Here is a 46,271-nt window from a genome sequence, read left to right as displayed (position 1 = left end):
CGCGGGGTGGAGCAGCCCGGTAGCTCGTCAGGCTCATAACCTGAAGGCCGCAGGTTCAAATCCTGCCCCCGCAACCAGCTTTACTTGCAACCCCGCAGCCTTGCCCGCTGCGGGGTTTTGCTTTTTTTATGGCTGGCTTTGGTTGTCATGCGTCATGCGGTACGAGTTGGAAAACAGCACCTCCAGGCTCGCGGCAGCGGCAAGAACCCGGGCATCCTCGCCCCGCGCCCCGATGATCTGGAAGCCGACCGGAAGCCCGGCCTCCGTCAAGGCGCAGGGAACGATACAGGCAGGCTGCTGGCTGAGATTGATCGGAAAGCTGAAGCCCGCCCATTCCGTCCAGCGGCCGTATTCATCGCCGACCGGCACTTCCAGGCCGGCCTCGAAGGCCGGCAGCGCCGTGCCCGGCGAGACCAGGAAATCGTAGTTTGAAAGCAGCCGGTCCATCGCCGCCCCGAAATCCGCCCGGCGCACCTGCGCCTTGACGAGATCGGTCGACGAATAGGCCGCGCCCTGCCGGGCAATGTCGAGAAAGCCGGGATCGATCTCTCCGCGCGCGTCCGCGGGGATGGCCGACAGCCGCGCGGCGGCGCCGGTGAACCAATGGTGATGAAAGAGATCGAGAAGATGATCACCGGGCAGGGACACATGCTTGACGATGGCGCCGGCTGCTTCCAGCTTCTTGACGGCGGCATCGATCAACGCGCCCATCTGCGGATCCAGCCGGCCGCTTGCCGGCTGCGACCAGTAGCCGATCTTCGTGCCGGCCAGCGAAACGGGATCCGACGACAGTTGCGGAAACACGCCGGCGCCCTGCGCCCAGTCGCGAAGGTCGCGCCCGGACATGACCCGCAGCATGGCGAGCGCATCGGCGGCGCTGCGGGTCATGGGGCCTATATGGGCGACCGTCCCGAAGGCACTTGCCGGATAGGCGGGAACGCGGCCGAAGGTCGGCTTGTGGCCGACGATGCCGCAGAAGGAGGCCGGAATGCGGATCGAGCCGCCGCCATCGGTGCCGAGATGAAAGACGCCGGCGCCGGTTACAGCTGCGACGGCCGCGCCGCCGGAGGAGCCGCCGGCGGTCTTCTCCAGGTTCCAGGGATTGCGGGTAATGCCGCAAAGCGCGCTGTCGGTCACGGCTTTCCAGCCGAATTCCGGCGTCGTCGTCTGGCCGATGAACACCGCGCCCGCTTGGCGCAGCCGGGCGACGGACGGCGCATCGGTATCGCAAGGCGCAGCTGGAGTCGTGGTGCTGCCGTAGCGCACGCTCCAGCCCTTGACCCAGACGATGTCCTTCAATGTCGTCGGAATGCCGTCGACAGGGGAAAGCGGCGCCCCGTCGCGCCAGCGGCGTTCGGAGGCGGCGGCCGACGTGAGCGCGCCTTCCCGATCGAGGAAGGTAAAGGCGTTGCAGCCCGGATTGATTTCCTCGGCCCGCGCGATCGTCGCCTCTGCTACCTCGACAGGCGAGACTGTGCCCTTGGCATAGACATCGGAAAGCTCTGCGACGGATAGACGGCACAGCTCGCCCGCCCCCATGAGAGGATTGATCGGCGACATCAGCAATGCTCCCCTTTTCTGGCCCGCGTTGTTTTTGCGCGAACCCTGTCATTGAGGCCAGTGTGCCGCTATCGCTGTCTTCGATAAAATGTATTCTTTCGCAGAACTTCTTTCATTTCATGTAAGGATGGCCTCGCAATGAATCTAACGGTTCGGCAACTGCGCTATGTCAGCGAGGTGGCGCGTCTCGGCAGCGTGCAGGCGGCGTCGAGCGCGTTGCACATCTCGCAGTCCTCGATCCTGGCGGCAATCACCCTTGCTGAGGGCGAGATGGGCGCGCGCATCTTCGAGCGCCGCCCGGCGAGGGGCGTGCAGATCACGCCCGCGGGCGAACGCTTCGTGCAGGCTGCCCGCATCATGCTGTCGGCGGCCAACGAGTTCGACCGCGCGATCGGGGACCTGTCCGAACGCGTGCCGAAGATCCTGCGCATCGGCTGCTTCGAGCCCTTTGGCGCATTGTTCATGCCCGCCGTACTGCGCCGCTATGTCGATAGCGTCGGGAACGTGGAAATCGTGCTCATCGAGGGCGATCAGGTCGAGGTGCAGCGCTGGCTTGCGGAAGGCCTCATCGACCTCGGCGTGATCTATGACATCGGCCATATCGAGGTCGGCAGTATGACGAAGATCTGCAAGGTGCCGGCGCATGCGGTGCTGCATGTCGACGATCCGCTGGCGCAGCATCAGGCCGTGTCACTGTCCGACATCGCCACACGCCCGCTGGTCCTGCTCGACATGCCGCAGACATCGACCTATCTTTTGACGCTGTTCGACATTCTGGCCGAACGCCCGCAGGTCCGCTTCCATACCCGTTCCTATGAGACCGTGCGCTCCGCCGTCGCTTCCGGCTTCGGCATGTCGGTGCTCAACATGAGGCCGGTGGGCGGAGCCAATGGTGATTCCGCCCTGATCGTCCGCCGCCCCATCCGCGACGAACTGCCACCGCCGTCGATTTCGATCATCGATCTCTATGGCCATTCGAAGCCGCTTTTCCTGCGGCTGTTCATCGATGTCTGCCGCCGCTTCTTCCGCGAGGTCGGACCCGACGGTTTTTCGGTCGCGCGGAAGGAGACCCACGCGTCGCTTCTGTGGAGCTAAAGTGTGCGGATATCCTGCGCTTTGTCGGATATCCGCCCTAACGCGGCGGTTATCAGACCAGATGGTGATATAGATGGTTCACTTTCGGTAAGCGCTACGGATCGAAAGAGGCGGAGGAGGGCGCGGCAATCGCGCCCTCCCGTCCAACTCAAGCGTTCTCGTATCGGAGGACGTTCGCCAGTTCGCGTTTGATGTTTTCAAGCTGGGCTGGCGTGGTGTTCGGCATCGGCATACGCGGCAGGCCGGCTTGCGTGCCCTGCAACGCGATGGAGGTCTTGATGTTTGCCGGCAGGTTGTCCGCATAGATCGCGTTCCAGAAGCGCAGCAGCGCCTCGTGGATATCCTTGGCGAGCTTGTGATCGCCACGCTGGACGGCGTCCCATAGCGCGATGCACACGCCCGGAACGGCGGCCGGGTTCGCGGCGATCGTGCCGTGGCAGCCGATGGCGAAGGATGGATAAAGAAGTGCATCGACCGCCGAATAGACCTTGCAGCCCTGGGGAACGTTCAGCATCAGGTCGGCCATCAGCTTCAAGTCGCCGGCGCTCTGCTTGACGCCCTGGACGCCGGGAAGCTCGGTCATCAGCCGCACCAGCAGCGCCGGACTCAGATAGTTCCACGGCACGACATTGTAGATGATGACGGGAACATCCGTGGCTTCCGTCAGCGCCTTGAAATGCGCATAGGTGGCCTCTTCGTCGGGCTTGAAGACATAGTGAACCGGCGTCACCTGCAATCCCTGCACGGACAGGTGCGAAATCGCCTTGGCGCGACGGATCGCGTCACGCGTGGAATTGGCGATGATCCCGGCCAGAACCGGGATGGCACCGTTGACCTCCTCGACGGTGATTTCCATCAGCCTGGCGAATTCCTCGACGGTCAGCGTGTGGCCTTCGCCGGAGCTGCCGCCGACGCAGACGCCGTGCACCTTCTTTTTCAGGTTGAACTTGACGATATCGCGGAATGCCGCCTCGTCGATATCGCCACTGGCGGTGAACGGGGTGACGATCGGCGGAATGATGCCATTGACCTTGTCGAGATTCATGTTCGGATTCCCTTGGATGTTGAGTTAGGGGGTGTTTTCAGGACGCGCGGGATCGTTCGCCCGGAAGCGTCCTGAAAATTTCGTGGTGAGAGTGTCGATGCGGGCGCGGCGTCAGAGCCTGTCGGCGATCGCCCGCATCCAGATCGAGACGGCGACGGCGCCGCCGTCCGGGCTGCCGACGGCCCGTTCGCCGAGATAGCTGGCGCGCCCGAGGCGTGGGGTCATGGCGGCGGTCGCCGCAGCTCCGGCCGTGGCGGCGTCGGCGGCGGATTTCCAGCTTCCGCCGGCCCGGAGCGCTTCGAGCGCGGGATGCAGGGCATCCACCATCGTTCGGTCGCCGGGTTTTGCGCCGCCGATTTCCTGGATGGCCTGCACGGCAATCGCGAAGGCGTCCCGGAATTCGCAAAAGCCGGGGCGCTCGAAAACCGCCAGATGCCGGCCCGCCCGTGTCAGGGCGATCGCGTAGAACGGGCCGGAGCTGCCGGCAATATTCCGGCGCAGCGTGTTGCCGATGGTGACGAGCGCGTTGGCGGGCGTTGCCCAGGCCGTCTCGGGAAGCGCGCGGATGGCCTCCGCGCCGCGCATCATGCTGGCGCCGAGGTCGCCGTCGCCCGCCCGGCTGTCGAGATCGGTCAGCTGCGCCTCGGCTGCTTCCAATGCATCGGCGACGGCAAGGCCGATGGCGCGCAATCCTTGCGGATCGAAGCTGGCCGCATGGCCGATTACGGTATCGTCGGCCTTTTCCCCTCCTGCCGGCACCAGCAAGGGGTTTTCGGGCACGAGCCCGCCTCTCGGCCAGGCGGACGCAGACGTTGGCGCATCCAGCAGCGCCGTCGCGCCATCGTCCAGCATCATCACCGACAGCGAGCAGCCGGGCATTTCGATGGCGGTGAGGAAATTTCCGCTCCAAGCGCGCTTGACGGTGAGGCCGTGTGTTTTCAGAACAGCGAGCGCCCGGCGCGCGACGATTGCAAGCTCCATCGGCGGCGTCGCGCCAAGCCCGTTGACCAGCAGCGCGACCTCGGTCCCGGCGGGCAGGCTCATGTCGGACAGGATGGTGGCGACCAGGGTCTCGGCGATGGCGTCGGCGGAGAGAAGCTCCACCCGTTTGACGCCCTTCTCGCCGTGAATGCCGAGGCCAAGCTCGATCTCGTCGTCGCCGAGGGAAAAGCTCGGCCTCCCCGCAGCCGGTACGGTGCAGGAACCGAGGGCAACGCCCATGGTGCCGATACGCGCGGCCGTGTCGCGGGCGATGGCCGCGACCTCGGCCAGCGTTCTGCCGGCGGCGGCTGCCGCGCCTGCGACCTTGTGGACCAAAACCGTGCCGGCGATGCCGCGCCGGCGCTCGCGCGGGACCACCTCCGACAGTGCCACATCGTCCGCGACGACAACGAGCTCGGTCGGAATGCCCTCGAGCGCGGCAAGCTCGCCGGCCAGCCCGAAATTCAACCGGTCGCCGGTATAGTTCTTGACGATCAGCAGCGCGCCGGCCGGTCCCGCCGTGGCGCGGATCGCCGCCAGCACGGCATCGACGCTTGGCGACGTAAACACCTCGCCGGTGACGGCGGCGGTGAGCATGCCCTCGCCGACATAGCCGGCATGGGCGGGCTCATGCCCGGCGCCGCCGCCGGAAATCAGCGCCACCGGACGGGATTCGCGGCCGGGGATATCGGCGCGCAGCACGACGTTTTCGGTATCGAGCAGTGCCAGGCCGGAGGTCATGGCGACGATGCCCTCCAGCATTTCGCGCACCACGTCGGTCGGCCGGTTGATGATCTTCTTCATGGATGAGATCTCCGTTACTGGTCGCGCAGGAAGGTTTCGAGCCGGCGCGCGCCCTCTTCGATCAGCGCGGGATCGACCGCGAAGCAGACACGCAGGAAAGCCTCGCCACCCTGCCCGAAGGCGGAGCCGGGCGCAACGCCGACACCGGCCTGCTTGAGGATGCGCCGGGCCATCTCATAGCCGCTGTTCATGCCATGCACGGAAAAGAAGAAGTAGAAGGTCCCTTCCGGCCAGAAGACGCGCACGTTCGGCAGCCGGTCGAGCGTCGAGCAGATGATCTCGCGGCCCTTGGCCGAGCGCTCAACCAGCGACTTGATGAAATCATCGCCCTGATCGAGCGCGGCGACGGCCGCGTGCTGGCTGAAGGTCGAGACGCTGGTGGTGTTGTACTGGCTGAGATTGTCGAAGATCGTCGACATGCCCGCAGGATAGACCAGCCAGCCGACGCGCCAGCCGGTCATGCACCAGTTCTTGGAAAAGGTGTTGGTGACGATCAGCCGGTCGGTCGGCTCGGTGATTTCGAGAAAGGAGGGCGCCAGCTTGCCGTCATAGGTAAAGTGCGAATAGACCTCGTCCGACACGATCCAGATGCCGCGCTCGCGGGCGAAATCGCGCACCGCGATCATCTGTTCGCGCGGCATGATCCAGCCGGTCGGATTGGACGGCGAATTGATGGCGATGACCCGGGTCTTCGGCGTGACGGCCGCGAAAAGGTCGTCGAGGTCCAGCGTGAATCCGCCGGCCTCGCGGGTGCGATAGGGGACCGGAACGACCTTGCCGCCGAGAATGCCGACGATTTCCACGAGGTTCGGCCAGGCCGGAACCGGAACCACCACCTCGTCGCCGGGATTGAGAACGGCCTGAAAAGCCTGCATGATCGCCTGCACGCCGCCGGCCGTCGCGCTGAAGCGATCGGCACTGACATCGACGTTCCAATGGCGCTTGTGGTAGCGGCTGAGCGCCTCGCGCAGCGCGGGAACGCCGAGCGCATAGGTATAGCGCGTCTGTCCGGCATCGAGGGCGGCAACCGCCGCGTCGCGGATGAAGCCTGGTGTCGGCAGATCGCCTTCGCCGATCCACAGCTTGATGACATCGGGATCTTCGCGCGCCAGATCGGCGATATCGCAGATCTGGTTGAGCTCGATCGTGTTGATGCGCGCGGGTGTGCCGAGAACCGGCCAGTCGGCCGCCCGATAGTTCATGCCTTCTCTCCCAAAAACCACCTTCGGACAGCGCGTCCATCGATTTTTGATGGATCCCGATTTATTCCGAATTGCGGAACATAAAGTCTTGTATTGCGAAGCTAATTGATTTTCTCCGCATCCGTCAACATCAAGGTTGATAGATGTCGAAAATTATGTAGATATATGTTTGCAATCTAATCATATTCCGAATAGCGGAATTAACTATAATTGGGAGCTGATGAAATGAAAAAATGGGCAGCGCTCGCGTTCGGCCTCGTGATGGCCTTTGCTTCGGCGGCCTCCGCCGCAGAAGACTCCCGGGGAACGTTGGGAGAAATCGTCAAAGCCAAGAAGATCGTCATCATGAATGACCTTTCGGCGGCGCCATGGCAGTTCAGGGACGCGAACGGCAATGCCGCCGGCTTCTCGGTCGACCTGAACCGCCTGATCGCCGCCAAGCTGGATGTGGATCTGGAAATGCGCAATGTCGAATGGGCCGGCCTCATTCCCGGCCTGCTGGCGCGCAAGTCCGATATTCTGGCAACGAGCATGTCGACCACCTTCAAGCGCGCGCAGCAGATTCTGTTCACGCAGGGAAGCTGGTATTCGACGGGCGTCGTCGCCATCGTCAAGCCGGAAAACAAGGACAAGTCCTGGGAGGAGCTGAACCAGGAAGGCAAGCGCATCGCCGTCAAGGCCGGCACCAATGCCGTGGATGCCGCCAAGCAGTTCTTCCCCAAGGCCGAGCTTCAGACCTACCCCAATGACGTCGACACTTATCAGGCCTTGAAGACCGACCGCGTTGACGCGACGCTGAACGACCTTGCCGTTCTCGGCGTTGTCAAGGCCGAATATGGTTTCGAGGCGATGACGGCGCCGCGCCAGCTCATCACCACCGATACCTGGGGCTTCGCGGTTCGGCCGGGCGATACCTATACGTGGCAGTTCCTCGATTTCTTCATGGCCAAGATCAAGGAAAGCGGCGAACTCGATGCCCTCAAGGCCTATTGGGTCGACGGCGAAACCTGGAAGGCCGATTTTCTGCAGAAGAACAGCGGCGTCTCCGAAGAGCGCAAGAAGCTCGTCGAGCTTCTCGGCATCGGCGCCTACGTGCCGGAAAGCAACGGCAACCGCATGAGCTTGCAATAAGCCGTCCCTGCGCGGGCGACGGAGCGTTCGGCTCCGTTGCCGCCTGTATGATGCTTCCGGGTCGGGAGAAACCGATGGCCTATTTCGAGGCGCGCAACGTCAATCTGCATTTCAGTTCGTTCCATGCCCTGCGCGACGTTTCGTTGTCGCTGGAAAAGTCCGACGTTCTGGTGATCTGCGGGCCGTCCGGGTCCGGCAAGAGCACCTTCATCCGCGCCATAAACCGGCTGGCCGGGCCCTTGTCGGGCGGCGCCATGTCCTTCGACGGCGCCGATCTGGCGAAGATGCCGGCGCGCGACCTGCATCGCCGGATCGGCATGGTGTTCCAGCGCTTCAACCTGTTCCAGCACCTGACGGTGCTCGACAATATCGCCCTGCCGCAGCGGCGCGTGCTGGGGCGCTCCAAGGCCGAAGCGCGGGCAAGGGCGATGGCGCTGCTGGAGCGTGTCGGGCTGGCGGAAAAGGCCTCCGTCTATCCGGTGCAGCTCTCCGGCGGCCAGCAACAGCGCGTCGCCATCTGCCGGGCGCTGGCGATGGATCCGGCCATGCTGCTGTTCGACGAGCCGACATCGGCGCTCGATCCGGAAATGGTGGGCGAAGTGCTGCAGGTGATGCGCGAACTGGCCGCCTCCGGCATGACCATGATCGTCGTCACCCACGAGATGGGCTTTGCCCGCGAACTGGCAAGCGAAATCGCCTTTCTCGAATCCGGTCAGGTGGTCGAGAAGGCGCCGCCCGGCGAATTCTTCGCCCATCCGCGCGAAGAACGAACGCGCCTCTTCCTTTCGCAGATCCTGCATCATCAGGCCGGGTGACGACATGCTTTCCGACGCCTACGATCTCTTCTGGCAATATCAGGACACCTATCTCGCGGGGGTGCGCAATGCGCTGACGGCGGCGGGCCTCGGGCTCGTGCTCGCGCTTATGGTCGGCCTTCTGGTCGGGATGGTGCGCTTCACCTCGCGCGGCCGCCTCGGAAGGGCGATGGCGGTTTACGTCTCGCTGGTGCGCAATACCCCGCTTCTCGTGCAGGTCTATTTCATCTATTTCGGCCTGCCGGCGCTGGGGTTGACGCTATCGGCCTTCTGGACCGGCGTCCTGGCGCTGACCTTCAATTCCGGTGCCTATATTTCGGAAATGGTGCGGGGCGGATTGAACGCCATTCCCAAGGGCCAGACGGAAGCGGCGCTCGCGCTTGGCCTCAACCAGCGCCTGCTGCTGGCGAAAGTGCTGCTGCCGCAGGCCGCGCCGACGGTGCTTCCGGCCGTCACCGGCCAGTTCGTGCAACTGATCAAGGATACCTCCCTGCTCTACACCATCGCCGTGCTGGAAATCACCAAGGCCGCCGATGACGTCGGCAACGAAACCTACCAGTTCCTGCCGGCCTATCTGGTCAGTTGCGTGCTCTATATCGGCATCTGCGTCGTTCTCAACCTTCTGGTTGATCTCTACGAAAGCCGCGCCGGCTTTTCCAAACACAAGCGAGCGTGAGCATGAGCGAGATTCTTTCCACCGCCAGCGATGCCTTTCGCCTCATCGTCACCGGACTTCCAATCGTCCTGCTTCTGACCTTCGTCTCTTTCTTCCCCGCGCTCGGCATCGGCATCCTCGGCGGGCTGCTGGCGTCCTCGCGCGTGCGTGCGCTGCGGTTCCTGGTCGGCATTTATGTCTATATCTTCCGTAGCACGCCGTTTCTGATGTTCATCTTCCTCGTCTATTACGGGCTGCCGGAATTCGGCATCGACATCGGGCCGGTTGCGACCGCGATCATCGCTCTGTCGCTGTCGCATGGCGCCTATATGACCGAGATCATCCGCGGCGGCCTCGGCAGCCTCGACAAGGGTCAGAACGAGGCGGCGATCGCGCTCGGTTTCAGCCTGTTCCAGCGCCTGCGCGACATTACGCTGCCGCAGACGCTGATGGCGATCATCCCCTCATTGCTGGGGCAGGCGATCCTGATCGTCAAGGATACGTCACTCGTTTCCGTTGTCGGCATCAGCGAGATCACCCGGCTGGGGCGAGAAGTTGTCATTCGCACCAATGAACCATTTGTTGTATTCAGCCTGCTTGCGCTAACCTATTTCGCCGTCTGCTTCGTGCTTGAAACAGCGGCGCGAAAGCTGGAAGTCAAGGCGCGGCTGGTAATATCGGGACATTGAAAGTGAATACGGGTATGGACAGTCACGCCGAGAACGAGGATGGGTCAGTTGCCGAGCCGGCAACGGAAGGCGCTCATGAAAGCCGCGATGCGGGCGCGAAATCGCTGCGCAAGATGGCGTTGGTCCTCGACAGTTTCTCCCGCCACAAGCCGAGCATGACAGTGGCGGAGCTTTCCCAGGCGACGGGCCTGCCGAAAACCACGATCCACCGGATCGTGGTTTCGTTGCGCGATGTCGGCATGCTGGATCAGGATGGACGGCGTCAGGGGTACCGCCTCGGCCTGAAGATGTTTCATTACGGCAGCAGCGTGCTGGCAAGCCTCGACACCCCGACGCGCGCGCATCCGCATGTCGCCAAGTTGCAGCAACTGACGGGTGAGATCATCCATCTGCACATGTTCGACGGCAGCCAGATGGTCTGCGTCGAGCGCGAGGAAATGACGTCCGCCAGCCGCACGACGCTGCAGGCGGCGCCCACCTATTGCACCAGTGTCGGCAAGGCCTTTCTCGCGTTTCAGAACGAAGAGCTCATCCGCCGTATCGTCGGCGGAGGCTTGCAGCGCTACACGCCGAACACGATAACCGACCTCGACACGCTCCTTGCCGAACTGGCCGTTATCCGCCAGCGTGGCTACGCGATCGACGATGAGGAAATCGAGACCGGACTGCGCTGTATCGGCGCGCCGATCCGCGATTCCACCCAGCGGGTCTTCGCCGCTGTCAGCGTATCAGGACCTGCCGAGCGCATGCCGGACGGCCGCCTTCTTGGCCTCGCGCCGGTCGTCATTCAGACAGCCAACGAGATATCCGTCGCATTGGCGGAATAGACATCTCGCCACTGCTTCGGTGCTTGTCAGCCAATGGGGTCCGGTGTTCATGAGCCGCCAACCAGTATGGGACGGTGGCCTCCGGCGCGTCGACTTCATGCATCATACCGCCGGGAACGATGATGGCGTCACCGGCGGTGAATACCGGGCCGCCTCCATCGATCGTTGCCCGCACCCGCCCTTAAGACGGATCGTATCGTTGAACCGGCTCAACGATCTCATTCGGCGGCAAGCGAGGTGGCTTTTCTCTCGCCGGCGCAAAGCGCATTCCGAGCTTGCCGATCATGTCCTCATCCTGCCATGCAGCGGGATTGCCGGTCGTCAGCAGGGCATCGCCGACGAATATGGAGTTCGCGCCGGCGAGAAAGCAAAGCGCCTGAAGTTCTTCGTTCATGCCGGTCCGCCCGGCCGACAGCCGCACCACGCTTTCCGGCATCAGGATCCTGGCAAGGGCGACCGTTCGGACGAGCGCCAAGGGATCGACCGGTTTTGCCCGCTTCTGGACGGGCGTATTGCCGATCTCGTTCCAGAGGTTGATCGGGACACTGTCTGGATGAGCAGGCAGGGTCGCAAGCGTTACAAGCATCGCGATACGATCCCTGACTTCCTCTCCCATTCCAAGGATACCGCCGCAGCACACCCTGATGCCGCCCTTGCGCACGCGATCAAGCGTTTCGAGGCGGTCATCCATCGTCCGGGTGGTCGCGATCTCGCGGTAATATTCGGGAGACGTATCGATATTGTGGTTGTAGAAATCGAGGCCCGCAGCCTTCAGGCGTTCGACATGTCCCGGCGAGAGCATGCCGAGCGTCATGCAGGTTTCCAGCCCCATGTCGCGCACGCCCTCGACCATCGCGCAGAGCTTGTCCATGTCGCGATCCTTCGGGCTTCGCCAGGCCGCGCCCATGCAAAATCGCTGCGCGCCGGATGCTTTCGCCCGCCTCGCAGCGCCGAGGACATCCTCCAGTTCCATCAGCTTCGTCGCCTTGACGCCGGTGTCGTGATGGGCACTTTGCGAACAATAGCCGCAATCCTCCGGGCATCCCCCCGTCTTGATCGACAGAAGGCTCGCGGTCTCGATCACGGTCGGGTCGGAATGGCGGCGGTGAACGTCCTGAGCGCGATGGATGAGATAGGGGAAGGGCAGGTCATGAATGGCCTGCGCTTCTTCGACAGTCCAGTCGCTGCGGATCATCGCGCGGCGCCGCTCCGCAGGTTGCGCCAGCCGCAGATCATCGCCACGCCGAGCCCGATTTTCAGCAGGTCGCCGGGAAGGAAAGGAGCAAGGCCAACCGAGACGAGGGAGCGTGCCGGCACGAACATGACCAGCCACGCAAGCCCCAGCGCATAGACGACGGCAAGACCGGCCATCATCGCGCCAGCGATCCGCAAGGCGCCGCCCTTGCCGGCCAGCCGGCCGGTCAGCCAGCTTGCGACCAGAAAGCCGAGAAGGTAGCCGCCCGTCGGTCCCACGGCATAGGCCAAACCGATACCTCGCTCGGGCGAGCCCGAAAAGACGGGAAGGCCCGCAAGTCCGGCGCAAAGGTAAGTCGCCATGGCCGCCAAGCCGAGGCGTGGCCCCATTGCCGCGGAAATGCCGAGAACCGCGAGCGTGTGCAGCGTCATCGGCACGGGCCAGAAAGGAATCTGGACCTTGGCGCTGGCGGCAATCAGGGCCGCTGCGCCGATGGCGAGCCCGCAAGCCCTCAGGCGGCGCAGCGAATGGGAATTGAACGAAACTGCGTGTTGCATCGAAATCATCTCCGGTCGTTACGAATAATCGATAAAAATCGGGATTCGACGCTGGCCGCAATACGGATTATAGATAATTATTCGAGAAGCTTTTCGACCACCTGAATTTCCACGCTCGGCCTTGGGCTTTTGCGCCGCCCCATCCAGCCGACATGACGGGCGAGCAGATCGCAGGCAACATTCACCTGTCCCCGGCGCAGCGCCGCAAGAATGGCGCGATGGTCGTAGTCCGTGCGTGCTTCCCAGTCGGATCGCCATGCGGCAAACAGGAACCGTGCGCTGGCAAGGTGAAGATCGTCTATCGAGGCCAGCAGGCGCGGCATGCCGCAGGGTTCGAGAATCATGCGATGAAACGCCCGGTTTGCCTCTTCCCACTCATGAACATTCTGCGCCCTTTCCGCCCGGACAGTGGCCTGCTCGGCTTTCGCAAGAAGCGCGGTGGTGAGATTGGGGGCGGCCTGTTTGAGGGCAAGCGATTCCAGCGAAGCCCGCATCTCCGCAACCTCGCGCAGTTCCGCGACGTCGAAGGATGTGACGCGAACGCCCTTGTGAGGCTCGCTGAATGCCAGCCCTTTAGCCTCGAGCCGCCGGAAGGCTTCACGCACCGGCACATGGCTTACGCCGAATTCCTCGGCAATATGATCCTGCCGCAGCCGCGATCCGGGCTGTAGCCGACCGGATATGATCCGGTCACTCAGGGTCATTTCGATCTTTTTCGCGAGTGTCTCGTCAGGTTTGTGCATGGATTATAGATAATCCATCCCGAAAATATCCGGCAAGGAAAATGATCCATTTCCCGACTGCGACGGTCTTCGATGGCGTCGAAAACCTCAGGAAACCTCCACATACGCCTTGACCGGCAGGTGGTCCGATGCGACCCGCGACAATGCGCTGTCATGCGCGCCGTACCAGCCGATCAGGCCCTCCCGGTCCGAAACGATCCGGTCGAGGGCAAACAAAGGCAGCCGTGACGGAAAACTCGCGACCGGCGCAGGGACATCGCAGAACAGGGGCGTCAGCCCCGCCAGCGACGAACTTCGCCCCAGCCGCCATTCGTTCAAATCGCCCATCAAGACAGTGGGGATGTCGCGCCGGGACGCGACGAAACCGGAGAGCGCATTGGCCTGCAACCGGCGGGAATGGCGCAACAGGCCGAGATGGGCGCCGATGACGCGCAGGCGGGCGCCGCTCTTCAACTCCAGTTCGGCGACGAGGGCGCCGCGTGGTTCCAGGCCGGGCAGAGTGACGGGGTGCAGATCGCGAACGATGCTGTGGCGGGCAAGAACCACGTTGCCGTGCCAGCCATGCGCCCGTGTGGCGCCGATCGTGCCGACCCAGCTCAGGCCCACCTCTCGCTCCAGATGGCCGAGATCGAGCAGGCCGACCCGCTCGCCGAAGCGTTTGTCGGCCTCTTGAAGGGCAATGATGTCGGGATCGATTTCCTTGATGACCTGGGCGATGCGGCCGGGATCGAAACGGCCGTCCGTACCGACGCATTTGTGAACGTTATAGGAGGCGATCAGCAGCCGGCGTCCGTCATGCAGCTTGGCATTGGCCGTCAGGGGGCGGTTCTTGCGGTTGCGGATCGCCGCGGCGATCTGCGTCCTCAGCCGAAATGTGTCCGGGTCCATCGCATCTCACTTTTCCGTCTTCGCCATGTCGCGCCCGGCCATCAAAGATAAGGCGAGCCGAGCCACAATATCCTGTCGATCAGCCGCAGCGGGAAGGGGCGCGACCTGAGACCCTCCAGCGTCACGGCGCGCGCACCGGCGAGCGCACGGCCGATTCGCATTTCGATCTCCGTTGAAAAGGTGGTGTCGAGAACCTCGATGTCAACTTCGAAATTCAGCCGCAGCGAGCGCGGATCGAGATTGGAAGAGCCGACATAGGCCCAGCAGCCGTCGACGGAAAGCAGTTTCGAATGATCGAAGTTGCCCTCGGCCCGCCAGATGCGGCAATAATGCTTGAGAAGCTGGTCGAACTGCCCCGTCATGGCATGGTCCACCAGGGTCAGGTTGTTCTTGGCCGGCACGACGATATCGACCTCGACGCCGCGCCGCGCGGCGGTGATCAGGGCGCTGATCAACTCGCGGTCCGGCAGGAAATAGGGCGACATGATGCGGATCGAGCGGCGCGCCACCGAAAAGGCGCCCATCAGCATCTTGTGATTGGTTTCGAGATTGCGGTCCGGGCCGGAGGCGACGACGCGCATCAGCACGCCCTCGCCCGGCGGGCAGGCCGGCTCGGCGATGGTCCAGCAGGCATCGTTCAGCGCCTCGCCGCTGGCAAAACGCCAATCCTCGGCGGCAACGGCGAAGAGATCGGCAACGACCGGGCCGCGGAGGCGGAAATGCGTGTCGCGGCCGGTCAGTTCTCCGGCGAATTCACGCGCGAAACCCTCGCGGATGTTCATGCCGCCGGTGAACGCGACGGCGCCGTCGACGACGATGATCTTGCGGTGGGTGCGCAGGTTGGCATAGGGCAGGCGCAGGCCCATGATGACATTGCCGTTGAAGACATCGACGGTCACGCCGCGCTTGCGCAGATGCCCCAGAATGCTCGGCACCGAATAGCGGGCGCCGACGGCGTCGACGAGCACCCGGACCGTCACGCCGCGTCGCACGGCGGCAACAAGGGCCGAGGCGATGCGCAGCCCGATGCGGTCGCGGTCGAAGATATAGGTTTCGAGCAGGATGGAGCGCTCAGCGCCTTCGATCGCCTGCCGGATGGCGGCATAGGCTTCATCGCCGGTGCCGAGCAGATCGATGGCGTTGCCGGCGACGAGGCGGCTTTTCGTCACCCGGTCGCCCAGGGTTTTCAGCGCGCTAAACCGGTTGCCGTAGGTCTGGGCGATCATCGCCGGTTCGACGTGGAAACCTTCGAAGGCGGGACGGCCGGTTTCTGTCTGGATCAGGTGATGCTGCAGGATCGAGGCACGGCGGATTCGGTTGATGCCGGCGATCAGGTAGATCGCCGCGCCCACCAGCGGCGACAGGACGATGACGCCGACCCAGCCGATGGCGGAGCGGACATCCTCCTTCGTCATGGCGGCGTGAACGGCGCCAAGCGTGCCGGTCACCAGCGAAATCGCGGCCAGGATATGCGGCCAATAATGGGCGAGCGCGTCGAGCATGGCGAAGATATAGAGCATTTCCCGGAAAAGTGGATACCGATTTCCCGTCCGGAAATGCAATAAAACAAGGAGTTAGCACTCGATTGACATGTTCGACCGGGAAGCAATCAGGCCTTGCGGCGATCCGCAAGAAACATTGGTCCGCCCCTGTGAGCCGGAAAACCGTAGCCGTTGATCATCACCAGGTCGATATCGCCGGTGCTGCGGGCGATGCCCTCGGCGATCAGGGCACAGCCTTCGTCGGCCATAGCTTCGAGGATCCGGCTCACGATCTCGGTGTCGGCGATTTCCCGCGTGAGGATTCCCTTGGCGGCGCGGCTATCGCGGATCATGGTTTCGACTTCCGGGTCGACCTGCTTGCGGCCCTCGTTGTAGCGATACCAGCCAAGGCCGGATTTCTGGCCGAAGCGGCCGGCTTCGCAGAGCCGGTCGGCGATATCGACATAGCGTGCGGCCGGATCGCGGGTGGCGGCCTGCCGCTTGCGGCGCGCCCAGGCGATTTCGAGGCCGGCGAGATCGAAGACCGCGAACGGCCCCATGGCCATGCCGAAACCTTCCATCGCGCGATCGACATCCTGCGGCAGCGCGCCATCCTCGATCAGGAATTCGGCCTCGCGGCGATAGCGGGAAAAGATACGGTTGCCGATGAAGCCTTCGCAGACGCCGCAGACGATCGGCAGCTTGCCGAGGCGCTTGGCGACGGCAAGCCCGGTGGCGAGTACGTCAGGCGCTGTCGCAGCGCAATCGACCACCTCGACCAGCCGCATGATGTTCGCCGGGGAGAAGAAATGCAGGCCGAGGACGCGGGACGGATGCGCGGTCGCGGCGGCGATGGTATCGGGATCGAGATAGCTGGTGTTGGTGGCGAGGATGGCGTCCGGGCGGACGATGCCGTCCAGTGTCCTGAACAGCGCGGTCTTGACGTCGAGATCGTCGAACACGGCTTCGATGACCAGATCGGCCCCGGCCAGCGCCGTGGGCGTACCCGCGACCGTTAGCCGGCTCACGGCCTGCGCATGGGCGGATGGCGTCATGCGGCCGGAGGCGAGATTGCGGTCGAGAAGGCCGGTGATGCGTTTCCGGCCCTTTTCGGCGGCTTCGTCCGTCTGCTCGATGCCGATCACGGTGTAGCCGGCGGTCAGGGCGGCGACGGCGATACCGGAGCCCATCAGGCCGGTTCCGACGATGCCAATGGTGTTGACGGCGCGAGGTTGGATGCCTTCCAGGGCTGGGATTTTTGCGGCGTCGCGTTCGGCGAAAAAGACGTGGCGCAAGGCGGCCGCCTGTTCGGAATCGCGAAGCCGCAAAAAGGTTTCGCGCTCATCGGCGAGGCCTTCGGCAAGCGTTCGTTCGGCTGTCTGGCGAACGAGGCGGGCGGCCTCGGCCGGCGCGGTCTGGCCACGGCTGCGGGCGAGGAGTTTGCTGGCGATGCCATCGAGATCGTCAACGGCCGGCGGCACGGGTAACTGGCCGGTGCGGCGCAGCGGGGTGCCGGCCAAGCGTTTTGCGGCGGTGATGGCATCCGCGACCAGAGTTTCCGAGACGGCGTCGATCGTGCCATTGGCTTGTGCGGCGGCGGCATCGACCGGCTTGCCGGTAACGATCATGTCCAGCGCGGCGGCGAGACCGATCAGGCGCGGCAGGCGCTGGGTGCCGCCGGCGCCGGGCACGAGGCCAAGCTTGACTTCCGGCAGGCCGAGTTTCGCGCCGGCGGCGGCGACGCGATAATGGCAGGCGAGCGCCACTTCCAGCCCGCCGCCCAAGGCCGCGCCATTGATGGCGGCGACAACGGGTTTTTCGAAGGCTTCGATGGCGTCGATGACGGTCGGCAGCAGCGGCTCGGCCGGCGGCTTGCCGAATTCCTTGATATCGGCCCCGCCGATAAAGGTTTTTCCCGCACCGGTGACGACCACGCCGGCAATCGCCGGATCGTCCTGGGCAGAGGCGAGCGCGGCCATCAGGCCGGCGCGGACATCCTGCGACAGGGCGTTGACCGGCGGATTGTCGATGGTGACCACCAGAACGCCGTCATCGGCCAGACCGCCGACATGGGTTGAAAAACGCTGCATGATGGCCTCCGGGATGCGTCAGACAGGAAAGCAATTCCGGAAATAGCGTGAGCGCGGTTTTGCCGGAATTGCAACAGACAAAAAATCAGTCGGGGATGACGGCGATGGCCTGGATCTCGATCTTGGCGCGTTCCTCGACCAGCGCCACCACCTGCATGGCGGCCATGGCCGGGAAATTCTTGCCCATGACTTCGCGATAGGCCGCGCCCAGTCCCTTGAGGTTGGCGAGGTACTCGGCGCGGTCGGTAAAGTACCAGGTCATGGTGGTGACGTGTTCCGGCCCCGCGCCGGCCTCGGCCAGAACGGCGACGATGTTTTTCAGCGTTTGGCGCACCTGCTCGACGAAATCGTCGGACTCGAACTGGCACTCAGCATTCCAGCCGATCTGCCCGCCGACGTAAACGGTGCGCCCTTGCGCCAGAATGCCGTTGGAATAACCAAGCGGCTTGGCCCAGCCTTCGGGTTGCAGGATTGTGTGCATCGATTCTCTCCGGTCAAATGGACTGGTCAAAGGAGAGCCGGCGGTCAGGACCGCGGCTCGGCTTTCAGCAATTCGCGGGCGACGATCAGTTTTTGCACCTCGGTCGCCCCTTCATAGATGCGCAACGCGCGGATTTCGCGGTACAGCTTTTCGACGATCTCGCCGCTGCGCACGCCGCGGCCACCGAACATCTGCACGGCGCGGTCGATCACGCCTTGCGCGGTTTCAGTGGCGGTCATCTTGGCCATGGCCGCTTCCTTGGTGGTCGGCAGGCCCTGCACGTCGCGACGCCAGGCGGCGCGATAGGTCAGCAGGGCGGCGGCATCGATGCCGGTCGCCATGTCGCCGAGGCCGGCCTGTGTCAGTTGCAGATCGGCCAGCTTGGCCCCAAACATCGGACGAGCCTTTGCGTGCGCAACGGCTTCATCCAGGGCGCGGCGTGCAAAGCCGAGGGCGGCGGCGGCGACCGAGGCTCGAAAAATGTCGAGCGTTCGCATGGCGATCTTGAAACCTTCGCCGGGCGCGCCGAGGCGGCGCGAGGCCGGAATGCGGCAGGCGTCGAAGCGGATGGTCGCCAGCGGATGCGGGGCGATCACATCGATGCGCTCGGATATGGAAAAGCCGGGATCGTCGGCAAAGACGACGAAGGCGGAAATGCCGCGCGTGCCGGGCGCCTCGCCGGTGCGGGCGAAGACGGTGTAGACATCGGCGATGCCGCCATTGGAAATCCAGGTCTTTTCGCCGTCGAGAATGTAAGCGTCGCCCTCGGCGCGGGCGGCGCAGGCCATGGCCGCGACATCCGAGCCGGCTTCCTTTTCCGACAGCGCGAAGGCGGAGAGCCATTGCCCGCTCGTCACCTTGGGCAGCACGGCGTCCTTCAGTTCCGGCGTGCCGGACAGGCCGATGGCGCCGGTGCCCAGTCCCTGCATGGCGAAGGCGAAATCGGCGAGGCCGTCATGCCAGGCGAGCGTTTCGCGAGCAAGGCAGACGCGGCGGGAATCGATGGCGCTGCGGCCTGCGTCACCCGTTGCGGCGGCCAGCAGACCGGCTTCCCCGAGCAGCGCAACCAGCTTGCGGCAGGCGGCATCCGTATCGGCATGATCGACCGAGGCGAGCACGCCGGAACCGGCGAAGGCATCGAGCCGCTCCACGAAATCGCGATGCTCCGGCCCGAAGAAGGGCCAGTCGAGATGCTCGCGCGTCGGGCCGGCCAGGGAAAAGGGAAGAGAGGAGGGCGCGGCCATGGTCTCAATTGCCCTCGAAGGCGGGTTTGCGCTTGGCGGCGAAGGCCTCGAAAGCGCGGCGGAAATCCTGCGTCGCCATGCAGATCGCCTGCGCCTGGGCCTCGGATTCGACCATTTCGTCGATGCCCATCGCCCATTCCTGGTTGAACATCGTTTTGGTGATGCCATGGGCGAACCACGGGCCGTCGGCCAGCGAATGCGCCAGTTTTTCCGCTTCCGCGTCCAGCGCGTCGGCGGCATGCAGGGCGTTGTAAAAACCCCAGGCATGGCCCTCGGCGGCGCTCATCGAGCGGCCGGTGTACAAAAGCTCGGCGGCGCGGCCCTGGCCGATGATGCGCGGCAGGATGCCGCAAGCGCCCATGTCGGCGCCGGCGAGGCCGACGCGGGTAAAGAGGAAGGCGGTCTTGGATTCGGGTGTCGCAAGCCGCAGATCCGAGGCCATCGACAGGATGGCTCCGGCGCCTGCGCAGATGCCGTCGACGGCGGCGATGATCGGCTGCGGGCATTTGCGCATCGCCTTGACGACATCGCCGGTCATGCGGGTGAAGGCCAGCAGGTCAGGCATCGTCATCCGTGTCAGCGGCTCGATGATTTCGAAGACATCACCGCCGGAGGAGAAATTGCCGCCGGCGCCCTTCAGCACGATGGCGCGGACATCCGAGGCATAGACGAGATCGCGGAACAGGTTGCGCAGCTCGGCATAGCTGTCGAAGGTCAGCGGGTTCTTGCGCTCCGGCCGGTTGAGCGTCAGCGTCGCGACGCGGCCGTCCTCGCTGACCGACCAGAGGAAATGCTTCGCCTGGTAATCGCGAAATTCGCGCTTCATCTGTGTCATCGCATCGCTCATCGTCGTCGTCCTTTTCGTGTGCGTTCGTGCCTTTCGGCTGCCCCTCATTCGGCCTGCCGGCCACCTTCTCCCCGTAAACGGGGCGAAGGGGATACGCCGCGCCGTTTCCCCAACCAATTCCCGTTTGCGGGGAGAGGGCTAGGGTGAGGGGCTTAAATCAAATCAATCATTCGCTTCCGGCGGCAGGAAATCGACGTCGTGTTCGGCCGAGAGCCGGACGATCTCGCCGATATCGCTCTTGTCGTGAAGCTGCTTGAACAGGTCTTCGAGCTTGCCGGCCGGCGAGACCCAGAACAGGGCGCGGCAGGGCGTTTCGGACTTGTTGAAATAGCCATGCGGAATACCGCGCGGCATGCGCACGAGATCGCCGGCTTTCGCCTTGAACCATTTGCCGTCGAGCTTCAGGTCCAGCTCGCCCTCCTGCACCAGGATGAATTCGTCCTGGGTCGGGTGGATATGCACCGGCACGAACTGGCCGGGCGCGCTGTTGGTCTCGAAGGCGAAGCTGTCTTCGCTGACGGCCTTCGGAAAATAGACCTGGCCGAGAATATTCCATTGCGTGCCGTTATAGCCGGCGCCGTTTGCGGTAATGCCTTTTTCCAATGCCATGCTCGCCTCCCGGTTTGAATGTTCCTGATGATTCACTGACGGTTCAGCCCGCCATGACTTCCCCGCCGGCCACGGCAATCGCCTGGCCGGTGATCGATGCAGCACCGGGCGAGGCGAGCCAGAGGACGGTCGAGGCGACCTCCCGCGGCTGGATCAACCGCCCCTGCGGATTGGATTTTGTGAATTCGGCGAGCGCCGCCTCGCGCGTGCGGCCGGTCTTTTCGGCAATCGCGGCAATCGAGCGCTCGATGATCGGCGTATCGGTAAAGCCCGGGCAGACGGCGTTGACGGTCACGCCCTTCTTCGCCAGTTCCAGCGCCAGGGCCCGCGTCAGCCCGACGACGCCATGCTTGGCGGCGCAATAGGCCGAGACATAGGCATAACCGATCAGCCCCGCCGTCGAGGCGATGTTGATAATGCGCGCGCCCTCGCCATGCGTCTTGAGATCGGGCAGGACCGCCTGCGTCACGTGAAACACGCCGGTCAAATCGGTGCCGATCACATGGCTCCACATGTCGAGGCTGGTCTTTTCGAAGGGCGCGCTCGGCGCCTCGCCGGCATTGTTGATCAGGATCGAGACCGGGCCGAAACCGGCGCGGGCGGCATCCAGACCACGGGCGATGGTGGCGGGATCGGTGACGTCGAAACCGTCGGCAACGAAGGCATTTTCGCCCAGTTCCGCCGCCAGCGCCTCCAGCGGCGCGCGCCGCCGGCCGGCGAGCGTCACCCGCGCACCCTCCGCCGCAAGCGCCCGGGCGATGGCGGTGCCGATGCCGGAGCCGGCGCCGGTCACCAGCGCGTGTCGTTCGTCGAGTGTGCCGCTGCCGCTCATCGCTTTGCCTTACTTCGCCGGTGTCGCCGTCGCCGCGCGGGCGAGGTTGGCTTCGTATTGATACTTGGCCGATTGATACTGCTTCGGCCAGGCGATGTTGGTCAGCCCGATCTTCGCCGCCTCATGCAGGATCCAGGAGGGATCGGCCAGATGCGGGCGGGCGATGGCGCAGAGATCGGCGCGGCCGGCGGAGATGATCGAATTGGCGTGGTCTGCCTCGGAGATGGCCCCGACCGCGATGGTGGGAATACCGACCTCGTTGCGGATCTTGTCGGAGAACGGCGTCTGGAACAGGCGGCCATAGACCGGCTTTTCCTCTTTCGACACCTGCCCCGAGGAGCAGTCGATCAGATCGGCCCCGGCCTCCTTGAACATTTTCGCGAAGATTGCCGCATCCTCCGGCATATTGCCGGCGCCCTCCACCCAGTCATGGCAGGAGAGGCGCACGGAGATCGGCTTGTCCTGCGGCCAGACGGCGCGGACGGCCTTGAACACCTGCAGCGGGAAGCGGGCGCGGTTTTCATGGCTGCCGCCATAGTCGTCGGTGCGCTGGTTGGTCAGCGGCGACAGGAAGCTGGAGAGCAGATAGCCATGGGCGCAATGCAGTTCTAGCCAGTCGGCGCCGGTGGTGGCGGCAAGCTCGGCGGCGCGGACGTGATCGGCCAGCACCCGGTCCATGTCGGCCCGGTCCATCGCCTTCGGCACCTGGCTGTTCTTGAGATAAGGAATGGCCGAAGCCGAGATCAACGGCCAGTCGCCCTCTTCCAGCGGCTGGTCGATACCCTCCCAGGCAAGCTTCGTCGCGCCCTTGCGGCCCGCATGGCCGATCTGGATACCGACCTTGGCAGCACTGTTGCCATGCACGAAATCGACGACGCGCCGCCAGGCGGCCGCCTGCTCGTCGTTCCACAGCCCGAGGCAGCCGGGGGTGATGCGCGCATCCGGCGAAACGCAGGTCATTTCGGCAAAGACGAGGCCGGCGCCGCCCATGGCGCGGGCGCCCAGATGCACCATATGGAAATCGCCGATCAGCCCGTCCGTCGCCGAATACATCGCCATCGGCGAGACGACGATGCGGTTTGCGAGCGTGACGCCGCGCGCCGTGAACGGGGTGAACATCGGCGGCAGCGGTCGTCCGTCGCCATTTTTAAGGCCGGAATGCTCGGCGAACCAGCGCTCGAAACCTTCGAGCCAGGCCTTGTCGCGCAGGCGCAGGTTTTCATGGCTGATGCGCTGCGAGCGCGTCAGCATCGAATACATGAACTGTTCCGGCTCCAGCGTATCGGCATAGCGTTCGCCAACGACCTCGAACCATTCCATGGCGTTGCGCGCCGCGTTCTGGATGCGGGCGACGTCGACGCGGCGGATGTCCTCATAGGTTTCGAGCACGGCCGGGATCTTGTCCCTGGTATGCCCATGAGCCTGGAACTGCCGCGTCAGCTCGATGGCGTCGTCGATGGCGAGCTTGGTGCCGGAGCCGATGGCGAAATGGGCGGTATGGGCGGCGTCGCCCATCAGCACCACATGCGACTGGCCGTTGAAATGGCTCCACTTGCCGCAGATCAGCCGGTTGAAGTTCAGCCAGGCCGAGCCGCGCAGGTGGCGGGCATTGGTCATCAGTTCGGCGCCTTCCAGCACCTCGGAGAACAGATCCTGGCAGAAATCGATGGAGGCCTGCTGGTCCATCTCGCCGAGGCCGTGCTTTTCATAGGCCTCTTCGGTGGTCTCGACGATGAAGGTCGAGGTCTGGTCGTCGAACTTGTAGATATGCGCCTGGAACCAGCCGTGCGGCGTCTTGCGGAAATCGAAGGTGAAGGCATCGAACAGCTTGTGGGTGCCGAGCCAGATATAGCGGTTCGGACGAACCACGAGGTCGGGCTGGAACACGTCCGGATAACGGTTGCGGATCTTCGAGTTGAAGCCGTCGGAGGCGATGATCAGGTCCGCATCGGGATAATCGAGATCGGAATCGACGTCGATCTCGAACACCAGCTCGACGCCGAGCGCCTCGCAGCGGCGCTGCAGGATGTTAAGCAGCTTCTTGCGGCCGATGCCGACGAAGCCATGGCCGGTGGTGCGCTGGCGCGTGCCCTTGAACAGGACTTCGATATCGTCCCAGTGGTTGAAGGCGTCCTCGATTTCGGCCGCACTTTCCGGATCCCAGGCGCGCATCGCCACCATGGTCGCATCGGAAAACACCACGCCCCAGCCGAAGGTATCGTAGGGGCGGTTGCGCTCGACGACGGTGATATGGTGGGCGGGGTGCAGCTTCTTCATCAGAAGGGCGAAATAGAGCCCGGCCGGGCCGCCGCCGATGCAGACGATACGCATTGCCATCTCCTTCCGGATTGACGCGAAGGTGCGTCGCAATATTTTAAGTTTAAACTATATACGCGCTTCGCTTGTCGTCAAGTCCGAAAGACGGCGTACCGTCGCGATGGCAAAAGAAGCAAAGGCCGCCCAAGGCCCAATATGGAATTTCATGCGCAAGCATATATATGCCGCCGCATGAAGCAAGCGGCATCGCCTCCACGGCCAAAGCCGTATGGAATGCCGATTGACAGGTCACGCCGCCTCAAAATATGATTTTGCAAATAAATGGGCTCGGGCGGTCATGCCTGCCCGCACGATAAGGGAGTTGCCGCCATGGCGGAACGGTCGTTCGCGCGTGAGGTCGAGGATCTGAAGCTCGGGGAGGGCGAGATTTTTCGCGGCGAGGGCATTCTGGCGATCACCAAGGCCCTGCTGCAATCCGGCGTCTCCTATGTCGGCGGTTACCAGGGCTCGCCGATCTCGCATCTGATGGATGTGCTGGCTGATGCCAAGGACGTGATGGAGGAACTCGGCGTCCATTTCGAGACCTCGGCCTCGGAAGCCGCCGCCGCCGCCATGCTCTCGGCCTCGGTCATGTATCCGGTGCGCGGCGCCGTCACCTGGAAATCCACCGCCGGCACCAATGTCGCCGCCGATGCCCTGTCGAACCTCTCCTCCGGCGGCGTCACCGGCGGCGCGATGATCATCATCGGCGAGGATTACGGCGAGGGCTCCTCCATCATGCAGGAGCGCAGCCATGCCTATGCCATGAAATCACAATTGTGGCTTTTGACCCCGCGCCCCAACCTGCCTTCGATCGTGCGGGCGGTGGAAGAGGGCTTCGAGCTGTCGGAAGCCTCGAATACGCCTGTCATGCTGCAGGTCGGCATCCGCAGCTGCCATGTGCACGGCCAGTTCGTCGCCAAGGACAACCGCCGCCCGGATTTCACCTTGCGCCAGGCGCTGGAAAATCCGGTGCGCGACGTCAACCGCATCGTGCTGCCGCCCGCCTCCTTCCTGCATGAGAAGGAAAAGCTGGAGCGCCGCTGGCCGGCAGCGGTGGAATTCATCAAGGCGCGAAAAATCAACGAGCATTTCGGGCCGGAGAGCGGCGAGGTCGGCATCATCCTGCAGGGCGGGTTGTATAACGGCGTCATGCGGGCGCTGCAGCAGCTCGGCCTTGCCGATGTCTATGGCGAATCGGCCGTGCCGCTCTATGTGATGAACATCTCCTATCCGCTGATCGACGACGAGATCGTCGATTTCTGCGCCGGCAAATCGGCGGTGCTGATGGTGGAGGAGGGCGCCCCCGAATATATCGAGCAGGCGCTGAACACGCTTTTGCGCCGCCGCGATCTCCAGACCCGCGTTTCCGGCAAGGACGTGCTGCCGATGGGCGGCGAATACACCGCCCCGGTTCTGGTCAAAGGCATCAAATCCTTCCTCGAAACCCATCAGCGCGTGCTGCTCGGCAACCAGCCGCCGCTGCCCGATCCGACCCCGATCCTGCAGGATCCGAAGATCAAGGCGCTGGCGGAAGTCGTGCCGCCGCGCCCGCCGGGTTTCTGCATCGGCTGTCCCGAGCGGCCGATCTTCGCCGCCATGAAGATGGTGGAGGAGGAGCTGGGGCCGCATCACATTTCCGGCGATATCGGTTGCCACCTGTTTTCCATCCTGCCGCCCTTCAATATCGGCTCGACGACCATGGGCTATGGCCTCGGCCCGGCGGCAGCCTCGGCCTTCAACGTCAAGTCGGATAAGAAGGCGATTGCCGTCATGGGCGACGGCGGCTTCTGGCACAATGGCCTGGCGACCTCGGTCGGCAATGCGGTGTTCAACAAGCAGGACAATGTCATCCTGATCGTCGACAATTATTATTCGGCGGCAACCGGCGGGCAGGATATTCCCTCCTCCCGGGCGCTCAATCCGCGCCGCAAGACCAACAATTCCATCGTCAACGCGGTCAAGGGCCTCGGCGCCACCTGGGTGCGCCAGATCGACCGCACCTATGACGTGGCGAAAATGCGCGACACGCTGCGCGAGGCGCTGACCAGCAAGGAAGAGGGACCGAAGATCATCGTCGCCTCCTCCGAATGCATGCTTAACAAGCAGCGCCGGGTGAAGCCGCAATTCGCCAAGGCGGTGAAGGACGGCAAGCGCATGGTCAAGGAGCGTTTCGGGGTCGATGAGGATGTCTGCACCGGCGATCACGCCTGCATCCGCCTCTCCGGCTGTCCGTCGCTGTCGGTCAAACATACCGACGATCCGCTTAAGGACGATCCGGTGGCGGCCATCGACAACAATTGCGTCGGCTGCGGCAATTGCGGCGAGGTTTCGGAGGCCGCCGTGCTCTGTCCGTCCTTCTACCGCGCCGATATCATCCACAATCCCAGCGGCTGGGATCGCTTCGTCGCCAGCCTGCGTGCCAAGGTGATCGGCTGGCTGCAGGCGCGGCGCGATGCCGCCCGCATCGTCTTTGCCGATTGAGGAGGCGGGATCGATGAACGAACATGTGACGATGACGCCCCGCCACGCCACCGACAAGCCGCTGTCGCTCGCCGTGCTCGCCATGGGCGGGCAAGGCGGCGGCGTGCTCGCCGACTGGATCGTGTCGTTGGCCGAAGAAAACGGCTGGATGGCGCAGACGACTTCGGTGCCGGGCGTCGCCCAGCGCACGGGTGCCACGATCTATTACATCGAGATGCTGCCGGCCCGCGACGGTAAGGCACCGATCTTCTCGCTGATGCCGACGCCGGGCGATGTCGACGTCGTGCTCGCCGCCGAGCTGATGGAGGCCGGCCGCTCGGTGCTGCGTGGTCTGGTGACCCCTGATAAAACGGTGCTGATCGCCTCGACGCACCGCGCCTTCGCCGTCAGCGAAAAGCAGGCGCCGGGCGATGGCGCCGCCAATCCGCTTGTCGTCATCGACGCCACCGATTTCGCTGCAAAGAAAACCATCGCCTTCGACATGGAAAAGTTGGCCGTCGAAAAAGGCAGCGTCATTTCCTCTGCTTTGTTCGGGGCGCTGGCCGCTGCCGATGTCTTGCCCTTCGCGCGACAGGCGTTCGAAGCGACGATCCGCGCCGGCGGCAAGGGCATCGAGGCGAGCCTGCGCGCCTTCGACGCCGCTTACGCCCGCACCAAGGACAAGCCTGCCGAGAAGCTTTCCGCCATCCCGGAAAAACGCCTCGACCCGCTGCCGGCCTCCGCCGGCCATGCCGAACTCGACCGGCTGCTGGCCCGCATCCGCAGCGCGTTTCCGGAATCATCGCAGGCGATGCTGTTTGCCGGCGTCAAACGACTCACCGATTTCCAGGATCCCGCCTATGCCGGCGAATATCTCGACCGCATGGCCGCCCTCCATGCCCTCGACCGCCAGCACGACGGCGAGACCAAGGAATTTTCCTTCACGGCGCAGGCGGCAAAATATCTCGCCGTCGCCATGGCCTATGACGACGTCATCCGCGTGGCCGATCTTAAAGTGCGTGCCAGCCGCTTCGACCGGGTGCGCCGCGAGGTCGGCGCCAGGGACGACCAGATCGTCTACATGACAGAATACATGCATCCACGCATGGACGAGATCTGCGGCACGCTGCCGAAATCCTGGGGCCTGTGGATCGAAAATCGCCCAACGCTGTTCAAGCAGCTCGACAGTGTCGTCAACAAGGGCCGGCGGGTGAAGACAGGCACGCTGTTCTGGTTCCTCGGCCTCTACGCTGTCTCCGGCCTGCGCCGCATCCGCCGCGGCACGCTACGCCATCAGCGCGAGGTCGCGCATCGGGAGGAATGGCTGGACAAGGCAACGCGGACGCTTGGCCACAATTACGGCCTCGCCGTCGAGGTCCTCGCTTGTCGCCGGTTGGTAAAGGGCTATTCCGACACCCATGCCCGTGGACTGTCGAAATTCGATCGTGTGCTATCGTCCCTGCCGCTGCTGGTCGAGCGCGAGGACGGCGCCGACTGGCTCCGCCGCCTGCGCCAGGCCGCGCTGCTTGATGAAGCCGGCACGGCGCTGGATGGTGCGCTAAAGACGGTGGCGACGCTGTAGCCAGCATTCGATGAAAAATATGCTGGCTGGAGGCACCCGGTTTCCTTCTCCCCGAGGGGAGAGGGAATTTTGTCGCGCCGCTCGCCCGCCCCTTGGGCAAGCTGCAATTCGCCGGAAAAATCAGATATCGTGCTTGCGGATATTGTGCAGCACCCGATGCAGCACCGAAAGGAAGGCGCGATATTCGTCTTCCTCGACACCGTCGAACATTTTCAGCAGGCTGTCATACATGGTGGGCCAGACCTTGTCGAAGACGGTGCGGCCTTCCTCGGTGATGGTGACGTCGCGCACCCGCATGTCCTCGACGCGCGGCTGGCGGCGGATGAAGCCCTGCTCCTCCAGCGAATCCAGCGTCCGGCTCATGGTCGATTGCTCGGTAACGGCAAAGACCGACAATTCGTTGATGGTGACCGAAGGGGTGATGGAAAGAACGGCGAGCGCCCGCATCTTGGCGGTGGAGAGATCCATCGCCTTGAGATCCTCGGCCATATTGGCGTTCCAGCGAGCGATAACCCGGTTCATCAGATAGGGGGCGAACTGGTTGAGGCCGATTTCGCCGAGTGTGGGCGCCGGCTCGGCCGTATCCCGCTTGCGCTTCAGCGCCATGCCTGCGAACCGGTCGTCCATGCTGATCCCTGAAAAATATCGCCTCGTGTGTGCGCTGCTGGTTAACAGAAGAGGGATGCGCCCGCCAGCGCCAAAGCGGGCGGGCGCCGAAGCATTTCCGGGAAAAGTGCGCAGCGGTTTTTCGTCCGGAAATGCCTGCAAGGAGCCAGAATCAGCTGGCCACGAGCGCCAGCGCCCGCACGGGCGAGCCGGTGCCCTTGACGAATTTCAGCGGCGCGGCGATCAGCACGGCGCCCTTGGGCGGAAGCTGGTCGAGGTGACACAGGCTGGCGAGGCCGTAGCGATTGGCCTTGTGCATCAGGTTGTGGGCGGGGAAGGGCGGGTTCATTCCGCCGGCGGAACCGGCATCGGTGCCGACCGTTTCCGAGCCCCAGCCGATCACGCCCTTGCCGATCAGATAGGTGATCGCCTCGGCCGTCGGCCCCGGCGAATGCGGGCCGTTCTCGTCGGCATTGAGGAAGGTTTCGGTCGAGCCGTTGCGCTTGTACCAGTCGCTGCGCAGCAGCACCCAGCTTCCCGCCTCGATCTCGCCATGCTCGGCTTCCCATTCCTGGATGCTTTCGACCGTCAGCAGGTAGTCGACGTTTTCAGCCACTTCCTTCGAGCGGTCGATGACATTGACCGGGGCGACGAAATTCTGCGGCGGAATGGTGTCGGTGGTGTTGTCGGGATGGTCCTTGCCGGTGATCCAGTGGCAGGGCGCATCGAAATGCGTGCCGGTATGTTCGCCGAGTTCCAGCCAGTTCCAGGCCCAGAAGGGGCCGTTCGCGTCATATTCCGAGATGGTGTGAACCTTGACGCTCGGCGTATTGCTGCCGAATTGCGGCGGCAGGTAGATGACCGGCGTTTCGGGCCCGAGCGGCGCGGTGAGATCGACGACCTTGACGGCGCCGGACAGAAGCGCGGAACCGAAGCCGGAGAGAATATCGGATGTAGTCATTGGATCTGTTCCCCATGAAGAGATCGCGGTGGCCCTCACGGCCCGGCATCAGCCGGTTTCCTCTGGCCGCAGGGCACGCGTCCGAGAGGGAGCCTAGGGGACAGAATATGAAATTGCAAGTAATCTGAGAAGCAATCGCTATGCGAAATGACCCGGCCCGCGCCCTGTTGTAAAGCCGCATTGTCGAAGCGCGGTCGCCTCATTATATGCAGATGCGAATAATTGCAGGCGATGCCGTTGGCCATGTCGGCGGCTCCAGCGGGGCAAAGGCGCTCTGGCGATCTTGCCATTCGCCTTCCTTCGGCATAGCTCTGCGGCAAGAAGCATGTCCAGGAAAAAGCGGGAACCGGTTTTCGGTTGGAGAATGCGTCAAACAGAAATCGGAGCGGCCGTGCTCCCGGTCCGGAATGGAAGCGATGGTGCAAAAGGTCAGTCTGGGCCGCCTGAAACTCGGCGATTTCCGCAATTATGCCGAGTTGTCCCTCGCCTTCGATCCGCGCCATGTGGTGCTGACCGGCGACAACGGCTCGGGGAAAACCAATCTTCTCGAAGCCGTCTCCTTCCTGTCGCCGGGCCGTGGCTTGCGGCGCGCGCCGTATGACGACGTCGCTCGCGTCGGGGCGCCCGGCGGCTTTTCGATCTTCGCCGATGTCGAAGGCATGGATGGCGAGGTCGCCATCGGCACCGGCACGGAAAGCGGCGAGGACTCCGCCACCCGCAAGCTGCGCCTCAACGGCACGCCGGCGCGCACCATCGAGGAACTGACCGATCACCTGCGCGTGCTTTGGCTGACGCCGGCGATGGATGGCCTGTTCACCGGCCCATCCGCCGACCGCCGCCGCTTCCTCGACCGGCTGGTGCTGTCGCTCGATCCGGCGCATGGCCGCCGCGCCAGCGATTTCGAGCGCGCCATGCGCAGCCGCAACCGGCTGCTCTCCGAAGGGCGCTTCGATCCCTCCTGGTTGACCGGCCTCGAAAGCCAGATGGCGAGCCTCGGCATCGCCATGGCGCTGGCGCGTCAGGAAATGCTGGGCCTGCTGACCCGGCTTGTGGCCGAGGGCGGCGACGGCACGCCCTTCCCGATGGCGGCGCTGACGCTTTCCGGCTTCCTCGACGGCCAGTTCGACCGCCCGGCCGTCGATCTCGAGGAAACCTATGAACTGATGCTGCAGGACAGCCGCCACCGCGACGCGGCGGCGGGACGCACGCTGGACGGCCCCCACCGCGCCGACCTGCTGGTGCGCCATGCGGCCAAGGATATCGAGGCCGAACGCTGCTCGACCGGCGAGCAGAAGGCGCTGCTGATCGGCCTCATCCTCGCCCATGCCCGGCTGGTCGCCAACATGACCGGCCATGCGCCGGTGCTGCTGCTCGACGAGATCGCCGCCCATCTCGATCCCGGCCGCCGCGCCGCGCTCTTCGATCTCGTCGACGCGCTCGGCGGCCAGGCCTTCATGACCGGCACCGATGCCGGGCTGTTTTCGGCGCTCGGCGAGCGGGCACAATATTTTACCGTCTCCGGGGGAACCGTGAGCCGTTAAGGCGGCGTTTGCGGCCGGCGAAAGCGATGCTATAGCTTGGGCATGGACACGCTCAGCCCCGATGAAATCGCCCGCTACAAACGCCATATCCTGCTGCCGGAAGTTGGCGGCGCCGGCCAGCAGAAGCTGAAGCACGCCCGCGTGCTGGTCATCGGCGCCGGCGGGCTCGGCGCGCCGATCCTGCAATATCTGGCCGCCGCCGGCATCGGCACGCTCGGCATTGCCGATGACGACCGTGTCTCGCTGTCCAACCTGCAGCGCCAGGTGATCCACGACACCGGCACCATCGGCGAACTGAAATCGCAAAGTGCGGCCGATGCCATCGCCCGGCTCAATCCGCATGTCACGACGCTGCGTTTCGAGGAACGCTTTTCGCCGGAAACGGCGGCGATGCAGTTGTCCGGTTTTCACCTGCTGATCGACGGTTCCGACAATTTCGACACGCGTTATGCCGCCGCCGATGCGGCGGAGGCGGCGCGCATCCCGCTGGTGACAGGCGCGGTCGGCCGTTTCGACGGGTCGCTGACGGTGCTGAAACCCTATGAGAGCGGGCCAGACGGAGCGCTCTATCCCGCCTATCGCGATCTCTTTCCTGAAAAGCCGCCGGAAGGCCTGGTCCCCGCTTGCGCCGAGGCCGGCGTCATCGGCGCGCTCACCGGCGTCATCGGCACGCTGATGGCCATGGAAGCGATCAAGCTGATCACCGGCGCCGGCGAGCCGTTGATCGGGCGGCTGATGCTGTATGATTCGCTGGCCGGCCGGTTCGATATGGTGAAATATCGCCGTCGCAAGCCGAAGGCGTAAGGGGGATTTATCGCCCCGGCAGCACCCGGTTCGGCGGGCGGTGGCCGTCGAAGAAGGTGCGGATGTTGATGATCACCTTGTCGCCCATGTCGATGCGGCCTTCGATGGTCGCCGAGCCCATATGCGGCAGCAGCACCACCTTGTTCTCGTTGGCGAGCCGCACCAGCTTCGGGTTCACCGCCGGCTCGTTCTCGAAGACATCGAGCGCGGCGCCCGCGATCTTGCCTTCCCTGAGGCATTTGATCAGCGCCGCCTCGTCGATCACATCGCCGCGGGCAGTGTTGATGATCACCGAGGTCGGCTGCATCAGCGCCAGGCGGCGCGCCGAGAGCAGATGGAAGGTGGCGGGTGTCGAGGGGCAGTTGACCGAAACGATGTCGACGCGGGCCAGCATCTGGTCGAGGCTGTCCCAATAGGTCGCTTCCAGCTCGTCCTCGGTCGCCGGGCTGACGCGCTTGCGGTTGTGGTAATGGATCGAGATGCCGAAGGCTTTTGCGCGGCGGGCGACAGCGGTGCCGATGCGGCCCATGCCGATGATGCCGATGCGCTTGCCCCAGATGCGGCGGCCGAGCATCCAGGTCGGCGACCAGCCGGCCCATTCGCCGGGACGGTCGGTCAGCACCCGCGCACCCTCCACCAGCCGCCGCTGCAAGGCGAGAATCATGGCGATGGTCATGTCGGCGGTGTCTTCGGTCAGGACGTTCGGCGTGTTGGTGACGGTGATGCCCTTGCGCGCCGCCGCCTCGACGTCGATATGGTCGGTGCCGTTCGAGAAGCAGGCGATCAGTTTCAGGCCCGGCCCCGCCGCCTCGATCAGCCCCTCGTCGATGCGGTCCGTGACGGTCGGCACCAGCACGTCGGCCGACTGCACCGCCGCCAGCAGTTCCTCGCGCGAACGCGGCACGTCGTCGACGTTGAGGTCGGCGTCGAACAGCTCGCGCATCCGCGTCTCGACGGCATCCGGCAGCTTGCGGGTGAGATAGACCTTGGGTTTTTTCTTCGCTGTCATGATGGACGCCGGCGCCTTGTTCAGAGGTCTTTAACCAAGTGGGGCGATAATTCTCCCGTTCACGGCATTTTCTATCACTCCCGGTCGCGAAGACAAACAAAACTCGCAGAGAGCGGACGCAATTTGTGGGACGTATCGGGAAAGACGAGAAAATTCAACACCATGACCCGTGGGATGGAAACAGTCGAATGAAAGTGATGCGACGTATCGCGCTGAAAGCCGCGCTTGTCCTGCCGCTGTCGCTTGCCGTGCTCGCCGGCGGCGTCGAGCTTGCGGGCGCCCAGTCGGCGAAGGGGGCGAGCGGCCTGCCGCTGCCGCGTTTCGTCAGCCTGAAATCCAAGCGTGTCAACCTGCGCGTCGGTCCCAGCACCGATTACGCGACCTCGTGGATGTATACCAAGGCCGGCCTGCCGGTGGAGATCATCCAGGAATACGACAACTGGCGCCGCATCCGCGATGCCGACGGTACCGAAGGCTGGGTCAATCATGCGCTGCTGTCGGGCGAGCGCACGGCGATCGCCGCCCCGTGGATGCGCGGCAAGGGCGAGGCGGTCTATGTCAACATGCGCCGCGACCCGCTGCCGTCGTCTTCGGTCATCGCCAAGCTGGAGCCCGGCGTCGTCTTCCGCGTCAAGGAATGCACCGGCGACTGGTGCCATGTCGATGCCGGCGGCACCGAGGGCTGGGTGGCGCAGAGCGAAGTCTGGGGCGCCTATCCCGGCGAAGCCTTCAAGTAAGCGAACCGGCGGCGATTGGCCGCCGCAATCGTCTCCGCGCGAATGTCAGGCGAGCCCTGCCTTCTTCGCCGCCTCGGCCAGCGAGGCCATCGGCCGCGGGCCGATCTGCTGGATGACGATGCCGGCCGCCAGGCAGCCGAAACGGCCGCAATCTTCCAGCGAGCGCCCCTGCGTGTAACCATGCAGGAAACCGGCGGCGAACAGGTCGCCCGCGCCCGTGGTATCGACGAGCTGGCCGATCCTGGTCGCCGGCACATGGATGCGCTCGCCGCCGCGCACGATCATGGCGCCTTCCTCGCTCATCGTCACCGCCGCCAGCTTGCAATCGGCGCCGATCTTCGTGAGCGCCAGGTCGAAATCCTGGGTTTCGTAGAGCGACAATGCCTCGTCGCGATTGGCGAAGACGATATCGACCGTGCCGGAGCGCATCAGCTCGAGGAATTCGCCGCGATAGCGTCCGACGCAGAAACTGTCGGACAAGGTCATCGACATTTCCCGGTGATTCGCATGGGCGATGCGGGCGCAAGCGAGAATGGCTTCCTTGGCGCGCGGCGGATCCCAGAGATAGCCTTCGAAATAGGTAACCTTCGATTCGGCGACGACTCTTTCCTCGACATCCTCGGGGCCGAATTCGACGCAGGCGCCGAGATAGGTGTTCATCGAGCGTTCGCTGTCCGGCGTGACGAAAATCATCGAGCGCGCCGTTGGCGCGCCGTCTTCCAGCGGTTCAGTCTGGAAATAGACGCCCTGGGCTCGGATGTCGTGTTCGAAGATCTCGCCGAGCTGGTCCCTGGCCACCTTGCCGAAATAGGCGGCGCGACCGTTGAAACTGGCGACCCCGGCGGCGGTGTTGCCGGCGCTGCCGCCGGATGCCTCGACCGCCGGTCCCATGCGCGAATAGAGCAGTTCGGCGCGCTCCGCGTCGATCAGGTTCATCGCGCCCTTGGTGATCGCGTTGTCGATGAGGAAATCGTCGTCGCAACGCGAGATGATATCGACGATGGCATTGCCGATGGTCAGAACGTCGTAAGTCGCCATGAAAGAGAAAGTCCCGGATAGATGCGCGCCCCGCGCGTTTCGGGGCCAGGAAGCGTTTCGGGCCGAGAAGCCCGCCGGTGTCAGGTCATAGCGCATTTCCCGGCATTTGGAAGAAAAAATGCGAAAAGCTTGGGCGCGCCCGCCTGTCATTGCCGCGTCACGATAGCGGATTATAGATGTGTCCAAGTTGATCCGGACGAGGGTATCCGAAGCCGGAGATGACGAGGCATGAAGCCTCGAGCAGCGATCGGCGCCCTGACCACGGATGAACTGGCGGCGGCAACGAGGCGCATCGCAGGATGCGCGGCAAAGCAGGGTTTCGGCCCTGCTTTCGGCGTTTTGGGCGGGCCGCAAATCGCGTCGTCGCGCGGCGCCATCGGCCTTTGCCTTTTCCATGCGATCCTTTAAGCCCTTGGCGTCCCCGTCCGATCCCAAGGTTCCGCCCGACGATGTCCGCCACGCTCCTGAATGTCCTTCCGGTCTTCCTGATGATCCTGCTTGGCTGGCTGCTGGTGCGCTTCGGCCTGTTCAAGGACCATGTCGGCGAGGCGCTGGGCGAATTCGTCTTCAAGATCGCCGTGCCGGTGCTGCTGTTTCGCACCATCGCCGAAGCACAGTTCCATGGCGCCTCGCCCTTTCGGCTGTGGATCGCGTATTTCAGCGGCGTGACGGTCACCTGGGCGGCCGGCCACCTGCTGGCGACGAGGGTTTTCGGCCGCGATTCGCGCATCGGCGTGCTCGCCGGCGTTTCCTCCGCCTTCGCCAACAATGTGTTCATCGGCCTGCCACTGGTCGGACGCACCGTCGGCGACGATGGCGTCGTGGCGCTGTCGATCCTGCTCGCCGTGCATCTGCCTGTCATGATGGTCGTCGGCACGCTGCTGATGGAACAAGCTGAACGCAAGGAAAGCGGCATTGCCGGGCGCGGCCTCTTGGGCGTGCTGCGCCCGGTCGGGGCCAATCTCGCCCGCAATCCCCTGGTGATCGGCCTTGCCGCCGGCATCGTCTTCCACCTGACCGGGCTGCCGATGCCGGCAGTGGCGGCAAGCGTCGTCGATCCGATCGCCGGCATGGCCGGGCCGGCGGCGTTGATCTCGCTCGGCATGGCGCTGCGCAAATACGGCATTTCCGGCAATATCGGCATTTCCGCCTGCATGTCGGTGCTGAAGCTGGTGCTGCTGCCGGCAAGCGTCTGGGCGGCCAGCCGCATTCTCGGTCTGACGCCGGAATGGACGGCGGCAATGGTGCTGACCTCCGCGGTGCCGACCGGCGTCAATGCCTGGCTGATCGCCAACCGCTTCGGCGTCGGCCACAGCCTCGCCGCCTCGACCATCACGCTCACCACGGCCGTCGGCGCGCTGACGGTCACGGCCTGGAGCCTGCTACTCGCGCATTGAGATGACGTCAAAGAAAAACCCGACTGCGATCTCTCACAGCCGGGTTCGTCGAATGGTATTCAGCAGGCCTTAGTTGGTCGCGGCCAGCGTATCCGGAGCGGCCGGATCGGGCAGGGCGACCGGCGCGTCTGCCATGGTGTGTAGATAGAGGATCAGGTTGGCGCGATCCTCTTCGCTCTTCAGGCCGGCAAAGCCCATGGCGGTGCCGGGCACGAGCTTCTTCGGCGCCAGCAGGAAGTGGTTCAGGTGATCGAAATCCCAGACCACGGTGCTGCCCTTGGAAAAGTCCTTCATGGCGGCGGAATAGGCGAAGCCTTCATGCGAGGCGATCGGACGGCCGACGACACCGTAAAGGTTCGGACCGGTCTTGTTCGGCCCGTCCTTGGTGTCGGTATGACAGCTCTGACACTTCTTGAAGACTGTTTCGCCGGCCTTGGCGTCGGCCTTGCCGAGCAGGGCGGCGATCGGCGTCATGGCCGCGGCGGCGGCGCCTGCGCCAGCACCTTCGGCGGAGGCTTCCTCGGCGACGATCGTGAAGCCCGGCTTTTCAGGCGCGGGCGCGTGAAAGATGCCCTCGGAGGCAATGGACACGGACATCAGGACGAAGCATGTGCCAAGCAGCGCGCCCAAACCCATGTTCATATAAGAATTCATCTGGACATGCTCCCCTTGCATCCCGGCGGTCACAGACCGGTCCCATCTTGAAATCGCGCGGAACCTATGTCTTTTGATCCGCAGTTGCAACAGTCATTATCGTGGTCACGGTGAGACTTTTTGCCACTTTTTCCCAGACATTAGAAGGCCGGGCCATGAAGAATGCGATTTTCGACCAAACTTTGGTTCTGATCCCGGCGCGCATGGCTTCCACCCGCCTTCCCGGCAAGCCGCTGGCCGATATTTGCGGCCTGCCGATGATCGTGCAGGTTGCCATGCGGGCCAAAGAAGCCGACGTGGGGCGAATCATCGTCGCCACCGACAGCGAGGATATCGTCGCCGCCGTCACCGCCGCCGGCTTCGATGCCGTCCTGACCGGCGCCCACCACCAGTCCGGTTCCGATCGGATCTTCGAGGCGTTGCAGATGGCCGACCCGGACGGCAGGGTTCGCACCGTCATCAATGTCCAGGGCGACCTGCCGACCATCGAGCCGGAGACGATCCGCGCCGCGTTGCGGCCGCTGGAGGAAGCCGCCGTCGATATCGCCACGCTGACCGTCGAGATCGCGGATGAAGAGGACAGGCGCAATCCGAACATCGTCAAGGTGGTCGGCTCGCCGCTGTCGGAACGCCGGTTGAAGGCGCTCTATTTCACCCGCGCGACCGCGCCTTACGGCGACGGCCCGCTCTACCACCATATCGGCCTCTATGCCTATCGCCGCGCCGCGCTGGAGCGTTTCGTCGCGCTCGGGCCCTCGGCGCTCGAAAAGCGCGAATCGCTGGAGCAGTTGCGGGCGCTCGAGGCGGGCATGCGCATCGATGTGGAGATCGTTGACTCCGTTCCGCTCGGCGTCGATACTCCCGCCGACCTCGACAAGGCGCGGGCTATCCTTGCCGCGCGCATCCCCTCATGATGGTGACCCGATGAATCTCAAGACCAACCGCATCGCCTTTCAGGGCGATTTCGGCGCCAATTCCGACATGGCCTGCCGTGACATGTTCCCGGCCATGGAGCCGCTGCCCTGCCCGACCTTCGAGGATGCGTTCGTGGCGCTGGAAAGCGGCGAGGCGGATATCGCCATGATTCCGATCGAGAACACCATCGCCGGCCGCGTCGCCGATATCCATCATCTGCTGCCGGAATCGCGCCTGCACATCATCGGCGAGTATTTCATGCCGATCCGCTTCCAGCTCATGGTGCTGCCGGGTGTGACCAAGGACGAGATCCGCACCGTCCACAGCCATATCCATGCGCTCGGCCAATGCCGCAAGATCATCCGCCACAATGGCTGGAAGGCGGTCGTCGCCGGCGACACCGCCGGCGCCGCCAAGCTGGTCTCGGAAAAGGGCGACCGCTCCATGGCGGCCCTTGCGCCTCGCCTCGCCGCCGATCTCTACGGCCTGGATATCGTCGCCGAGAACGTCGAGGACACCGAAAACAACGTCACCCGATTCGTCGTCCTGTCGCGGGACGAGAACTGGGAACAGCGCCGCACGCCGGACGAAATGCTGGTCACCACCTTCGTGTTCAACGTCCGCAATATTCCGGCGGCGCTTTACAAGGCGCTTGGCGGCTTCGCCACCAACGGCATCAACATGACCAAGCTGGAAAGCTACCAACTGGGCGGCAAGTTTGTCGCCACCCAGTTCTATGCCGATATCGAGGGGCATCCCAACGACGCCAATGTCCGCAGGGCGCTGGAAGAGCTGCGCTTCTTCTCGGAAAAGGTCCGCATCCTCGGTGTCTACAAGGGCCATCCGATGCGTGGCGACCTGCAGATCTGATTCGCGCGCAGGGTAGAAAGGACGTTATTCCTTATCCGGCTCACAAACCCTGAGGCGATGGCCGTCCGGGTCGGCGATGACGAAGGTCGGGCCGAAATCCATCACCGTCAGCGGCTGGAGGATTTCATGGCCGGCCGCCTTCCAGTCCTCGAAGGTCTTGGCGATGGCATTGTCGCCAGGGATCATGAAGGCGACTTCGCTGCGCGCCTCGCCGCCGGCCGTCGGCGGCTCGACTTTCTCCTGTCGCCACAGGCCAAGCGTAAATTCGCCATCCAGCGGGAAGGCGACGAAATTCGGCGCGGCGACGGCCGGTTCGCGGCCGAGCAGTTTTCGGTAGAACCGGGCGCTGGCGGCCGGGTCCTTGACGTAGAGAATGAAGAGGTTGGGGTTGGCCATGTCGATCTCCTTTCGTGTCGATGAAAGGAGACTAACGCGACCTGCTGACAGATTCCGGCAGCAGCCTGAAGCAGTCCCGGACGCAAAACCGCTGCGCATTTTTGTTGCAATCGCTTTACATGTCCGCCTTGATCTTCTGCGTTTCCCGTCACTGCTTGAGCAGCGCCGCCCGCGACGTCCGGTAACGCCGCCCGGCCGGCTCGACCGCGCCGATCCGGTCGGTGCGAAAATGGCGAAAATCCTGCCGCAACTCACACCAGGCGACCAGCACCCGCACCCGCTCGAAAAAGCCGAGCGCGAAGGGCCAGACGCAGCGGTCGCTGGCGCGGCCGGCCTCATCCTCATAGGCAATGAGATGCAAGACTTCGCGCTCGCGGATGGCGGCGCGCAGCAGGGCGATGTCGATACCTTCGGGTTCGCCCTTGGCCGGCCCGACCAGCAGCGTCGAGGCATCCACCTCTTCGCGCAACTCGGCCGGCAACACTGCGGCGATGCGGGCGAGCGCATTGACGGCCGCGCGCGCCAACCCGGGATCGCCGCTGCGCCCGACCCAGCGAATGCCGAGCGCCAGGGCCTCGATCTCGTCCTGCGAAAACATCATCGGCGGCAGCATGAAGCCCGGCCGCAGCACATACCCGATGCCGGCCTCGCCCTCGATATCGGCGCCTTGCGCCTGCAGGCTGGCGATATCGCGGTAGAGCGTGCGCAGGCTGGTGCCGAGTTCGGCGGCAAGCGCCGCGCCGGTGACCGGACGGCGATGGCGGCGCAGCACCTGCAGCAGCGCCAGCAACCGTTCGGCGCGGGGCGCGGTCATCGGGTCAGCGTTTCCACTCCACCCAGTCGCGGATCAGGCGATGGGCGATCGCGCCCAGCGGCGGCGTGTGATCGCCGGTGCCGGGAATGCGCTCCAGCATCTGCGCCGCCTCGTCGCGGCTGAACCAGCGGCAATCTTCCAGCTCCGCCTCGTCGCGCTTGACCACGAGGCTTTTCGCCTCGCCATAGCAGCCGATCATCAGCGAATGCGGCATGGGCCAGGGCTGCGAGGCGTGGTAGCGCACCCGGCCGATGCGGATCGCCGATTCCTCGAGGGTTTCGCGGCGCACCGCATTCTCGATAGTTTCGCCGGGCTCGACGAAGCCGGCGAGCGAGGAATACATGCCCGGCGCGAAATGCGCCCCGCGCCCGAGCAGGCAGCGGTCGCCCTCGACGTCGATCGCCAGCATGATGACGACCGGATCGGTGCGCGGGAAGATCGTGTGGTCGCAAGCAACACAGACGCGCTTGTAGCCGCCGATCCTCATCTCCATCGCCCCGCCGCAGCGTCCGCAAAAGCGGTTGTCGCGGTTCCAGGTAATCAGCGACGCCCCTTGCGCGAATTCACCGAGCAGGGCGTCGTCGACCAGCCCGTCGCGAAACAGGCTGCGCCCGTCGGTCGGCTTGTAATGGCTGGCAAGGTTTTCCTCGTCGATGCCGACCGGGACGGCAAGCCGCGGCTCGCCAGTCTGGCGATGGCCGAGCAGGATGGCATTGTCCAGATCCGGCTGCAGGTCGGAGAGTTCGTAAAGCGCAAACAGCGGATCGAGCACCTGCCCGTCATGCTTGAGGATCAGGCGATTGCCGGAAAAGGCGAGGATATGGGCGCCGTCTACGGAGAGCGCCGTCTCGACGCAATCCTCGGCACGATGCTCCGAATCGCGGGCGAGGTCGTTGAGGGCGAAGGCGGTCAGGGCGCTGGGTTCGGGATGGGGAGAATCGATATCGAACAGGGATCGGATCATGCGGAAAGGACTTTCAATAGTCGGCTAACGAATTCGTCTTTGATGGCGTCGTCATAGGGTTCGGCCTTGCCGAAGCCCCACACCGGGCCGGGCCAGTTGTCGTCGCCCTCGGCGCGGGCGATGACATGCACATGCAGCTGGCGCACGATATTGCCGAGCGCGCCAATATTGATCTTCGTGGCATCGGTCACGGATTTCAAGGCGGCCGCGACGCGGGTGGTTTCGGAAAGCAGCGCCGCCTGATCTTCTGGCGGGAGGTCGAAGATCTCGCTCATGCCGTTTCGCTGCGGCACCAGCACCAGCCAGGGCCAGCGGCGCTCGTTTTGCAGCCGCACCTGGCAAAGGCCAAGCTCGGTCAACAAAATGCTGTCGCGGGCCAGTCTTCCATCCAGTTCAAAGCCTTGCACGCCTGTCCTCCCGTTCGTCTTTTTCCTGTCTAGCAGTTTTTTGAAAGGCTGGCTTGCATTTGCTGACGAGATTGCCGATATGTGCGGCGGGAGGTTGGTGGTGGACGCGCCGCTCGCCAACCGGGTCAGGTCCGGAAGGAAGCAGCCCTAACGATCCCGGCACGGGTCATCGTGCCAGCCTCCCACCCTTTGCGTTCCCGGCCCCGGTCGATTTTCGGCCGCAGGGCCTCCCATATCCCGGCGGCCAACAATCCTGGAGCGGGGTCACCAACAACGCTTGGCAGGGCGATGAGCGACACCGAACCGAAACAGGCTGAGACCGGCGCGGCATACCGCGTTCTGGCGCGCAAATACCGTCCCAAGGATTTTACCGACCTGATGGTCGGCCAGGAGCCGATGGTCCGCACGCTGACCAATGCGTTCGAGACCGGCCGCATTGCCCAGGCCTATATGCTGACCGGCGTGCGCGGCGTCGGCAAGACGACCACCGCCCGCATCCTCGCCCGCGCCCTCAATTATAAGACCGACAGCGTCGACCGTCCGACCATCGACTTAAAAATCCCCGGCGAGCATTGCCAGGCGATCATGGAAGGCCGCCATGTCGACGTGATCGAGATGGACGCCGCCTCTCATACCGGCATCGATGACATCAGGGAAATCATCGAGCAGGTGCGCTATCGCCCGGTTTCGGCGCGCTACAAGGTCTATATCATCGACGAAGTGCATATGCTGTCGACGGCGGCCTTCAACGGATTGTTGAAGACGCTGGAAGAGCCGCCGGAGCATGTAAAATTCATCTTCGCCACGACAGAGATCCGCAAGGTGCCGATCACGGTGCTGTCGCGCTGCCAGCGCTTCGACCTGCGCCGCATCGGCGCGTCCGATCTCGTCGGGCTGTTCTCCACCATCGCTGCCAAGGAAGGCATTTCGGTCGAGCCGGAAGCGCTGGCCATGATCGCGCGCGCGGCGGAGGGCTCGGCGCGCGACGGTCTGTCGCTGCTCGACCAGGCGATCGCCCATGGCGGCGGCGCGGTGGTAACGGAAGCAGTGCGCGCCATGCTTGGCCTGGCCGACCGCGCCCGCATCGTCGACCTGTTCGAGCATGTGGTCAAAGGCGATGTTAGCGCCGCCCTGCATGAATTCGGCGCGCAATACGAGGCCGGCGCCAATCCGGTGGTGGTGCTGACCGATCTTGCCGATTTCACCCATCTCGTCACCCGCCTGAAATATGTGCCCGATTCCGCCGACGATCCGTCGCTGAGCGAAGTCGAGCGCGTGCGCGGCCGTGAATTTGCCGAAACCATCGCCGTCACCACCCTGTCGCGCATCTGGCAGATGCTCTTGAAGGGGATTGGCGAAGTCGAGGCCGCCGCCCGCCCGGCAGGTGCCGCCGAAATGGTGCTGATTCGCTTGGCCCATGCCGCGCATCTACCCTCGCCGGAAGAGGCCGCGCGCCGCATCGCCGAATTCGCCAATGGCGAAGCGCCGAGCCGGCCGATGCCATCCGGCAATGGCAATGGCGGCGGAGCGCAAGCTTTTGCCAGCGCCCCGGTGTCCGCCCGCGCCGTCGAGGCCGCGCCTTCCCGTTCCTCCGGCTCGGTGACTATGTTGCGCCCGACCGCAGCCGCCGCGCCGGCTGCGGAGCCGATGGCAATCGGCCGCGTTGAAGCGCCGCCGCAGGCGAGCGAGCCGAAGGTCAAGGTTTCGTCGCTCGCCGATATTTCCGAACTCTGCACCAAGAACCGCGATTTCAAGCTCAAGGCGCAGATGCGCGCCTTCGTGCGGCCGGTAAAGCTGGAGCCGGGGCGGCTGGAAATTTCCCTGGTGCGCGATGCGCCGAAATCCATGGCCGGCGACCTGCAGAACCGTCTGCAGGAATGGACCGGCATCCGCTGGATGGTCATCCTCTCGCGGGAGGAAGGCGGGCCGACGCTTGCCGAGCAGGAGGAGAGCGCCCGCGAGGCCCGCCTCGTCGATGCGAGGCAGGACCCGGATGTGGCGGCGATCCTGTCGCGCTTTCCCGGCGCGCGCATCACCGACGTCCGGGTGAGGGCGGCCGAGACGGAAGACGAGGACGTCACCGAGGCCCCCGCCGTTGCCGAATCCGCCGAGGGCGATATCCTGCCCGGCGACGATATCGAGTTTTGACAGCAATTTCAGGAGACAAGACGATGCGCGACATCATGGGCATGATGGGCAAGGTCAAGGAAATGCAGGCCAAGATGGAGCAGATGCAGGCGGAAATCGCCGCGCTCGAAGTCGAAGGCCGCTCCGGCGGCGGCCTCGTCACGGTCCGCCTCAACGGCAAGGGCGAGATGCTCGGCCTGAAGATCGATCCGTCGCTCGCCAAGGAAGACGAGTTGGAGATCCTCGAAGACCTGATCGTCGCCGCCCACAAGGACGCCAAGACCAAGGCCGACAGCGAGACGCAGGAAAAGAGCAAGGCGCTGACATCAGGCCTGCCGATCCCGCCCGGCTTCAAGCTGCCTTTCTGATCAGGCGAATACCCGCCTCGGCCAGGGATTGATGCCATCGCGCAGCCAAAGCAGGCTGTCGATCCAGAAGCTCGATCCATGCCGGGCATGGAACAGGTCGAAATGGCCGACCCTGGTCACGCCGAGGTCGGCCGGCTCGAGCATGACCTTCAGCCGCTCGGCCGAGGTGTAATAGGACAGCGCCCGGTTGACGGCGCTGTGCGTGGCGAAGGGATCGTCGGAGACGCTGAGCGCCAGCATCGGCGCCTGCACGGCGGCGAAGCGATCGAGGATCGTGGCCCGCAGCGGCTGTTTCAGCCGCGCCTCCATGCGAGGCCCGCGAAAACTCCATTCCAGCGCCACGCCGGCCGGCAGGTCTTCCAGCCAGCCGAGGCCGCGCCCGGGAAAGAAGCCGAGCGCCAGCGTGATCGCCGGCATCGCGACATGCCATTTCAAGAACAGCGACAGCCGGTCCTTACGCCGGTAATCCGGCCAATAGGCATATTGCGCCCCGACCGTCAGCAGCCGGGAAATACGCGCCGCACTCGGCGCATAGCCGGGTAAAAACCCGCCGATGCTGTGGCCGACGACCAGCGGATCGCCGCCGCCTTGCGCCAGCGCATGGGCAAGCGCCGCCTCGAAATCCTGTTCGCCCCATTGCCGCCAGGTAAAACCAGTTCCCTTGAGACGCCCGGCCGGGCGCGACAGGCCGATGCCGCGATAATCATAGGTCAGCACCGCAAAGCCGTGTTCGGCGAGGAAGGCGGCGTAGCGATGATAATAAGCGGCCTTCACTCCCGTCGCCGGATTGATGATGACGACCGGATGGCGCGCCGCGCCCTCCACGCCCCACCAATGGCCTTTCAGCACCACGCCGTCGGCGCATTCGAATTCGGTTTGCCTGCCGTCCATACCTGTTCTCCTGGATCGGCAATCTAGCTAGAGGCCGTGCTTGTGTATACTCACTGGTCAGTATACTTTTGGCGCATGACCCAGCCCGAAACCTCCACCCGCCAGCGCATCGTCGAAGCGGCCAACCGCCTGTTCTATCGCGAGGGCATCCGCGCCGTCAGCGTCGATGCGGTCGCGGAAGAGGCAGGCATCACCAAGCGTTCGCTCTATTACCATTTCAAGAGCAAGGACGACCTGGTCGCCGCCTATCTCGACCACCGCGACCAGCCCAATCTCGATGCCTACAGCCGATGGTTCGCCGAAGCGGAGGGCGATGTCTCCAATCGTATCGCCGCGATCTTCGAAAAGCTGGCCGGGCGGGCTGAACGCCCCGGCTGGAAGGGCTGCGGTTTCCTGCGCACCTCGGCGGAACTTGCCAACCTGCCCGGCCATCCGGCGCTGAAACGCGGCGCGGCCCACAAGAAACGCATCGAGGACTGGCTGGCTTCCATGCTGCGCGAGGCCGGGCGGCCGGCGCCCGAGACGGTTGCGCGGCAGATCGCCCTGCTGCTCGACGGCAGCTTTGCCGCCGCCATGCTGCATCGCGACGCCTCCTATTTCCGCACCGCCGGCGCGGCGGCTCGGGCATTGGCCTCTTGACCGGAGCGGTTCGGCGGGCGCAGTCTGCATACCTGTGGAGGAGAGATCATGACGCTGTCTTCATTGCTGGTCTTTGCCGGCGCGCTGCTGGTCGCCGCCGGGTCGCCGGGGCCGAGCATCGCGGCGCTGGTCGCCCGGGTGATCGCCAAGGGGTATCGCGATGTGCTGCCGTTCCTGATGGCCATGTGGCTGGGCGAGATGCTGTGGCTCAGCCTCGCCGTCGCCGGCCTCGTCACCATCGCCGAAAGTTTCCATGCCGTCTTCGTCGCCATCAAATGGCTGGGCGTCGCCTACCTGCTCTATCTCGCCTGGAAGATGTGGTTTGCGCCGGTCAAGGTCGAGGATGGCGCCCTGCCGGAGCGCGATTCCGCCGGGCGGCTGTTTTTCGCCGGGCTGACGGTGACGCTAGGCAATCCCAAGATCATGATGTTCTATGTGGCGCTGCTGCCGGCGATCATCGATCTCGCCGGCGTCACGCTGGTCGGCTGGGGCGAACTGGTCGCCACCATGCTGGTGGTGCTGGTCGCGGTCGATTTTTGCTGGGTGGCGCTGGCGGCAAAAGCCCGCCGGCTGCTGCGCAGCGAACGCGCCGTCCGCGCCGCCAATCGCACCAGCGCCGGCCTGATGGCGGGGGCTGCGGCGGCCATCGCCACCCGCTAGCCTTGGAGCCGCTTGCGCAGGCGTTCGGCAATCGGCGCGGCCAGCATCCGGGTGCGTTCTTCCTGTGTAAGGCGGCCATAGGCCGACATCATCCGCGGGATCGGAATGCGTTCCCCGGCATAGGGCGTCAGCGCCACATCCATGCCGGCCTCGACCAAACCGCCCGCGATCACCCGTGCATAAATGCCCGGCCGCCCGACCTGCGCAAAGCGCTTGACGATCTGGGGATCGCCCAACCAGGCTGCCAGCGTCGCGCAGGGCATGCGTGGCGCCGTCGCCTCCAGCACCACATCGCCGAGGACGAACCGGTCACCGACCGCGACATCGCCATTCTCCAGACC

At 64.3% G+C, this 46,271-nt stretch carries 45 protein-coding genes, 1 tRNA gene and 1 other RNA gene (1 of these 47 only partly in view); 20 read left to right on the top strand and 27 right to left on the bottom strand.

The genetic code is table 11. The features are described from left to right. A tRNA-Met gene (locus tag P7F60_RS04455) sits at window positions 1-77 on the top strand. A gap of 49 nt (window positions 78-126) precedes the next feature. On the opposite strand, the gene P7F60_RS04450 is transcribed toward P7F60_RS04455, so the two are convergent. Next, on the bottom strand, window positions 127-1,560 hold the full coding sequence (locus tag P7F60_RS04450; RefSeq protein ID WP_277916475.1) for an amidase: 1,434 nt from the start codon (window positions 1,558-1,560) through the stop codon (window positions 127-129). A gap of 138 nt (window positions 1,561-1,698) precedes the next feature. Here P7F60_RS04450 and P7F60_RS04445 point away from each other — a divergent pair, with 138 nt between their 5' ends. Further along, a complete protein-coding gene (locus P7F60_RS04445; RefSeq protein WP_277916474.1) occupies window positions 1,699-2,655 on the top strand; it encodes a LysR family transcriptional regulator in 957 nt (318 codons plus the stop codon). 148 nt (window positions 2,656-2,803) lie between these two features. Here the strand turns inward: P7F60_RS04445 and P7F60_RS04440 are convergent, their stop codons facing one another. From P7F60_RS04440 to P7F60_RS04430, 3 genes are all read right to left on the bottom strand, one after another. Further along, window positions 2,804-3,700, bottom strand: a complete 897-nt coding sequence (locus tag P7F60_RS04440; RefSeq protein WP_277916473.1) for a dihydrodipicolinate synthase family protein — start codon at window positions 3,698-3,700, stop codon at window positions 2,804-2,806. 111 nt (window positions 3,701-3,811) lie between these two features. Next, complete coding sequence (locus P7F60_RS04435; protein ID WP_277916472.1) at window positions 3,812-5,485, bottom strand: dihydroxyacetone kinase family protein; 1,674 nt, start codon at window positions 5,483-5,485, stop codon at window positions 3,812-3,814. 14 nt (window positions 5,486-5,499) lie between these two features. Beyond that, window positions 5,500-6,687, bottom strand: coding sequence for a pyridoxal phosphate-dependent aminotransferase (locus P7F60_RS04430; RefSeq protein WP_277916471.1), 1,188 nt, complete (start codon window positions 6,685-6,687; stop codon window positions 5,500-5,502). A 225-nt stretch (window positions 6,688-6,912) separates the two neighbouring features. Between P7F60_RS04430 and P7F60_RS04425 the strand changes: the two genes are divergently transcribed. From P7F60_RS04425 to P7F60_RS04405, 5 genes are all read left to right on the top strand, one after another. Further along, window positions 6,913-7,818, top strand: a complete 906-nt coding sequence (locus P7F60_RS04425; protein ID WP_277916470.1) for an ABC transporter substrate-binding protein — start codon at window positions 6,913-6,915, stop codon at window positions 7,816-7,818. Window positions 7,819-7,892: 74 nt separating this feature from the next. Next, entirely contained in the window at window positions 7,893-8,633 is a 741-nt protein-coding gene (locus P7F60_RS04420; RefSeq protein ID WP_277916469.1) for an amino acid ABC transporter ATP-binding protein, read from the top strand. A gap of 4 nt (window positions 8,634-8,637) precedes the next feature. After that, complete coding sequence (locus tag P7F60_RS04415) at window positions 8,638-9,309, top strand: amino acid ABC transporter permease (RefSeq protein WP_277916468.1); 672 nt, start codon at window positions 8,638-8,640, stop codon at window positions 9,307-9,309. 2 nt (window positions 9,310-9,311) lie between these two features. Beyond that, entirely contained in the window at window positions 9,312-9,977 is a 666-nt protein-coding gene (locus tag P7F60_RS04410) for an amino acid ABC transporter permease (protein ID WP_277916467.1), read from the top strand. 14 nt (window positions 9,978-9,991) lie between these two features. Continuing rightward, complete coding sequence (locus P7F60_RS04405) at window positions 9,992-10,804, top strand: IclR family transcriptional regulator (RefSeq protein ID WP_277916466.1); 813 nt, start codon at window positions 9,992-9,994, stop codon at window positions 10,802-10,804. Window positions 10,805-10,985: 181 nt separating this feature from the next. On the opposite strand, the gene bioB is transcribed toward P7F60_RS04405, so the two are convergent. From bioB to P7F60_RS04345, 12 genes are all read right to left on the bottom strand, one after another. After that, window positions 10,986-11,999, bottom strand: coding sequence for a biotin synthase BioB (gene bioB / locus P7F60_RS04400; RefSeq protein ID WP_277916465.1), 1,014 nt, complete (start codon window positions 11,997-11,999; stop codon window positions 10,986-10,988). Next, entirely contained in the window at window positions 11,996-12,556 is a 561-nt protein-coding gene (locus tag P7F60_RS04395) for a biotin transporter BioY (RefSeq protein ID WP_277916464.1), read from the bottom strand. The genes bioB and P7F60_RS04395 overlap by 4 nt, the downstream gene beginning before the upstream one ends. A 77-nt stretch (window positions 12,557-12,633) precedes the next feature. Next, a complete protein-coding gene (locus P7F60_RS04390) occupies window positions 12,634-13,299 on the bottom strand; it encodes a GntR family transcriptional regulator (protein ID WP_277916463.1) in 666 nt (221 codons plus the stop codon). Window positions 13,300-13,386: 87 nt separating this feature from the next. Further along, window positions 13,387-14,187: an endonuclease/exonuclease/phosphatase family protein gene (locus P7F60_RS04385; protein ID WP_277916462.1), complete on the bottom strand. Its 801-nt coding sequence runs from the start codon at window positions 14,185-14,187 to the stop codon at window positions 13,387-13,389. A 41-nt stretch (window positions 14,188-14,228) separates the two neighbouring features. Next, complete coding sequence (locus P7F60_RS04380; protein ID WP_277916518.1) at window positions 14,229-15,689, bottom strand: phospholipase D-like domain-containing protein; 1,461 nt, start codon at window positions 15,687-15,689, stop codon at window positions 14,229-14,231. Window positions 15,690-15,796: 107 nt separating this feature from the next. Continuing rightward, entirely contained in the window at window positions 15,797-17,758 is a 1,962-nt protein-coding gene (locus tag P7F60_RS04375) for a 3-hydroxyacyl-CoA dehydrogenase NAD-binding domain-containing protein (protein WP_277916461.1), read from the bottom strand. Window positions 17,759-17,843: 85 nt separating this feature from the next. After that, a complete protein-coding gene (locus P7F60_RS04370; RefSeq protein ID WP_277916460.1) occupies window positions 17,844-18,239 on the bottom strand; it encodes a RidA family protein in 396 nt (131 codons plus the stop codon). A gap of 44 nt (window positions 18,240-18,283) precedes the next feature. Next, on the bottom strand, window positions 18,284-19,483 hold the full coding sequence (locus P7F60_RS04365; protein ID WP_277916459.1) for an acyl-CoA dehydrogenase family protein: 1,200 nt from the start codon (window positions 19,481-19,483) through the stop codon (window positions 18,284-18,286). Between the two features lie 4 nt (window positions 19,484-19,487). Further along, window positions 19,488-20,330 carry an enoyl-CoA hydratase family protein gene (locus P7F60_RS04360; RefSeq protein ID WP_277916458.1) on the bottom strand — a complete coding sequence of 281 codons (843 nt, stop codon included), beginning with the start codon at window positions 20,328-20,330 and terminating at the stop codon, window positions 19,488-19,490. Window positions 20,331-20,492: 162 nt separating this feature from the next. Beyond that, window positions 20,493-20,939, bottom strand: a complete 447-nt coding sequence (locus tag P7F60_RS04355; RefSeq protein WP_277916457.1) for a cupin domain-containing protein — start codon at window positions 20,937-20,939, stop codon at window positions 20,493-20,495. 43 nt (window positions 20,940-20,982) lie between these two features. Further along, the gene (locus P7F60_RS04350; protein ID WP_277916456.1) at window positions 20,983-21,771 is read right to left on the bottom strand and encodes an SDR family NAD(P)-dependent oxidoreductase; all 789 of its coding nucleotides are present in this window, start codon (window positions 21,769-21,771) and stop codon (window positions 20,983-20,985) included. A gap of 9 nt (window positions 21,772-21,780) precedes the next feature. Next, window positions 21,781-24,102 carry a bifunctional salicylyl-CoA 5-hydroxylase/oxidoreductase gene (locus P7F60_RS04345; protein WP_277916455.1) on the bottom strand — a complete coding sequence of 774 codons (2,322 nt, stop codon included), beginning with the start codon at window positions 24,100-24,102 and terminating at the stop codon, window positions 21,781-21,783. Window positions 24,103-24,417: 315 nt separating this feature from the next. Here P7F60_RS04345 and P7F60_RS04340 point away from each other — a divergent pair, with 315 nt between their 5' ends. Further along, window positions 24,418-26,571 (top strand): indolepyruvate ferredoxin oxidoreductase subunit alpha, encoded by a 2,154-nt coding sequence (locus tag P7F60_RS04340; RefSeq protein ID WP_277916454.1) that lies wholly within the window; start codon window positions 24,418-24,420, stop codon window positions 26,569-26,571. Between the two features lie 13 nt (window positions 26,572-26,584). Continuing rightward, window positions 26,585-28,132: an indolepyruvate oxidoreductase subunit beta family protein gene (locus tag P7F60_RS04335; RefSeq protein ID WP_277916453.1), complete on the top strand. Its 1,548-nt coding sequence runs from the start codon at window positions 26,585-26,587 to the stop codon at window positions 28,130-28,132. Window positions 28,133-28,252: 120 nt separating this feature from the next. Here the strand turns inward: P7F60_RS04335 and P7F60_RS04330 are convergent, their stop codons facing one another. Together P7F60_RS04330 and P7F60_RS04325 are read right to left on the bottom strand one after the other, a co-directional pair. Next, window positions 28,253-28,759, bottom strand: coding sequence for a MarR family transcriptional regulator (locus P7F60_RS04330; RefSeq protein ID WP_277916452.1), 507 nt, complete (start codon window positions 28,757-28,759; stop codon window positions 28,253-28,255). 151 nt (window positions 28,760-28,910) lie between these two features. Further along, window positions 28,911-29,699, bottom strand: a complete 789-nt coding sequence (locus tag P7F60_RS04325) for a cyclase family protein (protein WP_277916451.1) — start codon at window positions 29,697-29,699, stop codon at window positions 28,911-28,913. Window positions 29,700-30,115: 416 nt separating this feature from the next. Between P7F60_RS04325 and recF the strand changes: the two genes are divergently transcribed. Together recF and P7F60_RS04315 are read left to right on the top strand one after the other, a co-directional pair. Further along, window positions 30,116-31,240: a DNA replication/repair protein RecF gene (gene recF, locus P7F60_RS04320; RefSeq protein WP_277916450.1), complete on the top strand. Its 1,125-nt coding sequence runs from the start codon at window positions 30,116-30,118 to the stop codon at window positions 31,238-31,240. A 42-nt stretch (window positions 31,241-31,282) separates the two neighbouring features. Then, a complete protein-coding gene (locus tag P7F60_RS04315; RefSeq protein WP_277916449.1) occupies window positions 31,283-32,044 on the top strand; it encodes a molybdopterin-synthase adenylyltransferase MoeB in 762 nt (253 codons plus the stop codon). 7 nt (window positions 32,045-32,051) lie between these two features. Here the strand turns inward: P7F60_RS04315 and P7F60_RS04310 are convergent, their stop codons facing one another. Next, window positions 32,052-33,053: a D-glycerate dehydrogenase gene (locus tag P7F60_RS04310; RefSeq protein WP_277916448.1), complete on the bottom strand. Its 1,002-nt coding sequence runs from the start codon at window positions 33,051-33,053 to the stop codon at window positions 32,052-32,054. Window positions 33,054-33,250: 197 nt separating this feature from the next. Here P7F60_RS04310 and P7F60_RS04305 point away from each other — a divergent pair, with 197 nt between their 5' ends. Next, on the top strand, window positions 33,251-33,790 hold the full coding sequence (locus P7F60_RS04305) for an SH3 domain-containing protein (protein WP_277916517.1): 540 nt from the start codon (window positions 33,251-33,253) through the stop codon (window positions 33,788-33,790). Between the two features lie 45 nt (window positions 33,791-33,835). Here the strand turns inward: P7F60_RS04305 and P7F60_RS04300 are convergent, their stop codons facing one another. Next, window positions 33,836-34,828, bottom strand: coding sequence for an adenosine kinase (locus P7F60_RS04300; RefSeq protein WP_277916447.1), 993 nt, complete (start codon window positions 34,826-34,828; stop codon window positions 33,836-33,838). 449 nt (window positions 34,829-35,277) lie between these two features. On the opposite strand from P7F60_RS04300, the gene P7F60_RS04295 reads away from it, so the two are divergent. Further along, complete coding sequence (locus P7F60_RS04295) at window positions 35,278-36,225, top strand: AEC family transporter (protein ID WP_277916446.1); 948 nt, start codon at window positions 35,278-35,280, stop codon at window positions 36,223-36,225. 69 nt (window positions 36,226-36,294) lie between these two features. Here the strand turns inward: P7F60_RS04295 and P7F60_RS04290 are convergent, their stop codons facing one another. Further along, window positions 36,295-36,879, bottom strand: coding sequence for a cytochrome c family protein (locus P7F60_RS04290; protein ID WP_277916445.1), 585 nt, complete (start codon window positions 36,877-36,879; stop codon window positions 36,295-36,297). A gap of 155 nt (window positions 36,880-37,034) precedes the next feature. Between P7F60_RS04290 and P7F60_RS04285 the strand changes: the two genes are divergently transcribed. Both P7F60_RS04285 and P7F60_RS04280 read left to right on the top strand, forming a co-directional pair. Beyond that, entirely contained in the window at window positions 37,035-37,793 is a 759-nt protein-coding gene (locus P7F60_RS04285; protein ID WP_277916444.1) for a 3-deoxy-manno-octulosonate cytidylyltransferase, read from the top strand. A gap of 10 nt (window positions 37,794-37,803) precedes the next feature. Beyond that, a complete protein-coding gene (locus P7F60_RS04280; RefSeq protein ID WP_277916443.1) occupies window positions 37,804-38,664 on the top strand; it encodes a prephenate dehydratase in 861 nt (286 codons plus the stop codon). A 24-nt stretch (window positions 38,665-38,688) separates the two neighbouring features. Here P7F60_RS04280 and P7F60_RS04275 read toward each other — a convergent pair whose 3' ends face one another. The 4 genes from P7F60_RS04275 to P7F60_RS04260 form a co-directional block, all read right to left on the bottom strand. Continuing rightward, a complete protein-coding gene (locus tag P7F60_RS04275) occupies window positions 38,689-39,060 on the bottom strand; it encodes a VOC family protein (protein ID WP_277916442.1) in 372 nt (123 codons plus the stop codon). A gap of 148 nt (window positions 39,061-39,208) precedes the next feature. Beyond that, window positions 39,209-39,874, bottom strand: a complete 666-nt coding sequence (locus P7F60_RS04270) for a YafY family protein (protein WP_277916441.1) — start codon at window positions 39,872-39,874, stop codon at window positions 39,209-39,211. Between the two features lie 4 nt (window positions 39,875-39,878). Further along, complete coding sequence (gene nudC, locus P7F60_RS04265; protein ID WP_277916440.1) at window positions 39,879-40,838, bottom strand: NAD(+) diphosphatase; 960 nt, start codon at window positions 40,836-40,838, stop codon at window positions 39,879-39,881. Then, complete coding sequence (locus tag P7F60_RS04260) at window positions 40,835-41,245, bottom strand: HIT family protein (protein ID WP_277916439.1); 411 nt, start codon at window positions 41,243-41,245, stop codon at window positions 40,835-40,837. The genes nudC and P7F60_RS04260 overlap by 4 nt, the downstream gene beginning before the upstream one ends. Window positions 41,246-41,334: 89 nt before the next feature. Between P7F60_RS04260 and ffs the strand changes: the two genes are divergently transcribed. The 3 genes from ffs to P7F60_RS04245 all read left to right on the top strand — a co-directional run bounded on the left by ffs (window position 41,335) and on the right by P7F60_RS04245 (window position 43,740). Continuing rightward, an RNA gene (ffs, locus tag P7F60_RS04255) (signal recognition particle sRNA small type) lies at window positions 41,335-41,431 on the top strand. Between the two features lie 102 nt (window positions 41,432-41,533). Then, the gene (locus tag P7F60_RS04250; RefSeq protein ID WP_277916438.1) at window positions 41,534-43,393 is read left to right on the top strand and encodes a DNA polymerase III subunit gamma/tau; all 1,860 of its coding nucleotides are present in this window, start codon (window positions 41,534-41,536) and stop codon (window positions 43,391-43,393) included. A 23-nt stretch (window positions 43,394-43,416) separates the two neighbouring features. Next, on the top strand, window positions 43,417-43,740 hold the full coding sequence (locus P7F60_RS04245; RefSeq protein ID WP_277916437.1) for a YbaB/EbfC family nucleoid-associated protein: 324 nt from the start codon (window positions 43,417-43,419) through the stop codon (window positions 43,738-43,740). On the opposite strand, the gene P7F60_RS04240 is transcribed toward P7F60_RS04245, so the two are convergent. Continuing rightward, entirely contained in the window at window positions 43,741-44,631 is an 891-nt protein-coding gene (locus tag P7F60_RS04240) for an alpha/beta fold hydrolase (RefSeq protein ID WP_277916436.1), read from the bottom strand. It abuts the gene before it with no gap. Window positions 44,632-44,706: 75 nt separating this feature from the next. Here P7F60_RS04240 and P7F60_RS04235 point away from each other — a divergent pair, with 75 nt between their 5' ends. Next, window positions 44,707-45,270 carry a TetR/AcrR family transcriptional regulator gene (locus P7F60_RS04235; protein WP_277916435.1) on the top strand — a complete coding sequence of 188 codons (564 nt, stop codon included), beginning with the start codon at window positions 44,707-44,709 and terminating at the stop codon, window positions 45,268-45,270. A 48-nt stretch (window positions 45,271-45,318) separates the two neighbouring features. After that, complete coding sequence (locus P7F60_RS04230) at window positions 45,319-45,930, top strand: LysE family translocator (RefSeq protein WP_277916434.1); 612 nt, start codon at window positions 45,319-45,321, stop codon at window positions 45,928-45,930. Here P7F60_RS04230 and P7F60_RS04225 read toward each other — a convergent pair. Further along, on the bottom strand, window positions 45,927-46,271 hold the 3' portion of the coding sequence (locus P7F60_RS04225) for an MOSC domain-containing protein (protein ID WP_277916433.1). The gene runs 264 nt beyond the window's last position; the window shows 345 of its 609 coding nt (coding positions 265-609); its start codon lies beyond the right edge, outside the window — the gene reads right to left on this strand; the stop codon is at window positions 45,927-45,929. The two genes, P7F60_RS04230 and P7F60_RS04225, sit on opposite strands and share 4 nt — an antisense overlap.

Source organism: Rhizobium sp. YJ-22 (genome assembly GCF_029601685.1).
GTDB lineage: Bacteria > Pseudomonadota > Alphaproteobacteria > Rhizobiales > Rhizobiaceae > Metarhizobium.
This window is presented reverse-complemented; position numbering and strand designations above follow the sequence as displayed.

Excerpts from the sequence above, each read along its gene's own strand:
- P7F60_RS04360 (WP_277916458.1), bottom strand. The coding sequence starts at position 20,330 with ATGAGCGATGCGATGACACAGATGAAGCGCGAATTTCGCGATTACCAG.
- P7F60_RS04445 (WP_277916474.1), top strand. The coding sequence starts at position 1,699 with ATGAATCTAACGGTTCGGCAACTGCGCTATGTCAGCGAGGTGGCGCGT.
- P7F60_RS04275 (WP_277916442.1), bottom strand. The coding sequence starts at position 39,060 with ATGGCCAACCCCAACCTCTTCATTCTCTACGTCAAGGACCCGGCCGCC.
- P7F60_RS04285 (WP_277916444.1), top strand. The coding sequence starts at position 37,035 with ATGAAGAATGCGATTTTCGACCAAACTTTGGTTCTGATCCCGGCGCGC.
- P7F60_RS04235 (WP_277916435.1), top strand. The coding sequence starts at position 44,707 with ATGACCCAGCCCGAAACCTCCACCCGCCAGCGCATCGTCGAAGCGGCC.
- P7F60_RS04290 (WP_277916445.1), bottom strand. The coding sequence starts at position 36,879 with ATGAATTCTTATATGAACATGGGTTTGGGCGCGCTGCTTGGCACATGC.
- recF (WP_277916450.1), top strand. The coding sequence starts at position 30,116 with ATGGTGCAAAAGGTCAGTCTGGGCCGCCTGAAACTCGGCGATTTCCGC.
- P7F60_RS04410 (WP_277916467.1), top strand. The coding sequence starts at position 9,312 with ATGAGCGAGATTCTTTCCACCGCCAGCGATGCCTTTCGCCTCATCGTC.
- P7F60_RS04270 (WP_277916441.1), bottom strand. The coding sequence starts at position 39,874 with ATGACCGCGCCCCGCGCCGAACGGTTGCTGGCGCTGCTGCAGGTGCTG.
- P7F60_RS04355 (WP_277916457.1), bottom strand. The coding sequence starts at position 20,939 with ATGGCATTGGAAAAAGGCATTACCGCAAACGGCGCCGGCTATAACGGC.
- P7F60_RS04380 (WP_277916518.1), bottom strand. The coding sequence starts at position 15,689 with ATGCTCGACGCGCTCGCCCATTATTGGCCGCATATCCTGGCCGCGATT.
- P7F60_RS04395 (WP_277916464.1), bottom strand. The coding sequence starts at position 12,556 with ATGCAACACGCAGTTTCGTTCAATTCCCATTCGCTGCGCCGCCTGAGG.
- P7F60_RS04350 (WP_277916456.1), bottom strand. The coding sequence starts at position 21,771 with ATGAGCGGCAGCGGCACACTCGACGAACGACACGCGCTGGTGACCGGC.
- P7F60_RS04450 (WP_277916475.1), bottom strand. The coding sequence starts at position 1,560 with ATGTCGCCGATCAATCCTCTCATGGGGGCGGGCGAGCTGTGCCGTCTA.
- P7F60_RS04420 (WP_277916469.1), top strand. The coding sequence starts at position 7,893 with ATGGCCTATTTCGAGGCGCGCAACGTCAATCTGCATTTCAGTTCGTTC.
- P7F60_RS04335 (WP_277916453.1), top strand. The coding sequence starts at position 26,585 with ATGAACGAACATGTGACGATGACGCCCCGCCACGCCACCGACAAGCCG.
- P7F60_RS04415 (WP_277916468.1), top strand. The coding sequence starts at position 8,638 with ATGCTTTCCGACGCCTACGATCTCTTCTGGCAATATCAGGACACCTAT.
- P7F60_RS04405 (WP_277916466.1), top strand. The coding sequence starts at position 9,992 with ATGGACAGTCACGCCGAGAACGAGGATGGGTCAGTTGCCGAGCCGGCA.
- P7F60_RS04305 (WP_277916517.1), top strand. The coding sequence starts at position 33,251 with ATGCGACGTATCGCGCTGAAAGCCGCGCTTGTCCTGCCGCTGTCGCTT.
- P7F60_RS04330 (WP_277916452.1), bottom strand. The coding sequence starts at position 28,759 with ATGGACGACCGGTTCGCAGGCATGGCGCTGAAGCGCAAGCGGGATACG.
- P7F60_RS04280 (WP_277916443.1), top strand. The coding sequence starts at position 37,804 with ATGAATCTCAAGACCAACCGCATCGCCTTTCAGGGCGATTTCGGCGCC.
- P7F60_RS04390 (WP_277916463.1), bottom strand. The coding sequence starts at position 13,299 with ATGCACAAACCTGACGAGACACTCGCGAAAAAGATCGAAATGACCCTG.
- P7F60_RS04375 (WP_277916461.1), bottom strand. The coding sequence starts at position 17,758 with ATGCAGCGTTTTTCAACCCATGTCGGCGGTCTGGCCGATGACGGCGTT.
- P7F60_RS04300 (WP_277916447.1), bottom strand. The coding sequence starts at position 34,828 with ATGGCGACTTACGACGTTCTGACCATCGGCAATGCCATCGTCGATATC.
- P7F60_RS04365 (WP_277916459.1), bottom strand. The coding sequence starts at position 19,483 with ATGGCCGCGCCCTCCTCTCTTCCCTTTTCCCTGGCCGGCCCGACGCGC.
- P7F60_RS04250 (WP_277916438.1), top strand. The coding sequence starts at position 41,534 with ATGAGCGACACCGAACCGAAACAGGCTGAGACCGGCGCGGCATACCGC.
- P7F60_RS04245 (WP_277916437.1), top strand. The coding sequence starts at position 43,417 with ATGCGCGACATCATGGGCATGATGGGCAAGGTCAAGGAAATGCAGGCC.
- P7F60_RS04295 (WP_277916446.1), top strand. The coding sequence starts at position 35,278 with ATGTCCGCCACGCTCCTGAATGTCCTTCCGGTCTTCCTGATGATCCTG.
- P7F60_RS04370 (WP_277916460.1), bottom strand. The coding sequence starts at position 18,239 with ATGCACACAATCCTGCAACCCGAAGGCTGGGCCAAGCCGCTTGGTTAT.
- P7F60_RS04385 (WP_277916462.1), bottom strand. The coding sequence starts at position 14,187 with ATGGACCCGGACACATTTCGGCTGAGGACGCAGATCGCCGCGGCGATC.
- P7F60_RS04325 (WP_277916451.1), bottom strand. The coding sequence starts at position 29,699 with ATGACTACATCCGATATTCTCTCCGGCTTCGGTTCCGCGCTTCTGTCC.
- P7F60_RS04230 (WP_277916434.1), top strand. The coding sequence starts at position 45,319 with ATGACGCTGTCTTCATTGCTGGTCTTTGCCGGCGCGCTGCTGGTCGCC.
- P7F60_RS04435 (WP_277916472.1), bottom strand. The coding sequence starts at position 5,485 with ATGAAGAAGATCATCAACCGGCCGACCGACGTGGTGCGCGAAATGCTG.
- P7F60_RS04425 (WP_277916470.1), top strand. The coding sequence starts at position 6,913 with ATGAAAAAATGGGCAGCGCTCGCGTTCGGCCTCGTGATGGCCTTTGCT.
- P7F60_RS04315 (WP_277916449.1), top strand. The coding sequence starts at position 31,283 with ATGGACACGCTCAGCCCCGATGAAATCGCCCGCTACAAACGCCATATC.
- P7F60_RS04430 (WP_277916471.1), bottom strand. The coding sequence starts at position 6,687 with ATGAACTATCGGGCGGCCGACTGGCCGGTTCTCGGCACACCCGCGCGC.
- bioB (WP_277916465.1), bottom strand. The coding sequence starts at position 11,999 with ATGATCCGCAGCGACTGGACTGTCGAAGAAGCGCAGGCCATTCATGAC.
- P7F60_RS04340 (WP_277916454.1), top strand. The coding sequence starts at position 24,418 with ATGGCGGAACGGTCGTTCGCGCGTGAGGTCGAGGATCTGAAGCTCGGG.
- P7F60_RS04310 (WP_277916448.1), bottom strand. The coding sequence starts at position 33,053 with ATGACAGCGAAGAAAAAACCCAAGGTCTATCTCACCCGCAAGCTGCCG.
- nudC (WP_277916440.1), bottom strand. The coding sequence starts at position 40,838 with ATGATCCGATCCCTGTTCGATATCGATTCTCCCCATCCCGAACCCAGC.
- P7F60_RS04345 (WP_277916455.1), bottom strand. The coding sequence starts at position 24,102 with ATGCGTATCGTCTGCATCGGCGGCGGCCCGGCCGGGCTCTATTTCGCC.
- P7F60_RS04240 (WP_277916436.1), bottom strand. The coding sequence starts at position 44,631 with ATGGACGGCAGGCAAACCGAATTCGAATGCGCCGACGGCGTGGTGCTG.
- P7F60_RS04440 (WP_277916473.1), bottom strand. The coding sequence starts at position 3,700 with ATGAATCTCGACAAGGTCAATGGCATCATTCCGCCGATCGTCACCCCG.